The 57,671-nt window shown below is 41.8% G+C and carries 46 protein-coding genes and 1 pseudogene (1 of these 47 only partly in view); 16 read left to right on the top strand and 31 right to left on the bottom strand.

Going from position 1 to position 57,671, the window contains the following annotated elements; genetic code table 11:
• Positions 1-820, bottom strand: partial view of an efflux RND transporter periplasmic adaptor subunit gene (locus ACQ96U_RS00550; protein WP_431719276.1) — the 5' portion only. It extends 446 nt beyond the left edge of the window; 820 of the gene's 1,266 nt are visible here — the first part of the coding sequence; it begins with the start codon at positions 818-820; its stop codon lies off the left edge, out of view.
• A gap of 238 nt (positions 821-1,058) precedes the next feature.
• Here ACQ96U_RS00550 and ACQ96U_RS00545 point away from each other — a divergent pair, with 238 nt between their 5' ends.
• The 6 genes from ACQ96U_RS00545 (at position 1,059) to ACQ96U_RS00520 (ending at position 8,896) form a co-directional block, all read left to right on the top strand.
• Complete coding sequence (locus ACQ96U_RS00545; RefSeq protein ID WP_431719275.1) at positions 1,059-1,799, top strand: glutathione peroxidase; 741 nt, start codon at positions 1,059-1,061, stop codon at positions 1,797-1,799.
• Between the two features lie 127 nt (positions 1,800-1,926).
• A complete protein-coding gene (locus ACQ96U_RS00540) occupies positions 1,927-3,381 on the top strand; it encodes a dihydrolipoyl dehydrogenase (protein ID WP_431719274.1) in 1,455 nt (484 codons plus the stop codon).
• Between the two features lie 129 nt (positions 3,382-3,510).
• Positions 3,511-3,951 carry a CBS domain-containing protein gene (locus ACQ96U_RS00535; RefSeq protein WP_431719273.1) on the top strand — a complete coding sequence of 147 codons (441 nt, stop codon included), beginning with the start codon at positions 3,511-3,513 and terminating at the stop codon, positions 3,949-3,951.
• 383 nt (positions 3,952-4,334) lie between these two features.
• Positions 4,335-5,210, top strand: a complete 876-nt coding sequence (locus tag ACQ96U_RS00530) for a hypothetical protein (RefSeq protein ID WP_431719272.1) — start codon at positions 4,335-4,337, stop codon at positions 5,208-5,210.
• Positions 5,211-5,286: 76 nt separating this feature from the next.
• Positions 5,287-6,507 (top strand): ABC transporter substrate-binding protein, encoded by a 1,221-nt coding sequence (locus ACQ96U_RS00525; RefSeq protein WP_431719271.1) that lies wholly within the window; start codon positions 5,287-5,289, stop codon positions 6,505-6,507.
• Positions 6,485-8,896 (top strand): ATP-binding protein, encoded by a 2,412-nt coding sequence (locus ACQ96U_RS00520; protein WP_431719270.1) that lies wholly within the window; start codon positions 6,485-6,487, stop codon positions 8,894-8,896. Before ACQ96U_RS00525 ends, ACQ96U_RS00520 begins: the two co-directional genes overlap by 23 nt.
• On the opposite strand, the gene ACQ96U_RS00515 is transcribed toward ACQ96U_RS00520, so the two are convergent.
• Positions 8,889-9,185 (bottom strand): hypothetical protein, encoded by a 297-nt coding sequence (locus tag ACQ96U_RS00515; RefSeq protein ID WP_431719269.1) that lies wholly within the window; start codon positions 9,183-9,185, stop codon positions 8,889-8,891. The two genes, ACQ96U_RS00520 and ACQ96U_RS00515, sit on opposite strands and share 8 nt — an antisense overlap.
• 109 nt (positions 9,186-9,294) lie before the next feature.
• Positions 9,295-11,136, bottom strand: a complete 1,842-nt coding sequence (locus ACQ96U_RS00510; protein WP_431719268.1) for a beta-ketoacyl synthase — start codon at positions 11,134-11,136, stop codon at positions 9,295-9,297.
• A gap of 194 nt (positions 11,137-11,330) precedes the next feature.
• Here ACQ96U_RS00510 and ACQ96U_RS00505 point away from each other — a divergent pair, with 194 nt between their 5' ends.
• A complete protein-coding gene (locus tag ACQ96U_RS00505) occupies positions 11,331-12,359 on the top strand; it encodes a GlxA family transcriptional regulator (protein WP_431719267.1) in 1,029 nt (342 codons plus the stop codon).
• A gap of 47 nt (positions 12,360-12,406) precedes the next feature.
• On the opposite strand, the pseudogene yidD reads toward ACQ96U_RS00505, so the two are convergent.
• From yidD to ACQ96U_RS00385, 24 genes and pseudogenes are all read right to left on the bottom strand, one after another.
• A pseudogene (yidD, locus tag ACQ96U_RS00500) lies at positions 12,407-12,550 on the bottom strand (membrane protein insertion efficiency factor YidD); the annotation flags it as partial.
• A 94-nt stretch (positions 12,551-12,644) separates the two neighbouring features.
• Positions 12,645-13,472, bottom strand: coding sequence for a hypothetical protein (locus ACQ96U_RS00495; RefSeq protein ID WP_431719266.1), 828 nt, complete (start codon positions 13,470-13,472; stop codon positions 12,645-12,647).
• Positions 13,466-13,912 (bottom strand): acyl-CoA thioesterase, encoded by a 447-nt coding sequence (locus ACQ96U_RS00490; RefSeq protein ID WP_431719265.1) that lies wholly within the window; start codon positions 13,910-13,912, stop codon positions 13,466-13,468. Before ACQ96U_RS00490 ends, ACQ96U_RS00495 begins: the two co-directional genes overlap by 7 nt.
• Complete coding sequence (locus ACQ96U_RS00485) at positions 13,905-15,188, bottom strand: alanine racemase (RefSeq protein WP_431719264.1); 1,284 nt, start codon at positions 15,186-15,188, stop codon at positions 13,905-13,907. The genes ACQ96U_RS00490 and ACQ96U_RS00485 overlap by 8 nt, the downstream gene beginning before the upstream one ends.
• Before the next feature lie 506 nt (positions 15,189-15,694).
• Positions 15,695-16,801 (bottom strand): 6-phosphofructokinase, encoded by a 1,107-nt coding sequence (locus ACQ96U_RS00480; RefSeq protein WP_431719263.1) that lies wholly within the window; start codon positions 16,799-16,801, stop codon positions 15,695-15,697.
• A 381-nt stretch (positions 16,802-17,182) separates the two neighbouring features.
• On the bottom strand, positions 17,183-18,304 hold the full coding sequence (locus ACQ96U_RS00475; RefSeq protein WP_431719262.1) for a 6-phosphofructokinase: 1,122 nt from the start codon (positions 18,302-18,304) through the stop codon (positions 17,183-17,185).
• 389 nt (positions 18,305-18,693) lie between these two features.
• Entirely contained in the window at positions 18,694-20,034 is a 1,341-nt protein-coding gene (locus ACQ96U_RS00470; RefSeq protein WP_431719261.1) for a flagellar hook-length control protein FliK, read from the bottom strand.
• 79 nt (positions 20,035-20,113) lie between these two features.
• Positions 20,114-20,452 carry an Hpt domain-containing protein gene (locus tag ACQ96U_RS00465; RefSeq protein ID WP_431719260.1) on the bottom strand — a complete coding sequence of 113 codons (339 nt, stop codon included), beginning with the start codon at positions 20,450-20,452 and terminating at the stop codon, positions 20,114-20,116.
• 23 nt (positions 20,453-20,475) lie between these two features.
• Positions 20,476-22,206, bottom strand: coding sequence for a SpoIIE family protein phosphatase (locus ACQ96U_RS00460; RefSeq protein ID WP_431719259.1), 1,731 nt, complete (start codon positions 22,204-22,206; stop codon positions 20,476-20,478).
• An 18-nt stretch (positions 22,207-22,224) separates the two neighbouring features.
• Complete coding sequence (locus ACQ96U_RS00455; protein ID WP_431719258.1) at positions 22,225-22,530, bottom strand: STAS domain-containing protein; 306 nt, start codon at positions 22,528-22,530, stop codon at positions 22,225-22,227.
• Between the two features lie 89 nt (positions 22,531-22,619).
• Positions 22,620-23,075 carry a flagellar export protein FliJ gene (gene fliJ / locus ACQ96U_RS00450; RefSeq protein WP_431719257.1) on the bottom strand — a complete coding sequence of 152 codons (456 nt, stop codon included), beginning with the start codon at positions 23,073-23,075 and terminating at the stop codon, positions 22,620-22,622.
• A 95-nt stretch (positions 23,076-23,170) separates the two neighbouring features.
• A complete protein-coding gene (fliI, locus tag ACQ96U_RS00445) occupies positions 23,171-24,517 on the bottom strand; it encodes a flagellar protein export ATPase FliI (RefSeq protein WP_431719256.1) in 1,347 nt (448 codons plus the stop codon).
• Positions 24,489-25,679: a FliH/SctL family protein gene (locus ACQ96U_RS00440; RefSeq protein ID WP_431719255.1), complete on the bottom strand. Its 1,191-nt coding sequence runs from the start codon at positions 25,677-25,679 to the stop codon at positions 24,489-24,491. The genes fliI and ACQ96U_RS00440 overlap by 29 nt, the downstream gene beginning before the upstream one ends.
• 17 nt (positions 25,680-25,696) lie before the next feature.
• On the bottom strand, positions 25,697-26,683 hold the full coding sequence (gene fliG, locus ACQ96U_RS00435) for a flagellar motor switch protein FliG (protein ID WP_431720118.1): 987 nt from the start codon (positions 26,681-26,683) through the stop codon (positions 25,697-25,699).
• Positions 26,684-26,750: 67 nt separating this feature from the next.
• Positions 26,751-28,502, bottom strand: a complete 1,752-nt coding sequence (fliF, locus tag ACQ96U_RS00430) for a flagellar basal-body MS-ring/collar protein FliF (protein WP_431719254.1) — start codon at positions 28,500-28,502, stop codon at positions 26,751-26,753.
• 38 nt (positions 28,503-28,540) lie between these two features.
• On the bottom strand, positions 28,541-28,894 hold the full coding sequence (gene fliE / locus ACQ96U_RS00425; protein WP_431719253.1) for a flagellar hook-basal body complex protein FliE: 354 nt from the start codon (positions 28,892-28,894) through the stop codon (positions 28,541-28,543).
• A 20-nt stretch (positions 28,895-28,914) separates the two neighbouring features.
• Positions 28,915-30,423: a sigma-54-dependent transcriptional regulator gene (locus ACQ96U_RS00420; RefSeq protein ID WP_431719252.1), complete on the bottom strand. Its 1,509-nt coding sequence runs from the start codon at positions 30,421-30,423 to the stop codon at positions 28,915-28,917.
• Positions 30,411-31,748, bottom strand: a complete 1,338-nt coding sequence (locus ACQ96U_RS00415) for a sensor histidine kinase (protein WP_431719251.1) — start codon at positions 31,746-31,748, stop codon at positions 30,411-30,413. The genes ACQ96U_RS00420 and ACQ96U_RS00415 overlap by 13 nt, the downstream gene beginning before the upstream one ends.
• 211 nt (positions 31,749-31,959) lie before the next feature.
• The gene (locus tag ACQ96U_RS00410) at positions 31,960-33,426 is read right to left on the bottom strand and encodes a sigma-54 dependent transcriptional regulator (protein WP_431719250.1); all 1,467 of its coding nucleotides are present in this window, start codon (positions 33,424-33,426) and stop codon (positions 31,960-31,962) included.
• Between the two features lie 376 nt (positions 33,427-33,802).
• A complete protein-coding gene (locus ACQ96U_RS00405) occupies positions 33,803-34,111 on the bottom strand; it encodes a hypothetical protein (protein ID WP_431719249.1) in 309 nt (102 codons plus the stop codon).
• An 89-nt stretch (positions 34,112-34,200) separates the two neighbouring features.
• A complete protein-coding gene (gene fliS / locus ACQ96U_RS00400) occupies positions 34,201-34,596 on the bottom strand; it encodes a flagellar export chaperone FliS (protein ID WP_431719248.1) in 396 nt (131 codons plus the stop codon).
• A gap of 85 nt (positions 34,597-34,681) precedes the next feature.
• Positions 34,682-36,682 carry a flagellar filament capping protein FliD gene (gene fliD / locus ACQ96U_RS00395; RefSeq protein ID WP_431719247.1) on the bottom strand — a complete coding sequence of 667 codons (2,001 nt, stop codon included), beginning with the start codon at positions 36,680-36,682 and terminating at the stop codon, positions 34,682-34,684.
• A gap of 192 nt (positions 36,683-36,874) precedes the next feature.
• Complete coding sequence (locus tag ACQ96U_RS00390; RefSeq protein WP_431719246.1) at positions 36,875-37,309, bottom strand: flagellar protein FlaG; 435 nt, start codon at positions 37,307-37,309, stop codon at positions 36,875-36,877.
• Positions 37,310-37,398: 89 nt separating this feature from the next.
• Positions 37,399-39,426, bottom strand: a complete 2,028-nt coding sequence (locus tag ACQ96U_RS00385; RefSeq protein ID WP_431719245.1) for a flagellin — start codon at positions 39,424-39,426, stop codon at positions 37,399-37,401.
• Between the two features lie 599 nt (positions 39,427-40,025).
• Between ACQ96U_RS00385 and ACQ96U_RS00380 the strand changes: the two genes are divergently transcribed.
• Positions 40,026-40,802 (top strand): hypothetical protein, encoded by a 777-nt coding sequence (locus ACQ96U_RS00380; protein ID WP_431719244.1) that lies wholly within the window; start codon positions 40,026-40,028, stop codon positions 40,800-40,802.
• A gap of 164 nt (positions 40,803-40,966) precedes the next feature.
• Here the strand turns inward: ACQ96U_RS00380 and ACQ96U_RS00375 are convergent, their stop codons facing one another.
• The gene (locus ACQ96U_RS00375; protein WP_431719243.1) at positions 40,967-41,374 is read right to left on the bottom strand and encodes a flagellar protein FlaG; all 408 of its coding nucleotides are present in this window, start codon (positions 41,372-41,374) and stop codon (positions 40,967-40,969) included.
• 89 nt (positions 41,375-41,463) lie between these two features.
• Positions 41,464-43,491 carry a flagellin gene (locus tag ACQ96U_RS00370; RefSeq protein ID WP_431719242.1) on the bottom strand — a complete coding sequence of 676 codons (2,028 nt, stop codon included), beginning with the start codon at positions 43,489-43,491 and terminating at the stop codon, positions 41,464-41,466.
• Between the two features lie 435 nt (positions 43,492-43,926).
• Between ACQ96U_RS00370 and ACQ96U_RS00365 the strand changes: the two genes are divergently transcribed.
• From ACQ96U_RS00365 to ACQ96U_RS00350, 4 genes are all read left to right on the top strand, one after another.
• The gene (locus ACQ96U_RS00365) at positions 43,927-46,023 is read left to right on the top strand and encodes a flagellin (RefSeq protein ID WP_431719241.1); all 2,097 of its coding nucleotides are present in this window, start codon (positions 43,927-43,929) and stop codon (positions 46,021-46,023) included.
• Positions 46,024-46,475: 452 nt separating this feature from the next.
• Positions 46,476-48,560: a flagellin gene (locus tag ACQ96U_RS00360; RefSeq protein ID WP_431719240.1), complete on the top strand. Its 2,085-nt coding sequence runs from the start codon at positions 46,476-46,478 to the stop codon at positions 48,558-48,560.
• 131 nt (positions 48,561-48,691) lie between these two features.
• Positions 48,692-50,635 (top strand): hypothetical protein, encoded by a 1,944-nt coding sequence (locus tag ACQ96U_RS00355; protein WP_431719239.1) that lies wholly within the window; start codon positions 48,692-48,694, stop codon positions 50,633-50,635.
• Positions 50,636-50,788: 153 nt separating this feature from the next.
• Positions 50,789-51,610 carry a substrate-binding periplasmic protein gene (locus ACQ96U_RS00350; protein WP_431719238.1) on the top strand — a complete coding sequence of 274 codons (822 nt, stop codon included), beginning with the start codon at positions 50,789-50,791 and terminating at the stop codon, positions 51,608-51,610.
• Between the two features lie 199 nt (positions 51,611-51,809).
• On the opposite strand, the gene ACQ96U_RS00345 is transcribed toward ACQ96U_RS00350, so the two are convergent.
• Complete coding sequence (locus ACQ96U_RS00345) at positions 51,810-52,475, bottom strand: substrate-binding periplasmic protein (protein WP_431719237.1); 666 nt, start codon at positions 52,473-52,475, stop codon at positions 51,810-51,812.
• Positions 52,476-52,644: 169 nt separating this feature from the next.
• Between ACQ96U_RS00345 and ACQ96U_RS00340 the strand changes: the two genes are divergently transcribed.
• The 4 genes from ACQ96U_RS00340 to ACQ96U_RS00325 all read left to right on the top strand — a co-directional run bounded on the left by ACQ96U_RS00340 (position 52,645) and on the right by ACQ96U_RS00325 (position 56,376).
• Positions 52,645-53,400, top strand: coding sequence for a TIGR01458 family HAD-type hydrolase (locus ACQ96U_RS00340; RefSeq protein WP_431719236.1), 756 nt, complete (start codon positions 52,645-52,647; stop codon positions 53,398-53,400).
• A 224-nt stretch (positions 53,401-53,624) separates the two neighbouring features.
• Positions 53,625-54,173: a hypothetical protein gene (locus ACQ96U_RS00335; RefSeq protein ID WP_431719235.1), complete on the top strand. Its 549-nt coding sequence runs from the start codon at positions 53,625-53,627 to the stop codon at positions 54,171-54,173.
• A gap of 203 nt (positions 54,174-54,376) precedes the next feature.
• Positions 54,377-54,730 (top strand): hypothetical protein, encoded by a 354-nt coding sequence (locus tag ACQ96U_RS00330; protein ID WP_431719234.1) that lies wholly within the window; start codon positions 54,377-54,379, stop codon positions 54,728-54,730.
• 239 nt (positions 54,731-54,969) lie between these two features.
• Positions 54,970-56,376 (top strand): FAD-binding protein, encoded by a 1,407-nt coding sequence (locus ACQ96U_RS00325; protein WP_431719233.1) that lies wholly within the window; start codon positions 54,970-54,972, stop codon positions 56,374-56,376.
• A 71-nt stretch (positions 56,377-56,447) separates the two neighbouring features.
• Here ACQ96U_RS00325 and ACQ96U_RS00320 read toward each other — a convergent pair whose 3' ends face one another.
• On the bottom strand, positions 56,448-57,251 hold the full coding sequence (locus ACQ96U_RS00320; protein WP_431719232.1) for a PEP-CTERM sorting domain-containing protein: 804 nt from the start codon (positions 57,249-57,251) through the stop codon (positions 56,448-56,450).
• Between the last annotated feature and the right edge of the window lie 420 nt (positions 57,252-57,671).

Raw genomic sequence — 57,671 nt, 5'->3', positions numbered from 1 at the left:
GAAGGTAACGAGAAGGTATTTGTGCACGCACCTCTATAGTTTCTGCATCGTAAAGCGTTATCAGCGGCTCACCCGTTAATACTCTGGCTCCAGGGGCCGTATGCAAAGAGACAATCTTAGCGGGGTAAGGTGAGCGTATAATTGACCGTTCAATATCCAGTTCCACTTGCATGTGTAACGCCTTAGCACGCTGCAGTTGTGCGTTTAACTGTGATAAACGATGGGGATGATCTTCAATCTGATACTGTATGTTCGTGACATTTAAAGCCTGCTGTGAAAACTGCCGACGCGCTTCATCTAACTGTGTTTCTGAAGCCGCATTTCTACCCCGCAATGATTGTTGTCGGGTAACTCCTCGTTCAGCAATGGCTAACAACACTTGCTCATCTTTTAATCGCTGTTGATCCGCTTGGTAGCGCTGCTTTTCTGCTTCAATACGTGCTTCTATGTCAGCAATCTCTGCTAGTCGTTGCTTTAAAAGCAGCTGTAGATCGCGATCATCTAACTGCACCAATATATCACCCTGATTAACACTATCACCTTCACGCACCTGTGTCGTTTTCACAAATGCAGTCACAGGTGCAGTCAGTTCTACTTCATAAGGAGACTCCAGCACCCCATAAAGCTCAATCACGGGAGACAAAGCTTGTTTTTGTACCTGCTGTACCTCAACTTGCGTGATAACAGCTAGCTGCTCTCGACGCTCAGGTGTTTTAGCCGTCCACTTTAAAACAGCAATGACCCCTACGGTTAGCCCCACAAGCAAACTAAAAACGACAAATCGTTTCATCATGTTGTCGTACGTTTTGTTTTCATCCATACCGCAGGCATCATGCTTTAATTCTTATTGGTCACCTTTACAAGCATAGCTGAATGCCTCTCTCACACGGCAACCAAGCTTTGAGTCTATCGGATCACTCAACATTATAGCTTTACGCTATAGCTTCGTTTAAATAAATTAATTTAATTTATTTAAACGATCCCCTCATACTACAACCAACAAATAAACGACAGGCAACGACCTTTTTATTACCCCGTTTTGAAACAAAGGAAAAGCAATGCTGAAAAATCAAGAAGGCTTAACAATCCCTAATATTAGCATTCAAACCAGAGTCAATAATGATTGGCAAACACAGACCACAAATGACTTATTTCGAAATAAACGCGTTATCGTATTTGGTTTACCAGGTGCCTTCACGCCAACCTGCTCATCCAGCCATTTACCGCGTTATGACGAACTTGCCCCCGTATTTTTTGCTAATGGTATTGACGACATTTTGTGTGTATCTGTAAATGATACGTTTGTCATGAACGCCTGGCAGCAGGATCAAAAATTACAGCATGTCAAAATGCTACCAGATGGCAATGGGGCATTAACCGAAGCCGTTGGCATGTTAGTGGATAAAAGCGACCTAGGGTTTGGTCAGCGTAGCTGGCGTTATGCCATGGTGGTTAATGATGGCGTAATTGAAAAAATGTTTATTGAGCCAGAAAAACCAGGCGACCCTTTTGAAGTATCAGACGCCGATACCATGCTGAGTTATGTTTGTCCACAAGCTCAAGAGCCTGCGTATTATACCCTTTTCACTAAGGCAGGCTGTCCACACTGTGCACGTGCCAAAGCCATGCTTAACGAACTTGATTTAGCCTATGAAGAAATTATTGTCCAGCAAGAGGTAAGTCAACGAGGTCTCAGCGCAGTGACAGGAAAAAATACCGTTCCTCAAGTCTTTGTTAAAGGCCAACATATTGGTGGGGCAGATCAGTTAGCTGAGTTCTTGGCTGAAGCTACTCACTAATTACTTTCAACTTTTCAATTAGCCATGTCACTTTGCAACGCTGTCTTTAATTTAAAGACAGCGTGCTGCGGACACGCAAAAAATACCCATAACGAAGGGTATACATCACATCAAGAGTAAAACCACCATGAGTAATGAATTATCAGTAGATGTTGCCATTATCGGATCAGGAACAGCAGGCCTGGGCGCATATCGTGCCGCAAAAGCGCACACTGACAGTGTTGTCCTCATTGAGTCTGGTGCTTATGGAACAACCTGTGCTCGTGTGGGATGTATGCCAAGCAAATTATTGATTGCTGCTGCTGAGGCCGTTCACCATGCAAAACATACCGATCAGTTTGGTGTTTACACGCAAGGTCCTGTAGAAATAAATGGCCATGAAGTAATGGCAAGGGTTAAACGCGAGAGAGATCGTTTTGTTGGCTTTGTTCTGGAGTCTGTAGAAGCTATTCCAGCTGAGGATAAACTAAAAGGCCATGCTCAATTTATCGACAAACAAACATTACAGCTTGATGATCATACAAAAATTTTGGCCAAACGTATTGTTATCGCAACAGGCTCTCGCCCAGCCTACCCAGCCAGTTTTGCCGAATTAGGTGATCGCTTAATTATTAATGACGATGTATTTGCTTGGGATGATTTACCCTCTTCCGTCGCCGTATTTGGTACTGGTGTTATTGGTTTGGAACTTGGTCAGGCATTACACCGCTTGGGTGTTACTGTTCGAGTATTTGGTTTAGGTGGCGCAATTGGCCCACTGACTGATCCAGAGCTGCTTATACAAGCCAATCAATTAATGGCCGAAGAGCTGGCTATTGATGCCGATGCGAAAGTAACAAAAATGGAGCTTAGTAATAACCAGGTAGCCATCACTTTCAAAGGTGCACAAGGTCAAGAGCAAACTGAACATTTTGACTATGTCCTTGCTGCGACAGGTCGTCGCCCCAATATAGATAATATCGGGCTTGAAAATACAGATGTGACGTTGAACGAACAGGGGATCCCCGTCTTTGACCGATTCACCTTGCAGTGTGGTGACCAACCCATTTTTATTGCAGGTGATGCAAACAATGATATCCCACTGCTACATGAAGCAGCTGATGAAGGGCGGATCGCTGGCGATAATGCCGGTCGTTACCCGGATATCCGAGCAGGTCAACGTCGAGCAAGCATTGGCGTAGTATTTTCAGACCCACAAATTGCTGTAGTGGGCCAGTCTTATCAGCAATTACAACAATCTCATGGCCAATGTGGATGCTTTGCGACAGGTAAAGTTTCTTTTGCCGATCAAGGTCGTAGTCGCGTTATGGGAATTAACAAAGGCAGCCTGCATGTCTATGGCGAAAATGGTACGGGAATCTTATTGGGAGCAGAAATGATTGGCCCTCGTGCTGAACACCTTGCCCACTTACTCGCTTGGACCATCCAACAGCGCTTAACCGTAGCACAAATACTTGAAATGCCTTTTTATCACCCTGTTATAGAAGAAGGTGTTCGAACCGCATTACGTGACCTGAATAGTAAGCTGCACCTGGGGCCGGCAATGATTGAACATTGCCTGGATTGTGGGCCAGGAGCATAAACTGGTAACAAACTGTTTGATATAACAACCTTTAAAATGGATCTGTAGCGTTATGCAGATCCTAACTCCCAAATGATCTACACTGAAATTATGAACTGACGTTTAAACGTATTCTTTAGGTAATAAATCATGGCTAAAACTGCACAGAGTACCGCAACAAAGCAACTACCTATTTTAGTCAAAGATTATATGACGCAACACCACTTACCCTTCACTTGTGGCACACCTCTAAAAGTCGTACTTGACCGTTTAATGCGAGATCATTTGAGCGGTCTACCCGTTATTAATGAAAACAAAGAAGTGATTGGATTTGTCTCAGAACAAGACTGCATCAAACAGGTACTACAATCTTCTTACTTCTGCGACCAAAGTGCGATTGTTAATGACGTCATGCGTACAGATGTACTTACCGTTTCACCCAATCAAGATATTATTAATCTAGCCCAGCAAATGATAGACCATAAACCCAAGGTCTACCCTGTGGTTGAAAATAATCGGTTAGTAGGATTAATCACTCGTACTGATATTCTAAGAGCACTCGCCGAAAACATGACTAACTGTGCCTTTTAAAACCATATTCAGGGCATCCACACCAAGGATTGCCCTCTCTCCTCTTTACTTGTGTTTTACATCCATTCGTTTTATCACCTTCTTTACATAGTAGCCTTAATAAAGCAACCTTTACCGCAAAGAAGTTATACGACAAGTTCATTGTGTTTAGTTGATGTTTAATAGGGTTACAGTTACAATTTGGTCAATCCTATGTATACCACTTCGAAATGGGTATATAAACCCTATCTTTGAGTTTTTGCCTTCATTCAGCACGCATTCTCATAAGGAGGGGTTAAACAATGAGTATGATTCATCAAGCAATGGATAGCATTTTTTTCCTTAATTGTTTATTCACTTAAAGGAGTATAAGCGTTACCGTTGCTTAAACGGAAGAGAAAAAAATGGTTTTGTTTAGAATTAGCCGACTAGTGCTTGCACAACATGTTTCTCTTATAGTATGTAGCCTAACAATTATCCTGTTATTCATCCAAACATCATCACCTGAAATACTAATAACCTTACCTATCATTATTATCGCACAACTACTGGGTATATTAGATCAGGCGCGTTCTCATCATTATCAACGCATACCATTTCAAAATACGACAAGCGTTCCACGAACTGGATTAAAATTGTTTTCATTAAACAGACTATGCCTGTTTTTTTCAAAAAAAATTACTGACCAGCCAACACTTGATAATTTAACAACGGCTATTTTTACTTTAAGTGAAAATAATACGTTAACACCACTAAATAGGTATGCCAATTTTCTGTTTAAACATTTAAACCTCGTAGATCAACAGGACTCCATTGCCCAAGCGGTAACATCAGTAACACCTGGTGAGAACACTTTATTATCGCTATCTACTGGTCAAACCACACTACCCATTCTTGCCACGATAATGCCATCACATACTGACAAAGATTCTTCTCCCTTAACTAAGCATAATGTCATATCAATTGTTCCTATTCCAGCTCAGCTAAAAAAAGTACAGCAAGATACATCGTTACAACTACTTCGTTTTATTAAACATGAAATTATTAACATCACAACCCCCATAAGTTCGTTGAGCGAGGTTCTCGTGATACTCATTCATAAACTGCCTACAACACCAAATACAAGCACGAATAACGTTACATTACAGAATACCTCTACTATACAGGACATACTTCTGGCCGCAGATACGATTCAAAAAAGTGCAACTCAACTAAAAACGTTTACCAAAGACCTTAACAGTCAGGAATTTTTAGAAAAATTTATGGGTACAACAAAATAAATTTAATACTTACCAAACAACGTAATGATCCTTTTTAAAGGAAGCTGCTAGCAACACAGTGATAAGGATAAAAATAATGACCACATTAGCGTCCCTGACTAGCCTGTTCAACAAAAGATATAAGCCAACATTACAGTTTCATTTATACACTGGTTTTACCAGAATACTTAGACGATTTGCTTTACCAGCATTCGTCATTTTACTTGCCAATATCATTATCATTCAAAAATCAATTGCGATTACCGATCCCGCATCAACAACTGAAACATTACGCTTATCCTCCAAAAAACTATGTTTAACGGGTACTTCAGTAAAAACCAGTCCAGCATATGGTGAAGCATTTATAAATGGCATCAAACTAGGGCTTGCAACAGAAGAAGATAACCATACAACGACTGAAGTTCACTTTTTCTCACCCTCTCCACTAGGCAGTATCAAAGCTGTAGAAAAAATGATAACGGCTGGCTGTGATGGAGTTATTGGTTTTGACAGTGCAAATGATATCATCCCAGTTAGAGATTTATTCAACAAGCATAAAATTCCACTTATTTCACTTTATACTCCCATTACACCAGAAATAAACAGGCCCTATATTTATTCAATGCAACGGCCAATTGAGGACAACGTTCAACACATTCTTAGCAATGTCTTTACTAAACAAAAATTTAAAAATATATTACTTATCACGTCAATTGATAAGTCCAGAATGAGAGATTACCAAAAAGCGTTTACTCAAGCGCTAAAGGCCAAAAATCAACCATTTACTGATATTAACATTACAGAAATTAACCCAACGATTGAACACATCACCCCATTTTTTGAAAAAGACAATAAACCCGATTTAGTTATTTTACTTACCAGATCCAGCTTATCGGCTAAAATTGTTAACTATATTCAACAAAATACTCAAAAGCACAACACCACTTTTATTGGTACAGTCAGTTGGGGATCAAGTAAATTTCAACCTTTCTTTGACCGTCTTAAAGAGAAAGAGATCACCGCGTATTTCACCCGTCAAAATACGTTCTTCGACCCAGATCCAATTTTTCAAGCCGTCATAGAACGGTATCGTTCAATGTATCATAAAGACCCTATGGTCATTTCTCTTTTAGCCTACGATGCCGCTCGTATTTTTAATCGTTATTTTGCACAAGCCAGTCATCCTCAACAAAATCCCTTTGCTGGGCTTAACTATCAAGGGATAACAGGTGTTGAGTTCAACGCTAATGGCAACATAGCTTATCACAAGTTATTTACAATGAAAGTGACACCAGATGGGTACAGACTTAGTGAGTAGTTCACCTCAAAAAAAATCTATCGTCTGGATCAGTGTTGTTTTCTTTCTGTCATTAATCATTATCCAAACAACACTGATTACCTTTGCTATCATCATTGGACTGAAGCTGCAAAAGCAGGAAGTGATTAACCGTGCAGCCAGTTTTGTCAACTTTATTGACAATAACACCAAAGAAGAAATTATTCTTCAAGTTATCTCTAATAATTATCAAGCACTTGAATTTATCAAGTTTAATATTCTTGCTCACTCTAACTTGACGGGTTTAGCAATCGGTAATAAAAAAGTGATTGCCAATTGGTTAGCTGACAGAGCCCAATGCCAAATAATCAACCATCAATCAACCACTTGTCATAATGAAAAAACAAACACCTTTATCGGTATTAATCCCATCATATATAACAATAAAACAGTCGCTTATGTCGCAAAAGAAATCGCTTTACCTTTAGAAATAGGCTCAAATAGCGTTTTTTGGCTCTGCATTACAATAATTATTACTTTTTTAGTTAATATTAATGGTATTCTGTTTTTTTATAAAAAATATGTTATCCATGACATCAATAAGCTAGTCAATACCTTTGATGGTTTACATATCAAAAAAACAACCACATTTAATGTACTTGAATATAATATTGTTTACGACAAACTCCTTGAGTTTCAAGCTAACTTAAACAAAGCCAATAGAAAAATAGCCAAAGCAAGAAGTTATCACACCATGGTACAAACTACTCAGATGTTAGCCCATGATGTCCGTAAACCTTTTACTTTACTCAATACCGTTATAGAACTCATTTCCAGCATTGATAATATTTATGAAATTAAATCTATTTTAAAAAAGAGTATTACGCCTATACATGCCGCGCTTGACAACGTTAATAGCATGATTCAGGACATTATGGAAATTGGTAACCCTCAACCACCCCTTGCGCAGAAAAAAACAGACTTAAAGAAAATATTACATCAAGCACTCATAGAGCAATTTCGATATAATGATAATCTAACAGTCGATCTTACCTATAACTTACAACACTCCCACAAGCTGAATATAGATCCAAACCGTATTATTCGAGTCCTCAGCAATATTATTTCCAACGCTATTGAACATATGGGAGGGACCGGTAATATATGGTTTTTATCTAAAGAAATCGATAATAGCTGGATGGAAATTACCATTGGCAACAGTAATAGTTATGTGCCTAGAGAATTTTTTTCAAAGATATTTGACCCATTTTTCTCACTCAATAAAAATAATGGTACTGGCTTAGGACTCGCCATTACCAGAAAAATTATAGAGGCCCATGGTGGTCAAATAAGTGTTACGTCGACTAAAGAAAGCGGTACTGAGTTTATCTTTACCCTACCAATAACGGATGAGCTTTCTGTGCAAACAATGGAAAACCTTCTTTGCTCTAGCCAGGATTATTATACCCATTATGCAATCAAAGCCTCAGAAAATAGCTCAAATCCACCCCTTACCCAACACAATGACCAAAAAATTGAAACAGAATTATGTAAAAAGTTAAATCAACGCCAATTACAAATCGTTATTATTGATGATGAACCTGTCTACCGAGATTACATTAGAGAGTATATCAGTACGTCAAGCTATCTTAGCCAACATATTGTGATTGATGTATTTGATACCACAGAACAAGCCCTTCGCCATGAAGCAGTGCTTCGTCAAAGCAACATTATTATTCTGGATATCGATTTTGGCAATAATTACATGAGTGGCTTAACAGCCGCTCCCATCATCAAAGCCCATTATCCATCGACTATACTGTGTATTCATTCAAATCGCTATGCACTTGAGTTACAAAGGAAGATTTCTGAAACAGGGGCCGACTTATCCATTCCCAAACCCATGACACGCACCCATCTACTCAAACTTCTTGATAGCATTTGTCAGGCGACATCCGCAAACACAACAGCAAGTCTCCTGCAACCACTGACGACTTACCCAAAATCGACGACTCCAAACCTCAAAGCACAACTCACCAATCCTTTGTCACAAACCATACCATTCTATTTTCAACCCGATTTTGTACAAGTTGAGGATGACTCATTAATTCGAACCTGTTGGGAAATCAATGCCAGTCAATATAACCTTAAAGGTGTGGCCTATGCCTCCTACCAACAACTACAAACCACATTACCCAACATTCCAACAGATACACCTGTTTTTATCGATGTACATTTATTGAATAGCGAAAAAGATGGCTTGCAAATTGCCGAAGAGCTTCATGAGCGAGGATTTACTGATTTATATTTATCGACAGGCAACAGTGAACACGAGTTATCCCCGCCTTCTTGGATAAAACGTGTTATTGGCAAAGACTTTCCCATTGCGTATCTACGCTATGGACAAAAAAATACAGCACAAACTAACTAATCAATAAATAAATCGACAGTGCGGAACAGCCACTAATAATAACGCCCCATACAGCAAGTGACTTCTTGTGTTGATGCTTTGTTAAGCCAATGACACCTAAAACCAGCGCGACTAAATTAAGCAATATACAAGCAAGCACAACCATACCCAGATAGTTTGCCTCTCGTAAATCAGACCCCAGATCTGTACTTGATGCCCCCATCCAACCCAGAAAAAACACACCACTGGCAATCACTAAAATTGCCAGCGAAAAAGATAACACCCCATATAAAGATTGTTTAGTGGCCATTACCATTAATGCCTTAGATTAAATTTCGATTTCCATGCACTCTAAAAATATAATCTCATCCTCAAGAGGATGTCGCAAATAGTTGCAACCCCCTCTTTATACCGTGATTTTAAACCATATCAGGATAAGGATTTGCTAAGTTTAAGTTTACTGCTTTTTCATAACCAGGCACATTGACCGCAGAAGACGTATAACCTAACGCATTGCTATCAATCACACCTTCACCAAAGCGATAAATAGGTGATCGCTGACCCGCAATACACTCTTCATCATAGTCCGAAACTGCTGCTTGAATTTTCTCATTACGCTGCCAGTACGCGGTCATTGCCGCCTGACCATGTTTCTTTTGTAGCATGTCAGTTGCCACATGAGGTGCTAAAACAGCTGCTGACGCATTATTACCACCAAAGCCCTTGGCATTGATAAAGGCAACATCCAGTTCGCTCGCAGGTACTTGTAAATGATCTAGTAAAATGTGCAGATTATCCTGATATACATCATCTGCCACTTCATTAATCGTGGTAATACCAGGAATAATACCTTCGGCCCAAACACCCAATGCCACCGCCAATTGATCACCCGCAGCCACACCCAGAGAATGCCCGACATACGACTTAATGGCAGTAACAGGCCAATGCGAAATACCAAATGTTTTCGCTGTTTCACTCAGAATATGAGATTCAGTGATACGGTTTTGTGGTGTGCCTGTACCATGCGCTAACACATAACTCTTAGGTAGTGCAGACTCTCCCAAAATTGCTCGCGCACAGGCAACCGCTTTTGCCATGGTTAAATAATTACCAGCACCAGGGCCAGAAATTGACTTTTTATAGCCATCCGCATTCACAAAAATATCACCGATAGCACCGTAAATAGTAGCCCCTAATGTGAGTGCCAGCTCATCATCACATAACACGAAAAACTGAGCCGACTCAGCCAAAGTAAAACCACAGTTATTACCAAAAGGACGACAAGCACGGCGATGGTTCACAGCAGTACCAGGTGCCAGCCCATCCAACTGCGTTAAACCTTGATCCGTTGCCAAAGCCCCCATAGTAGAATAACCATCAAAGACTTCTGGCAGTAATGGTGCTTCACTGTTACCTACAATGACTAACCGATGCTTACCACTACGAATCGCATCAATCCCTTGGCTCAGGTTATACAATAACGTGGCACAAGCCCCCATATTCGTGCCCGTTCCTCCCAAGCTGCCCACCACATAGGCATTAATAAAGTCGGCAGGCATTTCCGCAAACCCAAGTGGACATTGCTTTGAGGTCACTCGTTTACCCAGTAACCGTGCCTGCATCATCCCGCCATTGCCATTGTAATCCAATTGGCTCATGCTACTGCCTGCAAACACACCGAGTTCATCGGGCGCCAAAAAATGACCGATATCTGCCCAGTCAAATCCTAAAGACTGAATAGCATCAGAAGCACCATAAATAGAAAGCTGCAAACCACGAGGATGGTTACGGGATGGGTATAATTCCGCTGGACTAAATCCCATAGGCAACTGCCCAGCACTATTGACGATAGCCTGACGAAAAGCTGGTTGCAGTAGAGTTTCAGCCGACATTAGTTGCACATGGCTAATGCCATCTTCTTCTTTAAGCAGTTGCCAGTGTGCAGGTAATGGGCTTGGTAACTGCCGTGTTTTAACCTGTATTACACTACCAGCCGCCAAGCCCAGTTTTTGATGGTGTAATAACGCACTCGGATCAAATAAGTTTGATTCCAGCTGACGTATTAAAGTATGAGATTCTATAAACTGCCGATCTATCATTTCAGCAGGTAAATTCATTAGCTGTGCAAGACTTGATAACGTCTTTCGTTGTGCATCAGCAGGCAGAGCATCCAGAACCAAACGACGATAACCATGATGCATGGATGTACGGCCAGCAGGATTTATCCCTCCCATGCCAATAATCACTGGAAGTCTGGACAAAACACTCTCCTTAAATCAACAACTCATCACTAAATACAAACTCAATGTAAAACTTAATCTAAGTGTAAAAGCAGTTACTTAAAGCGATCTGGATTTTTTAGCCAAATTATCGGATTATATCGCCAACCACCGCGTGTTTTTCATAATGCTTAGCACCTTATAGCCATAGCAAGACTCAACATCATGGTTAACCAATGCCAACCCATATTACAGTATTAGCACTCCCTCATATGCTGGGTACGAGTATTACGCTACCGATGGAAATTCTCCATGCCGCCAATGCCAACCTGATTGCCAGCCATAAGCGACAGAATCTATTCGAAGTCACCTTGGCTGGCCAGACAATGACACCTGTGACCATTACTGGTGGCTTAACGATTACACCTCAAGCCAGTATTGAGCATATCGAGCAAACCGATTGCATCGTTATTCCTGGTCTTTGGCGAAATCCCGAACGCAGTCTACGCCAACTGCAACCATTTATTCAGTGGCTGAAAAAACAGTACCAACAAGGCGCTACGCTCTGTGCTGCAGGTACTGGAGTCACGCTAATTGCTGAAGCGGGATTACTTGATCACAAACCAGCCACAACTCACTGGTTCTACTTTGACAACTTTCAAAAACACTACCCTAAAGTCCAATTACAACAACATCACCTCATCACCCAGGCGGGCCGAATATATTGTGCGGGTAGTGTTAACTCTATGGCTGATCTGATGATTCATTTTGTCGGTGTGATATGTGGACAATCTATTGCGACTCGGGTTGAGCAGCAGTTTTCACAGGAAATTCGCCGGTCTTTTGAGTCTGTTCATTACTCATTTACTGATAATCGAAACTATTCAGATGAAACAGTGCTCCAGGCACAATTATGGTTACAGCAAAATTATCAGCTTGAAGTGGAATGGCCAGTGCTAGCCAGCCAGCTGCAAGTCAGTCTGCGCACTTTCAACCGGCGCTTTCGACAGGCAACCAATCAAACACCCACTGCCTATCTACGAAAACTCCGCTTATCTGCGGCAAAAGAATTACTTCAGCAATCTAACGTATCCATTGCTGAAATTAGTGATTTGGTAGGATTTAAAGATGAAAGCTATTTTGCACGATGCTTTAAACAACAATATTTATTAAGTCCATCGGACTTTAGACGATCAGTACGGGGTAAACTTTTTTCACTGTCAACCATTACCGGTACTGTGTCACCGCCAGGCACGGGATCATAACCACCAGGATGCCATGGATGACAGCGGAGTAAGCGACGCACAGTCAACCAAAGACCATAGCCAACACCATGTTGTTGGAGTGCTTGTTCAGCATAGTGCGAACAACTTGGGTAAAACCGACAGTTATTACCCAACAGTGGGCTGATTAGCCAACGATAGATTTTTAGCAAACCAAGTAAAAGACGCTTCATCAATCCTGGCCTTGTCCTTGTGTTACATAGCAATATGCCGCCAGTATAACGCAAACCTGTAAGTGAACCCAGCACATGGCTTTATAAGGTATTACTAACGCTGATGGAGGGGCTGAAGATATTGCCAAAGCTTTTCCTTAGATGAAGCACGAAATGTATGGAGATATAACTCTCTACCAGGCCCACTCGCCACAATCTGTTGTGCTTCTTTTAAGTCAAACGCGCCCTGTAACTTGGCTTTCAAAACCATACCTCTGTTTTTAGTGGATAGCCAATAAGGTAACGTATGCTTTGGTGAGTCCGAAGCAATTTTCATTGCCTCACTATGTGCTTTAGTGGGTGCCTCATCCTGGGTATACCCAATTATTTTCTCATTACCCTCAATAGCCGTTTTCAAGGTAAGCGCAATCACATCGGCACTCTCAAACTTCAAGTTCAAATCAACTTGCTGCTGATTAATCGCTCGAAAAACCAAACTATAATCGTAATACTGACCATTAGGACAAAACACCTTACCCATCACCTGCAGTTTTTTTTGCCTGCGAGCAAAACCATAAATGAGTTGCTGTTGGCATGCTTGTGCAGTAACAGGCAGCTGATTTTCCTGAAGCATGTCAGGTATCGCTTTAAGCGTCACAAAGCCTAATCCTGGCTGATGCTGCCATAATACTCTGTTATGTTTAGGGTCAATAACAGATAATCCTCCGCCTTGTGTTGTATTCCAGTCCACCACAAAATCACCTAACGGAAACTGCTGTGCCGCAAACAACACAGGAGAATAGTGCAGCTGTCGTTGTTTAAATAACTGTTCTGCTGTCTTTGCTTGATACCAAAGACCACCTGCTGCCAACATACCCAATACGCTAATGAGTAAAATAGCGCCACATACAATAGGTTGGTTATACCAAAATCGACTCAACATGTATCACCTGTAAGCCGCTGGTAAGTCGCGAGTAAACCTGCAGGAAAGCGACGAGGTTTACCATGTGGGGTAACACAGTTATAAGTACTCACCGCTCGGAGTAATGTTTGCTTATCCTTGGTTCTTACCAATTGAAATGTACGTTGCAATGCCCAACGCTCATCACACCGGGTAATCCAGGTGGCTAACTGCAAATGATCCCCAAGGAAAGCAGGTAGTAAATAGTCCAGGCAGTGTTGCCTAACGACTAATGCACATTGCCACTGCTGATAATCATGAAGGCTAATCCCTTCTGCAGCAATTTGACGCCATGCGACTTCCTGTAACCAGTTTACATATACTGCATTATTGACATGTCCATAGTGATCAATGGCATCCGCCTGAACTAAAATTGACATGACAAAAGGTTTGGGAAAATCCCAAATTTCAGTCTCACCCATGGCTCACTTCGCTAATACTTCGTGATAATACAGGCCATTTTTCTACAATTTGTCCCCGCCTGACAATCAGCAAGTCCTCAAATTCCAACATTACTGCTTCACTTTGTTGTGGCCGAAAAAAAACAAAGTCATCCATCGTCAATGCTGTACGAGTCGAGCTGGTCAGAATTTCCTGATTTGAGCTTCGTCCATAGAGACGGTTAAGACTCAAACCTCCGGGCGCTTCAGGGATAGCTTTCCAATACCCTCCATAGATAAACAGCGCTTGTCGCCAGTTAGGGTTCCACCAACCTATGGCCTTAGAAATCATCTCTAAAAAGGGTAGCTCAAACCGATTCAGTTTTTTTAATATAGGTGTTGCTATGAAGTAGGCTGCATGGTGGCCCCTCAGCCAGGGATGTTCAAAACCCTTAGGCATAAGTAATGCGGAGCCTACACTGATGTCATTAAATAACGACATATGTTGGTAAAACATATAGGTTTGACTGCCTGCACCATTTAACGTTAACTGGTCATGCCATAAGTCTGGAAACTGTTGTTGTATAAAGCTCACTAATTGAGTGAATCGCCTGGCGACTTCATCTCTAGCTCGAAATAACTGTTGTTGTTTACGCCAAGGCAATGTAGGTAGTTTGGCAATATGGGCTTCGTACCCCATTAAACCACTAAATTGAAGATAACGAGGATGATCCGCAATTAGCCCCAATAATACCGAAAGTTCATCAGCCGAACTTACTCCACCCCGGTGCAAACCGATATCCACTTCCACATTAATGCTGAGCTTGATTTGATGCTGTCGTGCAAAACGAAGATACTGTCGTAGCCGCTCTGGACTGTCGATTAACCATTGAATTTGGTTCAGTCGCTGTTTTTGCTCATCATCGCATGTGTTCCAAAATCGGGTGACCGCAGCAATCGGTAATGGTTTACCTAATAAAAAATCAACATCATGGTAATAGCGATGCAAAAAGGACAAAAAGGGTCGATGAAAAACCATCAGCCGCCGGCTCCCTGTACGATCCATCAAATAATTAATGAGTGGTAAACAAGGAATAGACTTCACTACTAAACGCAATTTAGTTTCACCATGAAGCCGTTGTTGGACAGCTTCAAGATTATTATCGACGGTATCCAAGTCAACCAACTGAGAGGGTTGTCCTCCGGCTTTTTTCTGAAGCTGCTGGTTTAGTAAAGAAAAATAATGATTATAGGGTTTGCCCCTGTCTTTAGGACGAAGCAAAAATGACAGAATAATTAACAATAGAATCCATTCCATGGTCTGCTCCTCGGACTAAAAAAACGCAAACTAAATGAGGGTATACATAATAATTAACGCATAACTGCACCCACTTTAGTGGGCAAATGATGTGTTGAGTATTATCCATAATATATTCAACTAAAAATTTGGCTTCAGAATACGCGAGTTCTCGCTTAATTCAACTCATAAAATTACCTCCTAAAGTACACACAAGCTAAAGCCAAACAGCTTGTTATAAGTCACTCCTGTATTCGCATCATGATCCTGCAAATAATTCGGTCATTTTTCGTTTTACCAATAACAGTCTTCCTCCCCATAAACTCGTTCTGTTGTATTTTTAAAATCAACAAGTAATAGATAAAGAAAAGAAAGTGTCAAAAGTGCTTCAGAAAATGGCTGGTTTAATACACAAAAAGCGCTGGCAAAATGCGCAGCGCTTTTTGTTTCATTCCCGAACTACTGTTAAAGTAGCCAGCAGTTCTGTCCAAACAATCCCATAAAAGGGACTCGCCTAAAATAAGTTTTTATTGATCACCAAAACTTGTTCCGACCAAGCGAGCTGTTTCTACCCAAGCATGATCAACTGGGACACGGTTTGTGGTATTTGCAACCTCTTCAATAGCCACAGGGACAATTTCTTGGCCTTTAACGGCAACCATATTGCCAAACTTTTCTTCGTGAATCATTCTTGCACACGCAGTACCTAAACGGGTTGCGAGTAAACGGTCAAAAGATGAAGGCGTACCGCCACGCTGCAAGTGACCTAAAATCGTTAAACGAGATTCTTGGCCTGTCACTTCTTCAATTTCTTGAGTCAGTTTAACACTATGTCCAACACGTGCACCTTCTAAGCGACGAATTTTTTCTTCAAGCTGATCTCGCTCTGCCTCATCTTCTGTTGCAGCCAGTTGTTTTTTGAGTTCTGCTACCACTTTAGCATCTTCTTTAGTAATCGCACCTTCAGCAACCGCTACGATACTAAAACGCTTACCTGCACGCGCACGACGCTTAATAGCTGCAGAAATCATATCTACATCGTAAGGAATTTCTGGCAGTAGAATAACATCAGCACCACCTGCAATACCGGCTCCCAGTGTTAACCAGCCAGCTGAGTTACCCATAATTTCCACAACCATAACGCGGTGGTGACTGGTTGCTGTGGAGTGCAGACGGTCAATCGCTTCGGTTGCAATACCCAAGGCGGTATTAAAACCAAATGTTACATCAGTACACGCAATGTCATTGTCAATCGTTTTAGGCATGGTGACCACATTCAACCCAGCCTCTTTTAAACGCATTGCATTTTTATGGGTACCATCACCACCCAAGCATACTAATGCATCAAGGTGATGGCGATTATAGGTAGCAACAATTTCATCGGTCATTTCTCTGGTACGAGCAGGCGTATCACGACTTGTACCCAAGATCGTTCCACCATCAACCAAAATGCCTGAAAGTGTTTTTCTGTTTAACTCTAAAGTCCGGTCTTGTGCCATACCACGAAAACCGTCCAGGAAACCGACAAATTGCATGTCATATTGATTTTGGCCCGCCCGAACCAAACCACGAATAGCCGCATTTAATCCAGGACAGTCACCGCCACTGGTGAGAACGCCAATAAATTTAGACATACGTAAAGGACCTCCAAACACTTATATAACTAGTACTTATGAAACGGTAGTCTGATTGACATGAAAGAACTTGGTAGTTGTTTTAATGATAATTGTCTTTTCTGCATCAGACGAAAAAACTTCTAACGGACTCTAAGGAACAATGGTTCAAGTTTTCGATACGTATGTGGCTGATTTCTGTCGATAGCTGCAATTATATCTATCGCATCGAGAGCGACAACTTTAAAACCCATTAATACTGAGCTAAAGCAACATATTGCACGTCAGAAAAATATTTTTATCCATTGTTAACACTCAAAATAAAGGAAAATACAACAGTTGGAAAACATTAAATAGATAATATTACATAGTGTATTTTTCATTAACAAAACGTATCAATCATTAAATCCCCAAGCAGATTCCTATCTCTTTTGCCGTTTGTACCCAAGGATGATTTTCTGGCACTCGTTTCTTGTCCAAAACCACTTCCTCAAGAGGAACTGGAATTAATGACTGCCCATTAACAGCAACCATCACCCCGAATTGGTTTTGGTGAATTAGCTGAGCAGCCGTTGCCCCCAAGTGTGTTGCCAATAAACGATCACCTGCTGAAGGCGTTCCTCCCCGTTGTAAATGGCCTAAGATTGTTAATCTCGACTCTTGTCCGGTGAGCTTTTCAACTTGTTCAGTTAACCACACACTATGATCTGCATGTTGGTTAGCTATCGCTTTTATTTGCAGTTTTAACGCTTTTCTTTCGGCTTTATCTTTTACAGTACTTCGTTGCTGTTCCAGCGCGGTTAAACGCTGAGCTTCTTCAACGGTTAAAGCGCCTTCTGCATAAGCAATGATACTAAACCGCTTGTTAGAACGAACACGATGCTTAATAGCTTCAGCTACGGTTTCCAGTCGATAAGGTAACTCCGGCAATAAGATAACATCAGCCCCTCCTGCAATACCGGCACCTAATGCCAACCACCCAGCATTATGTCCCATGATTTCTACCACAATAACGCGGTGATGACTCGTAGCGGTGGTGTGTAAACGATCAATAGCTTGGGTAGCAATGCCTAATGCGGTATCAAAACCAAAGGTTACATCGGTAATAGCAACATCATTATCAATGGTTTTCGGTAGCGTAATGACATTAAGCCCTGCCTCTTTTAAACGCAGCGCATTTTTTTGAGTTCCCCCTCCACCAATACACACCAGTCCATCTAAATGATTGCGATGATAGTTTTCAACGATGGTCTCCGTCATATCAATCACTTTGTTACCAATAGGCATCTTGTGTGGTTTATCCCGACTGGTACCTAAAATCGTGCCTCCGTCTGTCAAAATCCCAGAAAGGACTTGATCATTAAGCTCCATCGATCGATCAAGGGCAATGCCACGAAAACCATCTTTAAACCCAATAAACTCCATGCCATAGCCATACTGGCCAGCCTTTACCACTCCACGAATTGCAGCATTCAGACCAGGACAATCTCCACCACTCGTTAAAATGCCAATATGTTTGGTCATTTACAGCCCCTGCGTTTGCGTGTTGTCTATACCCTTTGTTATGGATATACCTGAAAGTAAGAAAACAATTACTGATAATTAAAGTACAAAGTTAAGCTTTTGCTGGTGAAAAAAACAAAAAACCATGCTCAACACGTGCTGAACATGGTTTGACGTTACCTATCGTATAAAAAGCGCTAAGGTGATGACAAGGCGGTCATGCACTAAGTAGCTGAATTATTACTCATTCTTTTACAAATAGTCGATACTGAAAACAACATTTTCAGTTACCACTCAATTATTGCTGAGTACTATTAATTTAGAAAAACATGTAATGTTGTATTTAAGATAACAAAAGACAAATATACTTAGTATGCACTTATCTTCTGCAATTTCTTTAGGCATGATTGTTAAGCATAAAAATCCACCCCCCCCACTCTGCCACCGATAATAGGCTGGACAACCGCTTGCACTTCCACGCCTTCTTCTGCTGCCGACACATTAGTCCAATCACTCTCTACATCACGACCATTATGGTCCATTGCACCTTGATGCTCCTGTCGATCATGTCCAGACACATCGACATTAACATCCGTAAACCCTTGTTGCATCAGTTGCTCACGAAGGCGCGCAATTTGTTGTTCAATGGCATCTCTGACAGGAGCATGGTGGCTGGTAAAACTAATATTGGCCTGGTCATGATGAATATTCACTTTGACTTCAACAGGGCCAAGGTCTGGAGGGTCTAATTGTAAATGAGCAAGTTGCACACCTTGCCCTGTCAGCCAACTCACTTGTTCACGAAACGCCTGCCCCCACTCAGGTGCTCTTAAGGTTGGTGCTACCAGCGTACTAAGTAGCATATCTTGGTTAGCCGCATTTGCATGGGGTGTTGCTGTCATCAAGCTGCCAGCTCTATCGACTAAAGACGATACTGTATTTTGTTGATTCACTGCTTGCAGATTTGTATCTACATTCGTCGCACCAAGGCCACTTATATCAACATCTTTAGGCATTACTCCAGCCGATAACCCTTGAAGTAGCTGAGAAAAGTCAGTGGATGTGCTATTGCTCCCCCGATTTAACATTGCCTGCTGTAATGGGGATAGTGAATGCTTTGCTAAGCTATCATTGTTATTGTGTTGACCCTGATTATCTAATAACTGCTTTAAACTGATCGCATCACTATTACCTTGCCCAGAAGCCAGAGAAAAACTGCCACTATTCATATTTTCTCTTAGTTGCATAAGTAGCTGCTTATCCTCAGACATCAACGATGTCAGCTGAACAGCTTGAGGTATAACCTGAGCATTTTGTGGCAGTAGTGAGTCAAGACCAGTCGTTACCTGGCCTGACGATGACAAACGTAGGTAGTTTGTTTGAGCAGAGGGTAATGTCGTTGTGTTTGGGTTACTACTGGCAACCGGTTGCCGGCCGGCAGTCCATTGCATAGCCATAGGCATAAACAGCAAGAAGGAATCCGCACCGTCATTGATAGCATCACTTTCTAATCCCTGAGGCGTTTGTGCAGTTAAACTCGCCTCTTTTTCCTGATGCTCAAGTGATTTATGTAATGTCTTTTCCTCAGAACGGCTTTGTGTCGTTTCGCTTTTATCATGCAGAATCTGTTTAAACTCACTCTGGTCTGACTCTACAGAACTGGAACTTTCTTGAACATTCTGATGCTCTCGCGAAGCTTTATCCTTAGATTTAGAATGCCCCAGCTCAAAAATACCCATTTGCTCACTCATAGCCATTTCTCAACCCAAATTAATGTAGGGATCCTGACTGCATTCACTAAAAAGTGAGCAAACTTTATGCCCAACCAAGTTAATCGGTGAGGGTCTCTTTTAACAACCTTGATACGGTTTTAAACTCTTGCTGTAACCCTGCAATTAAAGACGAAACAGGTTCAAGTTGCTGTTCTCTCGCTAGGTTTTCAATTTCCCTTGCTTGTTGGGCGAGAGGCGTAATAAACATATTTAAACAACTTCCTTTGAGACTGTGGGCCAGCTCCCTCATTTGTTCAGCATCCTGATCTAAGAGCGCCTTATCCATTGCCGCAATCCGCTGTTCACTATCACGAATAAAGGTTTCTACCAGCTGGTTATATTCATCCTCCATCACTTCTTGTAGTTCCTGCAACGCTGCTAAATCAATATGTTCCATAGTGTTTCCTTACATCATATGCATCAGTGATGTTCCTTACGAGCACTATCCAGCTCATTATTCCAAGCATATTCAATAGTGACTTGATTACCCACATCGGAATAATCTATCCGCCGACAAAAAGAACGCAGTAAATTGACACCTCGACCATGGTAGTTGGTATCTTGAGTGATACGGTTCATCATCTTCTGGTAGTCAAATCCTGGTCCACTATCAGCGACAGTAATAATCAACACCCCACCCTGCTGTTCAATCTTATGCTCCAGCCAAAAGCGAATAAAACCATCGCCTAATTGCTGAAGTCGACGTTCACGCTCAGCATAATATTGGGTAAAACCATGGAGTGAAGCTTTTAACGAAGAGTCCATCCCTAACACACCATGCTCTAATGCATTGGAATACAGCTCAGCCAAAATGGTATACAACCGACCGCTGTGTAAATTCACCCCAGGAACTTGCATTAAACAGTGCAGAATTAATGGTATGGGGTTATAGCTTTGCAGCGTCTCAGAGCGAAACTCAAAAGAAGCCGACCAGTTTCGTGCACCACGAATAGTACTAGGCTCCACAGGAACCGGCTTATCACTAAAGCTCTCCCGAGAAACCATACTGATCTCGATCATGGATAGATCATCTGTCGGCTCACCAATAAAACTAAAAACAGACTCTTTGATTTCATTAAAAAGCTGATCAGGGTCTTCGTTATTGGCAAATACCGCTTTTAAACGCGCCTCACCAAAAAAATGTTTCTGGTCATCTTGTGCTTCAATAACACCATCTGACCAAAGATAAAGCCGATCACCATACTCAACCTCAATAATTTCGTAGCCGGTATCAAACTTATCGGGAGGTAAAATACCTAACGGTAACCATTTTGAAGAAAGGACATCGAGTGTTTTGGATTGGGAACGGTATAGATAACAATCAGGGAGTCCGCCAATCCATACTTTCATGACTTTGCTGTCAAAGTCCACATCCACCATGCCACCACAGCAAAAACCACTGACCGGCAACACCTGTTTCATTTTGCTGTTCACTTCGCTCAATATTTCAGGCATGGAAAAGCCTTTAGCCACCATGTGGTAAAAAATTTCAGCAAGTGGCATAGCCCCAATTGCGGCTGGTAAACCATGACCAGCAAAGTCCCCAAGAAATACCAACATCCCACCTGAAGGCTTACGTGCAGCAATTAATACATCACCATTAAACATGGCATAAGGCGACTGTAAATGCTGTAAGTTATGCGCATTCAAGCAACCAGAGTGAGCGACTTTGTCAAAAATTTCCTTAGCAAAAGCCTGCTCTTGAAGTAGCCGCTTATTGTGACCCGCAATCTTATCCCGCTGAACCTGCAACGTATGATGCATCATCCGCATTCGGTTAAATGCATTTATTTTTGCCTGCAAAATCAGTGGACTGTAGGGCTTTGATAAAAAATCATCTCCCCCTGCATCTAAACATTCCGCAAGAGACTGAGCATCTTTTAACGAAGTAAGAAAAATGACTGGAACCAACTCTTCACCCGCCAACTGCTTAATTTGCCGAGCCGCCTCATAGCCACTCATGACGGGCATTAAGACATCAAGTAACACCAGCTGGGGACGCTCAAGAAGAAATAATTCAACAGCCTGTTGACCATCTTCTGCCGTCACGACGCGATGACCTTGCTTTTGAACCAATGACCGCAAGATCATCCGATCTGTTTCAGAATCATCCGCTACTAGGATTTTGAGAGAACGCTCATCCAGCTCCATGATGTATCACATTATTTGTTACTGAATGGAGAAAAGCTGTTCAAAGTTCGAAATGAGCAAGATTTTTTTTACGTCCGGTTTACAGTTAACAATACGAATATTGGCTGTATCACCTCCTGCATGATCGCGTAACAAGAGCAGCATGCCTAAGGCAGAACTATCAAGGTAAGTTGTTTCATTAAGATCAATAGTGTACTGATTGGGCAACTTATCCGTGCGTTCGTATGCATCTCGAAAAGATTGATGTTCACTAAAGTCAAACCGTCCCTGAATGCGAATGGTGAGCTCAGATCCATCCTCGGATTGTATGGCAGTTACGGCCATGAATTTCCCCCTTGCTCCTTTCCCAAACGATGGCTAATAAAATGCTTTCAATAAAGCATAGCCTTTAATTATTAAAAACACAGGTGCAGCTACGGTCCTTGCTTGCCACGAATAAACTGCTGAGTATTTACTTCATCTGCGTCCAACTGCTCTTGCTTTTCTTCTTGCCGTTGCTCTTCTTGACGATAACGACCCAGCAACTGTTGCATTGTTTGTGTATGCTGATGAGCTTCAACCCAAACATCCCGCAACGTTTCACAGTGTTTATTAATATTATCCACCTGCTCTTGCTGCTGGTGTACAGCCTGCGTTAGCTGAGCAAGAAACTGACTCATCTGCTGCAAACGACGGACAGTCACTGGACGACCAGCCGCTGGCTTTGCATTTTCCTGATACTCAGTCTCATAGTTCAACAGCTGCTCAAGCTTTTTTTGCTCATATAGCAGTTGTTCTTGCAAACGGCCAAACTGTTTAGCGGCTTGAGCCTCTTTGACCTCTGCGACACGAAGTACCGTCGAGAGACGGTCCGAGCGTTTCGTTTCCATGACATAACCCTTAAAGCAAATGATTTACTTCGGGGTGAGCCGCGAGACAACCGACTATAGCAACCGACCATTACAATCAGATCATCATCTATAGACTAAGGTTGACGCTCTGCCATTAAGGCTTGTAAACGTTCAACACTTTTGGCCAGAGACTCACTTTCACGCAACCCTTGCTGTAAAAACTGCATCATTGCTGGGTTCAATCGAATAGCCTCATCCGTGGCCGGATCACTACCTTGTTGATATGCACCAATTGAAATTAAATCACGATTTTTTTGATAAACCGAATAGATTTTTTTAAACTGCTGGGCCATTTCAATGTGATTTTCATCAACAATTTGTGGCATTGCCCGACTGATTGAGGCTTCAATATCAATCGCCGGATAATGACCTGACTCAGCCAGTTTACGGGATAACACCACATGCCCATCTAAAATGGCCCGAGAGGCATCCGCGATAGGATCTTGTTGATCATCCCCTTCCGTTAATACGGTATAAAAAGCAGTAATTGAGCCTTGTCCCGTTTCATCCGTACCCGCACGCTCTACAAGTTGAGGAATTTTGGCAAATACTGAAGGTGGATACCCTTTAGTGGCTGGCGGTTCGCCAATGGCTAATGCGATCTCACGCTGAGCCTGGGCATAACGGGTTAAAGAATCCATTAATAACAATACGCGCTTACCTTGGTCGCGAAAATACTCTGCAATACGCGTACAGACTATGGCTGCCCGCAGCCGAAGCACAGGAGAATCATCAGCAGGTGCGGCAACGACAACGGAACGCTTTAAACCTTCTTCTCCCAAAGTGTGCTCAATAAACTCTTTGACCTCACGCCCCCGCTCTCCCACTAACCCAACAACGGTAATATCAGCACTGGTAAAGCGAGTCATCATACCCAACAGGACACTTTTACCCACACCACTCCCTGCAAATAGTCCCAACCGCTGACCATTACCCACAGATAGCAGTGCATTTATTGCTCTTATGCCCACATCCAGTGGCTCTTTTATAGGAAAACGCTGCAGCGGATTAATCGGATGTCCTGTTAATCCCACATAATCATCAGGTTTTAATGGACCTTTTCCATCAAGTGGTTTACCCAATCCATTTAGCACCCGACCCAGTAAATTAAATCCTACCGGGATGAGACTTTCTCCTTCCAAAGGCAGAACACGTGCGCCAGGATGAATACTTTGTGTAGCCATCAATGGCATCAGGTAAATTTTATCCTCATCAAACCCCATGACTTCAGCTTCTATCTTTTGCTGACTATCAGTAATAAGCTGACAACGCTGCCCAAGCGCCATTCGACAACCCACTGCCTCCAGAGTTAAACCAACTACCCGTGTCAATCGCCCCTCCACTTGCATGGCAGGGCAACTGTTTAACGCCGCTTGATAAGGCATTAATCGCTCAGTCAGTGCCAGGCGCTTGAGTCTCATTTGGCTTGCCTGTGTTGTTATCTGAAGATGTTGAACTCAGCGTCTCTGCTTGTGCCTGATCAGCACTTGGTACTGAGGGTTTGGTATTCGCTATAGCGTTAGCTGCTTTTGCTGAAGATGAGTCTGGAGGTACTTGATGTTGCATCTGCTCAAGACTGACGGCATGCACATGCAGATGCTGCTCAGCTATGGCATCCACATAATGCGCCAATCGTGAAGCAACGCTTGCATCAACCATGCTGTGATTGGTCTCAACACGACAACCACCAGGCAACAATTGCTCATCAGGAAATAACTGCCATGTCGCTTGAAGTTGCTGCTGAAGATCACGGATATATCCCAAATCTTGGGGATGTAAATACACGTGAATCGCTTGCCCGCCTGCGGGTAGCATGCGCATCGCTTCTTTTACCAAAGTAGTAATTTGGCTTGAGTCCGCATGAAGCTCTCGATGAATGACATTGCGCGCAATCTGAGTAACCATATCCACCAATACCTTGGTTAATTGCTCATCCTGCTCAGACAAGGGTTGGAATAATCCATCTAATACTGAAGCCAACTGTTGCTGAATCTGTTGCAATTCACCTTGAATGGCTTGCCGTCCCGCTTGCTGACCTTCTTGAACACCTTTTTGATAACCTTCTTCATAACCTTGTTTTTGCCCCTCAACCAAGCCACTGCTTTTACCTTCCTGCTGACCTAAAGCCAAACCATCCTGATAGCCTTTATCACGTGCTTTATCCAAGGCATCCAGCAATGCTTCGACGGTCAACGCCGGCTGTTCGCTGCCTGTCGTTGTCGGTGGGTAATGCGTCACCGCTGGAGGTATCGCTTCACTCGCATCCTTGACTTCATTCTCCAACCTATTTTTAGGCGCTGTTTTTTGCTCATGACCAGGAGACATCTTTGGCTTGATGGCTTGAGAATCTGGTTTAGGTGGTGGGCTATGAGCTGTAGCTGAATGTGCATTTTTTTCTGACTTAACGGTTGAGCGAGGAACATAATGCACCGACTCTTTAGGGATGTAATGCGGCCCTTTTGGGTCATTTTTAGCTTGGCTACGAACAAGATGTTTGGCACCTGTAAAATTAGGTAGTCCTAGTTTTTGAAAGGCTTTTGCTGCTTCGCCTCGAATAATGGTGCTTTCTTGCGATTTTGGCATATGTCAAAACCTATCCCCTAAACCATTTCCTCGCCACCTTTACCCAAAGCTATTTCACCTGCTTCGGCCATCCGTCGAGCAATCGTCAGAATTTCTTTTTGAGATGTTTCAACTTCACTGATCCGGACAGGTCCTTTCGCTTCTAAATCATCCCTGAGCAACTCAGCAGCACGTTTTGACATATTTTTAAAGATTTTCTCTTTAACGGTTTCGTCAGCCCCTTTGAGAGCAATAATCAAAACATCTGAAGAGACCTCTCTAAGTAATGCCTGGATACCACGATCATCTACATCAGCCAAATTATCAAAGACAAACATCAAATCTTCGATTTGAGTCCCCAAGTCCTCATCAACCTGTTTGATTGACTCCATCAGTGGCGCTTCAATAGAACCTTCTACATAGTTCATAATATCTGCAACGCGCTTCACCCCTCCCATAGAGGTCGTTTTGGTCGTACCACTACCCGAAAACTGGCGTTCTAAAATATCATTCAATTCCTGTAATGCTGCAGGCTGAACAGTGGTTAATCCTGCAACCCGTAACATAATGTCTAACCGTACTTTTGGGTCAAAATAGCTGAGAATTTCCGCCGATTGGTCCGGGTCCAAATAGGCAACAACAATCGCCTGTATTTGTGGGTGTTCATAACGAATTACATCAGCCACAGCTCTTGGTTCCATCCATTTCAATGTATCCAATCCTGTCGTATTTCCCCCCAGTAAAATACGATCAATTAAGCCACTGGCTTTGTCTTCACCTAACGCTTGAGTTAACATTTTGCGGATATAACCGTCAGCACCCACACCTAAGCCCGTTTCATTACGCACAATCTCAATAAAGAACTTCAGCACTGATGTCACTTGGCTGCGATTAACATTATCCATTGCCGCCATGGCCGCACCTACACGCTGAACTTCTTTTGGTCCCATATGACGCAAGACTTCTGCTGCTTCAGACTCACCAAGACTCAACAAAAAAATAGCCGCACGCTGTACGCCAGACATTCTGGAGGCCAGAGCCGTTTCTTCAGTAGCACCCGCACTTTGAGTGGGTGCTGGACTTGCTTGTGCCTCAGCCATCTTCGGTTACCCATTGTTTAATGACTTGCGCGACCCGACCAGGGTCCTCAGCTACTAAGCCTTTGACTGCATTAAGCTGCTGCTCATAACCTTCATGGGGACCTGGCAGTAACATACTTCCTCCCCCAGATAAACTCACTTGATCCTGTGCCATTTCGGTGTCAGAAAACTCACCAAAAGCATCCCCTTCAGGTCCACCCAGTACGGCTAATTCATCCTCTTTTTCTTTTTTCTTACCAAACAAACTCAGTACCATAGGTCTGACGACTCCAAACAGCAGCACGATTATAAATATGCCAGCCAGTACCTGTTTGACCACCTCCCAAAACCAGGGTTCTGTCCAAAAACTAACCGGGGGAATTACCTCTTCAGGAGAAGGCACAAAAGAAGCATTAACCACATTAACACTGTCACCCCGAGTCACATCAAACCCTACAGCATCTTTTACCAGCTGGGAAAAACGATCAAGATCCGCCTGACTCCAGGGAGAGTATGTCACTTCGCCAGAGTCAGGATTCACCGCCGCTCGATCATTAACGACAACTGCAACCGTTAATCGCCTGATCTGCCCTTGCTGAAACCGGGTATAACTAACTGTTTTATCCAGTTCATAATTTCGGGTCTTTTTCGAGCGAGAATTAACGGCTTTCGAAGCAGAGGTATTTTCTGTAGCCGTAACCGTCGCAGCCTGATTTTCTGTATCAACTTGTTCAGGAACAGTGACTTCACCAGGTGGTTGATTTGATAATGCCCCAGGTACACCACTCGCCGTACTTTTTGCACCTTGCGTCTCATCTAACAACTGTTCACTGCGAATGGCTGGCGCATCTGGATTAAATTGCTCTACAGCTTGCTCAATATTATTAAAATCTATATCGGTTGATACTTCTGCTTGATAATTATTTTTACCTAAGATGGGTTCTAAAATATTGTGCACACGTTGTGTTAGCTTTTCTTCAACACGAACGGTATAAGCCAGTTGTTGATTGGCAATTTTTAACTCTGTATCTTCCTTGCGTTCCTCAACTGATAATAATGTGCCATGCTGATCAACCACTGTAACGTCAATTGCAGCCATATCAGGCACACTGGATGCCACCAAGTTACGAATAGCACTCACTTGGTCGGGCTTTAATCCTCGCATTGGCTGCAAATCAATAAATACCGAAGCACTGGGCTTACGGCGGTCGCGAACAAATACTGTGCGTCGAGGTATAGCCAAATGCACACGTGCCGATTTTACCGCGCGCATACTGGCAATCGTACGAGCAAGTTCACCTTCCAATCCCCGGCGGTACCGTGCATTTTCCAGAAACTGACTGGTACCCAGCTCCTGTTCTTTATCCAATACTTCCAAACCGACCGTGCTGTCACTTTTAATACCCGCCGCTGCCAGCTTGAGTCGTGCTTCAGCAACATGTTCTGCGGGTACTAAAATAGCGCCACTTTTCGGTTCAACCTTATAGCGGATATCACTGGTTTCCAGCACATTCAGCACTTGAGCTGCATCATAGCCTTCCAAAGAGCCATAAATGGGTTGAAAGTCCGGCTCCTGAGACCATAAAACAATGCCAAAACCAATGGCTACACTGGCTGCCAGTCCTACTAAAAAGAGCACTTGCCGAGAAATTGACAAATCATTGAGTACATCAAAGAATGGATTGCCACTTCGAGCCATGGGTACAGCCGCTGTACCTTCAGCTTTTGCGCCTGGGCTACCAGGTTCAGTTATCGGGTCAGCCATTGCACGACTACTCCTGTCTTCCTAAACTCATGCATAACCTAAACTGGCATTTTCATAATTTCTTCATAGGCCTGTACTAACTTATTACGCACTTCAACCATAGCGTCAAAAGCCACACTGGCTTTTTGGCCTGCCACCATGACATCCGATAAGCTCACTTCTGGATCACTAAACTGGTAGCGCGTTTTTAAATCACTTGATTCTTGTTGTAACTCATTCACAGAATCAATGGCTTGCTTAAATAATGTAGCAAAATGAGGTGTTTCCTTTTGCTCAACGCTTAACCCTTTTTCAGCTGGAAGCACTTGGTCTACCGCAGGCTTGATTTGGCTCTCCAGTTGCATTGCTCGCAAATCAAGCATCATCCGATTGAGTGTGACATTATTGTTCATCAGTCCCGCCTCATAGTCTGCTAGGCAATCATCGTTTCAATATCAATACCTTGCTCTCGCATTTTGGCGAGCTTATAACGCAATGTTCTTGGGCTGATACCCAGCTTTAGCGCTGTCTCTCTACGCCGTCCCCCTTCAGCACGGAGTGCATCAATAATTAACTCATATTCACGCTGTTTAAGATCCACACCTAATGGGCCTGACTCTATTGCACGCTCAAAACTACTCTCCATAATGGTACCTGTACTGTTAGCAATCTCATCCACCCCCTCTATTTCACTTGCGGCCAATTCTTTAGCCATCATAGTCTGTGCATTATTATCAATGGCTGCCGATGTATTGATTACGCCTTCTTTTAGTGTAGGTACCATGCTCGGTAACACGGGTTGGCCAGTTGTACTGGCCGTTGCTAAACATAAGTCAGCTGGGCGGATAATATTGCCTTGCTGTAAGATCAGCGCACGCTGAATGGCATTATCAAGCTCTCGGACATTACCCGGCCATGTGTATTGCAGGAGTGTTTTTTTAGCTTCATTACTAAGCTTAACAATGGGATGTTTTAACTTACGGCAGTGGACCGCTAAAAGACGTTCTGCGAGGGGAACAATGTCTTTCTGACGAGTCCGCAACGGCTGCCACATCAGCGGAAAGACACAAAGTCGGTAATATAAATCTTCCCTAAACTCACCACGTTGTACATAACTCAGCATTTCCCGGTTCGTTGTTGCAATGATCCGCACATCTAAACGAATGGTCTTACGCCCCCCCACCCGCTCAACCTCTCGCTCCTGAAGTACACGCAGTAACTTAGCCTGTAACCCTAATGGCATCTCGGTAATTTCATCGAGTAACAACGTTCCGTTATTTGCCAGCTCAAACTTTCCAGGTGAACTACTGTAAGCCCCAGTAAAAGCACCTTTTTCATGACCAAATAAAGTAGCCTCCAACATGTTTTCTGGAATGGCGGCACAGTTGATGGCCACAAAGGGCTGCTCACTTCTTGGTGAGTGTTGATGGATGTACTGCGCTAGCACCTCCTTCCCTGTACCACTCTCACCCGTAATTAAAACCGTAGAATCCGTAGCGGCTACTTTTCTGGCTAACAATAGCAGTTGACGACTACTTTCTTCTTCAGCAACAGGCTCATCACAACTTTTTTTCGGGGTGCCCTGTAATACCCGCCGAATTTCAGCCAATAACGCATCAGGCTCAAACGGCTTAACCAGATAATCGACGGCACCTTGCTTCATCGCTTCGACTGCTTGGCTTACTGAGCCATAAGCGGTCATTAGCAGCACTGGAAGCTGAGGTAAATGTTGGCGAACCCACTGCAATAACTGATAGCCATCCACCTCCGGCATATTGACATCAGATACCACCATATCGATGGATTTACTTTGCAGTAACTGGATGGCTTGTTGCCCGTCCTCTGCCAGCAAGTAATTAAAATCTGTCAGCGCCAAGGTATCCGCTAACGCTTCGCGTAAATCAGGATCATCTTCTACGATCAATATGGTTATCTTGGCCATGATGTATCCTCTTCAGGTTTACCTGCAGAAACGGCAGATGTATTTAAGGGCAGGAGGATTTGGCAGACAGTGCCTTGCCCCTCTCGGCTATGAATCGCAAACTCACCTTGATGCGCTTTCGTCACTGCTTGTACAACAGCAATACCTAGCCCTGTACCATGGGGTTTAGTGGTAAAAAACGGTTCCTGCGTTTGTGCCAAGGTTTTGGCACTCATACCAGGCCCGTTATCTACCACTGATAACCGCAAGTATTGTTGGTAGAGGCTACAAGAGATCACCAAGGTAAGGTCTGTTTTCCCCGCCTCGAGTGCATTGTTAACCAGGTTCATCAGCGCCCCGATTAACGCATCCTTGTTACAACGAATAACGTAAGGTTGCTCTAACTGATAACGCCAACGCAGGTTGACCCGATTAGCCTTAACCTGGCCAATACCCATCGCGCTGCCTACGGCTTGCTGAAGCTCCTGCCACAACGCCTTAACCATTATCTTATCTGCTAATACCAGTTCCCCTTTGGCAAAGACCAACATGTCACTCACTTGCCGTTCCAAGTGCGTTAGTCTAGACATCAGCTTGTTTGCAAAAGCACTACACTTTTCTCTAGGAAGTGACGGATTTTGTAAATGACCAGCATAAAGCATGGCTGTTGAGAGTGGTGTGCGAATCTGATGGGCAAGTGATGCCACCATTTTACCTAAGGCGGACAGCCGCTCATGGTGACTTAACTGTTGCTGTAAGCGGCGAGTTTCCGTCAAGTCAGTGAGCAGAATGAGCTGCCCAGGTTCTAATTCCAGTGATCGGGTAGCAATACTGACCCGCTTACCATTTTTCAACGAAATTTCATGCCCATCATCTTCTCTTGGCGCAAAACAACGATTAATCACTGATAGCCAGCGCTCACCTAAAAGCGGCTCGTCTAAAAGCTCAATGGCCGCAGGATTACACTGTTGAATGACCCCATGACCATCCAGCACAACGACGCCACCAGGTAACAGGTTTAATAAATGCTCAAGCCGGTTTGCTAGCCGCTCTTTCTCAGCCAGCTCTTGCAGCCGCTGTTCGCCCACATCGGCCAGCTCACTTTTCAATGCCTGAACTCTGCCAGCTAATTGACGGTAAGACTCTGAGAGCTGCTCAGACATTTGGTTAAACAGCGAAAATGCTTTCTCCAGCCCAGTTCGATCATCTACAGATGACTGGACATCCTGCAGTGCTGCAGCAAATGCACTGGGTTCTGTTTTGGCAGCCTCTGCCATTGAGATAGCCCCAGTGGACACGGCTTTATAGTTTGAAGTTTGACGTTGCCTTTCGACTCTGCCCGTCATAGGCTCGACTCCTTGCCAGGCACTTAACCCGCGCCTTTATTCACATGTACTCACGAGCTTTCTTACTAAGCCATGACTACAGCAATGTGATATAGTTAAACTTTTTACAGATAAAGCAAGGTCCAGGCCAAGCCTAAATAGTTCGATAATTCAATAGGTTAGAAACTTGATTTCGGAGAGCGTCAATTTACAGACTTTGAGATGTTACTGATTAGCCATTCGCTGAAAATGACTCTTTTCGGTTAAGGCCATATTTACGCATTTTTTCGACCAACGTAGTGCGGCGAATATGCAGTCGCTCTGCAGCTCTGGCGACAACGCCATGACTATCATCTAGCGCCTGCTTAATAAGCGAACATTCCAGGTTACTGAGGTAATCTTTTAAATCCAATCCATTAACAGGTAATAGTGCTGGTGAATCAACGCCAACCAAGCCACCAGACGTAATGTTTGTTTCAGGAAACATAGCAGCAATATCCGCATTGCTTTCATCTTGAGGAGCAAGATGCCGAAATTTTTTCGGTAGTTCTTGCACGCCAATAACACCATAAGGATACATAATGGCTAAACGTTCTACTAAGTTTGCCAACTCCCGAATATTGCCGTGCCAATCATGACGACACAACGACATAATGGCTGCTGAATTAAAACGAATTGACCCTCGTTTTTCATTCTCCATTCGTGAAATTAATTCATTCAGTAATAACGGAATATCTTCCACCCGTTCACGAAGGGGAGGCATTTCAATTGGAAAAACATTAAGCCGGTAGTATAGGTCCTCACGGAATGTTCCCTCTTGAATCATATCTTCCAAATGTTTATGGGTGGCCGCAATTATTCTGACATCGGCTTGTATTGCCTTAGTGCTCCCTACGCGTTCAAACACTTTTTCTTGCAGAACCCGTAATAATTTCACCTGCATTTGTAAAGGCATATCGCCAATTTCATCCAAGAAGAGTGTACCGCCCTGGGCTAACTCAAATCGACCAATACGTGTTGAAATGGCCCCCGTGAATGCGCCTTTTTCATGACCAAATAATTCACTCTCCAGCAGTTCACTGGGAATCGCCCCACAGTTCACAGGTACAAATGGTCCGGAACGACGATGAGAATTATAATGCAGGTTTCGTGCAACCACTTCCTTACCCGTGCCCGACTCTCCCGTAATCAGTACACTGACATCCTTATCCGCCACCTGAGCCATCATTTCCCGCACTTTCTGCACCTGGCGACTGGTACCGACCAAGCTCCGAAATAACTGAAGTTCTCGCTGCTGTCCACGACCTCGGCTCTTATTGAAATGCTCTCGAAAAACCTGTGCTCGATGTAAAGAATCAAGCAGCTTGTTATAGGTGGGAGGAAAGTCAACATTAGCAATCACTTGTTGGCGATGATCCATATTCATATCCTCAGGCAGAGCCTGATCACCAATCAGTAATACAGGTACAGAAGGCTCCCAATCATGGATATGTTGGATAATCGTTATAAGTGGCTGGGAAATCTGCCCCAAAAAAATAGCGGCCACATCCTTTATCGCATCAACATCAACAGTAGCTTGTTGCCACTGACTATCTTCAAGTAGCAGGACTTCCTCTCCCAAAAACTCGAGAATAATCTTCAGGTCATCACGACGATGCGGCTCACTATCAACGAGTAGTATCTTTGCTTCTTGCCACATGAGCGTTGCTCTCTGCACACACGCTAAAAAATGAGTATTTAATACGGATACCTACGGGACATATTGCGACAACGACTCAATGACCCAAATAAGCAACAAGACAGTTTTTGGACAGGTTACTGACAAAACCGTTGTTGTCTTGAAAAAACGCTGGTTTTTTGACTCAGTATGTGTGAGTAAAGACAATAAAAAAGCGTCGGTCAAATGACTCGGAGAGTTAAAGGCAGGGTAATTATCTCGGCCTAAGACAGTAAGCAGGTATTCAAAAACCTATGAATACTTTCTCTCTAACGGCTAATGAGAGATATTAAAGAAGTACAACAATAGAACGGTTATAACAATACATTCATACAAACTAATATATTATTATGGAAAGTTATTGCATTTGCTGGTAAACAGCAACGCCTTGTTTGTGTCGCTGTAGACGATGAAGCTCAGCACTTAATGATTGTTTATGTGCAGCACACGCATCAATGACGTGCTGGTAAGTGCTTAATAATTTTCCCATAGCCACTAATAAATCAGCGGGAGCACCCTGCTGCATTGCAGCACCAACGATATGGCGACAACGTCCATCTAAGTCAGTTACACTTGACCAGTCTTGGTTTAGTAAAGCATGTTGCAGATCGCTTTGTAGCTGCTCTAATTGCGCAACTGTCATGCTACCTCGATCAGAGCCTGTCATAACCATCCACCTTAACCACGTGCATTATTCAATATCAGACTTTTTAGTTAATCAGCTAAACAACGGTATCAAAACGAAACGCTATGAGGTTAAGACTTAACCACTTCAGCGCGAATCTCATCCCAACCATCCTTGACTGTTTTAACAAGCTTGATGACCTCATCGACTTTGTCTGCATCGTTATCTGCATTGGCATTAAATAACTGCAATTCCATATATTGATATAAATTGTCCAAATTAACCGCCAACTCTCCACCCTGGTCATGGTTTAAAAATGAACGTAAACCTTCCAGAATTTCAATCGACTTGTTAATAAAAACATTTTTAGCTTCAAAATCTTGACGCAATATAAAACCACGGGCAGTGGCCAGCCGCTCAATTAATCCGTCATATAACATCTGAATTAGCTTATGAGGGTCGGCATCAATAACCCCTGTCTCTCGATTTACTGACTGATATTGCTGAAGTTGATTCATTGCATTCATCGCTACATCCTATGCCTGTTGCTTAACTAGTCGTTTTTTGGAACAGCCACGTGTTAGAAACGCAGCACTTTTATTATTTTCTATTTTAATTTTTTTGGTTAACGCCATTCAGCGCATCCAACTGCTGCTTAATGTAATCCTGAGTGGACTGCAATTTAGTCACTAAAATATCCGCAGCGATAAACTGCTTGGTTATTCGATCACGAAAACTTTCCAGACGTTCATCAAGTTTTACTCGCTCATCGCTTATTTGCTGCAGTGTTGTATTGAGGCCATCCGTTTTAGTCGTTAATACACCATCAACTGAAACGAAGTTTGTAACCAGTCCAACTAACTGCTCTGCAACGCCTTCAATAAATGTCACCGTTCCTCGATCACCCGTACTCCCCCCCGTGATCTGCACTTGAATACCCGTACTGTCATCACCCGTGGCAGCTTTTAGTGTTTGACCAATCCCTGTTGCCGTTTGGCCATTGATGGTTCCAGCCACATCAACGCCATCCGTCCCTGAAGCAACAGAAAGTCCCAGGGTCGCGGTTGAATTAGTATCAACTTGAGTAACCTCAACAGTTGAGCTACTTCCATATTTTGTCGATGTGATTTGCAACTGATTACTGCCATCAACACTGACATTGACGGTAGCATTAGCACCTTTTAAGTTACTATCCGCATTAATTTGGCTAGCAATTTCTGTCGTCAATTCATCCAGTGTGTAGCTGCCATTAGTGAGGGTTATGTCAGCAGACTCAACTCCATTAACCTTAATTTTAAAGGTATTATTATCATCATCAATGGTCACAGGTGCTACCAGCCCAAGGCTTCCTGTCAGTGCTCCCCGGGTGGCAAGTTGCGTCACATTAATGCTATAGCTACCGGCTTTTGTTAAGTCTGTTGAAGAAAGAAACTTAACCTGACTGTCGGTTGTACGTCCCTGTTCAGCAAAAATCGCCATAATATCATCGCGGGACGAGGCTAATTTCTGCTTAAAGACTGTGGCATCAAAAATCAGGGTGCCACTATCAGAGGATGCCTCTCCAATACTGGCTTTAGTGGTAATACCAATCTCAGAGAGAGTTCTCACCCCCGCATTTTCTAACCCGCTGACCACATTACCCAGCAAGTTACGTGTTTGTGACATGATATTACGAAGCGAAGCATCCCCTAACAAACTTCCAGATTGATTGGTGGATGTGTCAAAGGCTGTGACTTCATTAACCAGGGTTTGCAGCTCATTGTATTTATCAACAAAATCCTGAACACGATCAGTAATACCACTACTATCAAGCTCGAGCTTTAATGTCGCCGGTGCACCCGCATTTTTACCCGTTAGGTTTAATGTCACTCCCTCAATTGCATCATCAATGACATTGCTGCTACGTGTGAGGGTAATACCGTTAATTTTGACAGTGCTATCCAGTGCTGCGACGGTTTCAGTTAGATTTTGTGCACTACCGTTGTATGCCAGCTGAGATAAACCTGAAGTATCAGTGTTATTACCATCATCATCGGTAACTGTTACTTCAATAGCGTTATCAAGCCCCGTTTCTGTCGCGGCCAATACCAGTTGATAACCACTCCCCGTATCAATCACACTGGCTGTCACACCAAGGTCTGACTCAGCATTAATCGCATCACGCACACCTTCAAGTGTGTTATTACCGTTATCGATAGTAATGGCTGCGGAAGTGCCTCCAGCGGTAATATTCAGTGTACCGGTGCCTAATGTTGTTTCTTTATCAACAAAAACACCTGTAGCAATGGAGTGTGCTTGTGCCAGCTCTGTCACTTCAACACTGTAAGTTCCTGTTATTGCTGAGGAGTCATCAACCGTTGCTGAAAAGTTACTGGCTGTTGATGTGGCTTTTAAAGCACCTAAAGCATCAGGATTACTTAAAACACGTGCAGAAAGTCGAAAGTTCATCAGTGCACTTTGAATACGGCCAAAGTCAGATAACTGCGTATTGATTGCAGCTTCCTGCTTATCTAAACGCTTTACAGTAGGTTCACGTTCAACCTGCACTAACTGGTCAATCAGCTCTGAGCTAAATACACCTGAACCAAAACCTACTGAACTAATGCTGGCCATAAGATCATTCCTTTCTGGAATTGCTGCATCACGCGGCTAATCAAATTGTCGTTACTGATAAATCTTTTTACTCAACACAAAATTGATTATCCTTTCATCAATTATAGTAACGGCAAGAAGCGGCAAATCTTTACCAGTTTTATCCATTTAACGTTTAACCTTGCAAATATGCCTAACATCAAGACGTTAGCCTCACACCTTCGTGTTAAGTAACTCTAATGATGTTGAATCTTTCAAATCTCGTGCCAAACGTAGTGCAACTTCATCAGGAATCTGCCGAACAACCTCATCAGTGTTCCGGTCAATGACTGAAATAACAGTTTCACCACTATCAGTATCAAGCTTAAACAATAAGTCACGTTGTACCGTCTGCACATAGTCATTGAGCTGAGCTACGGCCTGTTCAACTTGTTCCCGAAGCGTTTCCTGCTTATCCAGCAGTTGATCTTCTGTAGCTGACTGGGCTTCTTGCACAGCTTTTGCTTGTGAGGTTTGACCTGTGGCCGTAAGGGATTGACTAACATTCACCTGTCCTCGCTGATCAGTCTGCTGAGGCAAGGGCTTACCTTTACTTGTATCAAGCTCACGAGCGCTAACAACGGACGCTGACACTTTGAGGTCATTCATAGCGCACCTCATCTATCCTTTTGAACCAACACGTATACCCAGGCCATTGCTGGCCTGGGTGTGGTCCATCCCTCTTCACTGGCGTCCTGTTACTGCAGGAGTGCCAGAACCTGCTGTGGCCTTGCATTGGCTTGTGCCAAGACTGAAATACCTGCCTGTTGGAGCACTTGTGCTCTACTCAATTCAGCCGTCTCTGCCGCAAAGTCCGCATCCTGGATACGAGAGTTGGCAGCGGATAAGTTTTCACTGCTGATTGACAGGTTATTAATGGTTGATAGGAAACGGTTTTGGATCGCACCCAATTCCGCTTGTTGTTTGGATATTTGCTGTAAGGCATTATCAACAGAGACAAGTGCCTCGTTAGCACCCTCAACAGAGGTGATATCAATATCTCTTACCAGTTGACCGACTTCCTGTCCTCCAAAAGTACCAACTTGGAAGCCTGCATTAGCAATATTGCCGGTATCTGTTGATAGCTCAAACTGCCCTCCAGAGAGGAGAGCTACAGAGCTTCGTGTAGTGGCTACAGAGAAGCCTGCATTGGCAACCACATTGATTGCACTAACATCAATGTTACGACCATCTTCAGCTAATAAGCGGAAAGTGCTACCAAATGCTTCTGCTTTAACACCTGTTTGACCTGACTTGGTATTAACAGCGGAGATAATAGTGTTTTGAATATCACTCGTAGTATCAGCAGCCCCATAAGATATGGCAATACTTATGCCATTGATGACCACGTTACCGCTTTGTGCTGTACCTGTAGTAATTGTCCCACCAGTAACAACCGTTGTATTAGCAACAGCAGTGACACCAGTTTGATCACTCACTTTATTGATAGCTGCAGCTTTAGATATCGCTGAGCCGTCATTTTGAGTGGTTGATGCCGTATCAAACGATGACTGAGAAGGCCCAACCGCAACCCCATTGATAACAAGGTCACCAGTCACTAATGCGGTAGCAGTAACATTATTGCCGACTGCACCACCATTCACCCCGCTAAAGGCCCCGACTTCAAACCCTGCGTTATCAATATTACCTGTGGTGGTATCAAGGCTAATATCACTGCCATCTTGAGAGATTAAAGTAAAGGTACCTATGTATGTACTATTTCCTGTTGCCAACCCAAAGTCAGCTGAGGCATTACCTGATACCTGGAAGATATCAACATTTCTCCCATCTTCAGCAGTTAGCGTAATACCTGTTGTCGCATTTCCATCATAGGATGCAATGACACCCGTTTGACCTGATTTTTCATTAATTGCTGTAACAACGGCCTGTAAGTTAGCTTCAGTACTAAGAGCACCATCAGTCACTAAGTCAATAGTTACTCCATTAACAGTTATTTGACCCGTCTTATCATCAGTGTTTGAGTAGGTATTACCAGCTACAGCATTAGAGTCAACTCGAGCAATAACACCCGTTTGATCTGATACTTTGTTAACCGCTGCCGCTTTAGCGATTGAACTTCGCTCTTGGAAGGCTGTAGAAGACGTATCATCAACACCTGAGGATGCACCAACAGCAATACCATTAATAACTAAGTCACCAGCGCTTAGCTGAGCATTACCTGTCACATTGGACGAGATACCCGCTTCAAGTGCCGAGCCTAAACCATCTGTTGATACTTTGGCAATACTGACACCAATGGTATCTCCAAGGTTGGCCCCTGTCTGAAAGATAGTATTGTCAAATGAACCATCTAACAGCTTTTTACCGTTGAAATTCGTTTTCTCAGCAACATTTTCAATTTCTGAAATAAGTTGCTGTACCTCGGCATTAAGTGCTTCCCGATCTATTTCAGTGTTACTACCGTTAGAGGACTGCAATGCCAAGTCACGAATACGCTGTAAGTTTGTGGTAACCGATTTTAAGGCACCTTCAGCGGTTTGCGCTAAAGAGATACCATCATTTGAGTTACGAATTGCGACATTGGTACCGCGGATTTGTGATTCAAAACGAGTTGAAATCGCCAGGCCAGCAGCATCATCACGTGCGCTATTAATACGCAAACCAGATGAGAGCCGCTGTAATGCAGTATCCTGCGCAGACTGTGATCTATCTAGATTACGCTGGGCATTCAGCGAGGCGATATTGGTATTAATTATTTGTGGCATGTCTCAAACTCCTGCTCACTACTTCATCCAACAAGCCATCTCATCAGGCCATCCCTTCATCCGAACTTGCGCACCGAATTCATGGCGATAACCTGTCTATTCCTGTTAGCGACATGCCCAAAAAAAACTTTAACTAATTCACAATATTTTTTTCATCAAAGCAATACGTCTCTATAAACAACTGTTAAAACAACGCGAATCCCTAGCCTCCACATATCAAAATACAGACACTGTTAGTTTTTTTTACAGACCAAGATTATCTACCTAATTGGAATAAACATACTTTTTTGAAAAGCAACAAATTATAAGTGAGACATAATTTGAATTTTTTGTTTTTCATTATTCCAACCGTGAACAAAAACATGTTTTTTTCTCATAAAAGCAAACTAAATCACTGTTTTTATGGGAATTAATCACATAAAGGTTTTTTTACAGCAATTATTTAAAATTTTAATAAAAATTCATAATATATTGTTTTTATTGTATTTTTAATTTGTGGCACAACATATGCTTATACCTCTCGCTCGCAAGCATATTGTCTTTTGAAGTAACTCACAGATTTTTTATTACGCGCCATAGGCGTTATAGGGAGATTCTAAATGAATAAATTAGCTGCATTGTTTGCTACAACAGTTGTTGCAGTGTCTTCACAAGTAATGGCTTCACCTTTAGGTGGTGACATCACAATTTATGATGGTAATTCTCAAGCTGGATCATACAATGACTGGTATGGCAGCACACACGAAGATCAAGAAGTTGAAGTTGGCCAGTCAGGTACTCAATTATTCGATACTGAAGCTGTAATTAAAAGCTCTAACTACACTGTTGGTCTTGTAAGTGGATTTGACCTAAAAAATGGTCAAGGTCAATATGCTTCAGGTGATATCTTTATTGATCTTGACGGTGATTTCTCATCAAATACTGGTGCTTACGGTCCAGGCCAGCAAGTAAAAGATACTTTTGGTTATGACTATGTGCTTGATATTGACTGGAATCAATTAACTTACACTGTTTTCAAGTTAGATGCTGACTCAGAAACATTAACAACGACTTTAAACAATCACCAATTCTCTAACCCTTGGGCTTATGCAGGTGGTGGTCAGCAAGTAACAACAGGTTCTTTCACTCTTGACCTATTGACTGATGCTCAAACAGGTTATGAAGGTGATGCAGAAATCGGTCAAGCATCTCACTACTATGCGAATGGTTTTGACTTAAGCTTCTTAGGTGAAGGTACAGACTTCTGGCTGCATTACACTATGGAATGTGGTAATGATTTGCTTCACGCTAAAGGTACAGTACCTACTCCTTCAGCTTTAGCATTGATGGGTCTAGGTCTTTTAGGTTTGACTCGTATCCGTCGCAAAAAAGCATAAATAAAAATAGAGACAAATAAATCTACTTTGTCTTTCATTTTTGTTTTTTAAATAGTCGCCTTTGGGCGGCTATTTTTTTATCCTCTTTCTGCTTATAAAAAATACTAACCATTAACTTAAACGTATAAAAATCTTAATCACAGTAACACACAATTTAACCACTACTAGGCCTGTTGTTTAATTAATATTAAATCGCCATTTTCTTTTAGATTTTTAGCTAAACGCAGTGCAAGCTCCTCAGGAATTTGCCGAATAATTTCTTCAGACTTCCGGTCAACCACAGAAATCACAACTCGCCCGGCATCATCATCTACTTTAAATAAAAGATCTCTTTGCGTAGCAGAAACAAATTCATTTAACTGCTCAACAGCAGCATTAACTTGCTGTTCATTGAATGCTTTGGGTTGATTAACATTAACCTTCGGCTCTGCATTTTCAACTCGCGGCATTTCCCCCTGTTGAACTTTATGTGTCGTATTTAACGACGACTGTTTTTTAGTCTCATCAACAGTAGGTGTGACCACAGGAGAACCTATTGGTGTTATACCTCCCATGATAATGTCCTCTTTCATGACCATGCCCAAACCGCTATAGGATTTGGGCTGGTTATTAATACACTAAGCTAATTTAAACTTCCCTCTCACTAAAGGGATTCATGCTGTTACTGCAGTAAAGACAACACTTGTTGGGGTTGTGCATTGGCTTGAGCCAATACCGAAATACCCGCTTGCTGCAATACAGTAGCACGACTCATTTCAGCAGTTTCAGCGGCAAAGTCTGCATCCAAAATACGAGAGTTTGCAGCGGACAGGTTTTCACTATTAACCGATAAGTTACTAACTGTTGATAAAAAGCGGTTTTGCAAGGCACCAAGCGCTGAAATCTGCTCAGAAACTCGACTAATCGCATTATCAATGGATATTAACGCATCATTTGCGCCACTCAGGGTAGAAATATCTAAATCATCCAATAGCTGCCCTGCTTCTTGCCCACCAAACGTACCTATTTGGAAACCAGCCCGGTTTATCGAACCTGTATTTGAGGTGAGTGTAAACTGCCCTGCTGAAGTCAGTGACACTGAACTATAAGTGGTTGCTACAGAAAAACCCGCATTTGCTACTGTGTTTATCGCACTGACATCTATATTTCTTCCATCATCAGCGATCAACCGGAAAGTACTGCCAAACGCTTCTGCTCTAACCCCATTCTGCCCTGACTTAGAATTAACCGCATTAATAATAGTATTTTGAATATCACTTGCAGAATCATTGGCGCCATAGGAGATTTGGATATCTACCCCATTAATAACCACATTACCACTTTGGGCAGTACCTGTTGTAATGGTTCCACCAGTGACAATCGTGGCATTTGCTTTTGCTGTCACCCCAGACTTTTCACTCACTGCATTTATTGCTGCCGCTTTTGCGATAGCACTTGCTGCGTTACCTGTCGTTGACGATGTATCTAATGATGTTAACGAAGCTCCAACTGCAACACCATTAATGACTAAGTCACCAATAGATAATGCGGTATTCGTAACGTTATCACCCACCGAGCCACCATTTACCCCACTGAAGGTACCTACCTCTAATCCCGCATTATCAATATTACCTGTCGTTGAATCGATAGTAATATCTTCACCGTCTTGTGAAATTAAAGTAAATGTACCAAAGTACGTGGTGTTCCCTGTGGCTAACCCGAAATCTGCAGAAGCATTTCCTGATACATTTTGTATATCGACATTTCTGCCATCGTCAGCAACTAATGTAATCCCTGTGGTTGAATTGCCATCAAAAGATGCGACAACACCTGTTTGGCCAGACTTTTCATTAATTGCAGTAACGACCGCCTCTAAATTTGCCTCGGTGCTTAATGCGCTATCTGTCACTAGATCAATCGTCACACCATTAACGGTAATTTGCCCGGTTTTATCATCGGTATTGGAGTAACTACCTCCTGCAATAGTTGCCGCATTAACTTTAGCAATAACGCCCGTTTGTTCTGAGACTTTATTGATCGCTTCTGCTTTCGCTATTGCTCCCCGCTCTTGATAATTAGTAGAGGATGTATCATCTGCGCCTGAAGATGCACCGACAGCAATACCATTAATGACTAAATCACCTGCATTTAACTGGCTATTACCCGTCAACATTGAAGAAATACCCGCTTCAAGCGAGGTACCTAATGAATCTGTACTGGTTCTTGCAATACTCACTGAAATGGTATCACCTAAATTGGCCCCAGTTTGAAAATAGGCGTTTGAGAAAGATCCATCCAACAGATTTTTACCATTAAAATTGGTTTTTTCAGCCACACTTTTTATTTCTGCAACAAGCTGTTGAACCTCTTGATTTAATGCATCACGATCAATATCGGTATTACTGCCATTAGCCGATTGTAATGCCAGTTCTCTGACACGCTGTAAGTTACTAGAAATTGAATTCAACGCACCTTCTGCCGTTTGTGCCAAAGAAATACCATTATTTGCATTTTGTATGGCAACAGATGTTCCGCGTATTTGTGAAGTAAACCGAGAAGAAATCGCTAAACCGGCTGCATCATCTTTTGCACTGTTAATTCTCAAACCAGACGACAAACGTAGCATTGCTTGCTCTTTATCTGATTGAGAAATACCCAGATAACGCTGTGCACTGATAGAGGCAAGGTTAGTATTAATGACCTGAGGCATGTGATCGCTCCTTACTTAGTCAGTTACTCCCTTTACCAACACACCTCAAATACTGCTTATGGGGGAGATCTAATGTTCCGTAGTATTTTTAATAACGACCACAAAGTGATTTCCTTTAGTTTTTTTCTCACTTTTTTATAAAAATATTTACTGTCGTATAACCGTCATTTTACTGCATATTTAACTTCATTTAGTTTTTTACCCGTCACTATTTTTCGGCATTTTTTTGCCGCCCATCTCTATTAATAAACACATCATTATTCGTATTAAATTGAAAATAATAGTTTTTTTATTCAATGGCATAAGAGTTGCTGTTTTGCTCTTAGTCCAGAAACAGTCTCTATTTTTTATTTAAGGGATGTCTTGAAGGTTAAGGTTGAAGGTTAAGGTTATAGTGCCGACCACTCAGCACCATCCAGGCGGGAGACAAGGAACATGCCACAAGTTATTAATAGCAATATTCCCTCGTTGAATGCTCAACGCAACTTAAATCGTTCTCAAAATCAATACGCCGTTGCACTACAACGCTTGTCGTCTGGTTTGAGAATTAACAGTGCGAAAGATGATGCTGCAGGTTTAGCGATAGCAACTCGTTTTGATGCGCAAATTTCAGGGCTTGGCGTTGCCATTCGCAATGCTGGCGATGGCGTATCTTTAGCCCAAACCGCAGAAGGTGCGCTTGGAGCCATGCAAGACAATTTATTACGTATTCGTGATCTTGCATTACAAGCCGCCAATGCTTCCAACAGTGCATTAGACCGTGAAGCTTTAAATGCTGAAGTACAACAGTTAAAAGCCGAAGTACAACGCTTATCTGAACAAACCAATTTTAATGGCACCAAACTCCTGGATGGCACCTTTAAAAGTGTTTCATTTCAAATTGGCGCCAACGAAGGGGAAACTGTTAGCTTTGGTATTGATGGTGCTCGCGTTGATGAGTTAGGCGCAGCCCAAACCGTAGGTGTAAGTGCCAGAGGAACCACCAATGCCATCACACAAGGTGACTTAATCATCAATGGCGTTACCATTACCAGCTCAAAAGCCAGCGATGACACCGCGTCAATTGCCAATAAAAGTGCGAGTGCCATTGCTAAAGTTTCTGCCATTAATAGCCACTCTGATGAAACCGGTATTACGGCAGAAGTACTGACAAATACCGTTGCAGGTACCAACCAAACAGTGGCAGATCAGTCAGGTAATATTTTCCTTAATGGCGTGAGAATTCCTTTGGCCGTGGGTACAAGCTTAGCGTCTGATGCCAACCGCGATGCGGTAGTTGCAGCAATCAATGCCTATTCAGGGCAAACGGGTGTCACCGCAATTAATACCGGAATTGATGCCTCTGGCATTACATTAGAAGCTGAAGATGGCCGAAATATAACGCTCGTCTTTGGTCGCGGGGGAACTGATGATTTAACCGCTGCGGCAACAGGGTTACCAACAGGTAATGTCGCCGCAGGTGATCCACCTACTGCAGCAGAAGAACTGAATGGAACAACAGCAGGAGGCTTTACCTTAATCAGTCGAGATAACAGTGATATCAAAATAGACCAAGGCCCAGATGGTCAGCTTAATGCGAATGTAGGGTTAGCGGTTGGAACATACAGTGGTAGTCAAGCATTTGTATCATCCCTAGCCGATTCAGGAAACAGTCTAAACACAGGCGATATAGTCATTAACGGTGTACCGATACCTGCAGGTAATGTATTAGACGATACGGCTTCATCAACCAGCAAAACCACCAGTGCGATTACTAAAGCTGCCGCTATCAATAAAGTCAGCGAGCAAACTGGAGTAACCGCCAAGGCCAACCCCAATTTAGTGAATGGGGCTTCGATGACCCCAGCAGCCCTTACGGGTAATATCACCATAAACGGAGTTACAACCGCGACATTTAGTACATCAGCTGATGCCGAAGAAAGTCGCCTAGCAGTTATTGCTGCCATTAATGCCATTTCCGGTCAAACAGGCGTGACGGCAATTGATACTGGTAGTACAACAGGTGGAGTACAACTACTTGCGGAAGATGGCCGTAATATTGACATCAGTTTTTCAACACTCACCAGTGCTGCAACAGGCATAGCCGCTGCTGATACCTATGAGTCTTCAATACAAATATCATCGGCAGGTTCTTTTACCTTAACCTCAAATACAACAAATGGCTTAACTAACCAGGGACTTACTGCAGGTACATTTGGTGGGGCAGAAACTGGACAGTTTATTGAAGATGTTGATATTTCAACAGTAGATGGCGCATTGACAGCTTTAGACGCTATCGATAATGCCCTTCAATCCATTAATTTACAACGTGCAAAATTAGGTGCTATCCAAAACCGCTTTGAGTCAACCATCGCAAATCAGGCAATTGCCCAGGAAAATTTAAGTTCTGCAAATTCAAGAATAAAAGATGCCGACTTTGCTCAAGAGACGGCAGAACTCAGCCGAACCACGGTATTACAGCAGGCAGGAATTTCAGTTTTAGCCCAAGCCAATGCTCAGCCACAACAAGTATTAAGTTTATTACAAAGCTAACACTGTATTTTAATTCGCGCATCATTCATTATATCTACTACGCTTGGTCGTTTAACCATGAATTATTCCAAGCGTTTTTTTCTCCAATAACACTCTATTACTCGGTTTAGAACAGGGTTGATTACTTCAATTTTTAATCATGTTCGCCATTATTCACTCCACATTAATCATCTCCTCCCCTTTTCTTAATTAATCGGCAATTATTATTTATCACTTAACCGGCAATAAATTGCCTTGTCACGTTTTATATTGCCGGTTTCCTGTCGACTAATGGTTAAATGGTATTTTTATTAAATAAATATGTATTTGTTTTTTCAGTTTTTTTTCACTTTGGCATAAGCATTGCCCCAACAAAGGCAACGCAAATTTCAACTTGTTGCCAAGTTGCCGGCGTAACCCGCAAATTTGATACAAGGGAAGCAGACCGGCTGGTATTAAGGTGGAGAAAAGCCATGCCTCAAATAATTAATACCAATATTCCTTCGCTGAATGCTCAGCGAAATCTGAATAGGTCGCAAACTGATAATGCTGTTGCTTTGCAACGTTTATCATCAGGGCTTCGTATCAATAGTGCTAAAGATGATGCTGCCGGTCTTGCTATTTCAACCCGATTTGACGCCCAAGTCCAAGGTTTATCGGTAGCAATCCGTAATGCGGGTGATGGTGTTTCACTCTCGCAGACCGCTGAGGGCGCACTAGGTGCAATGAAAGACAACTTGTTACGTATTCGTGACCTCGCATTGCAATCAGCCAATGCCACCAATAATGCGTTTGACCGAGAAGCATTAAACGCCGAGGTCGAACAGCTTAAAAAAGAAATAGCGCGTATTTCTGAGCAAACCAGTTTTAACGGCACTAAATTACTGGATGGCACATTCACCCAAGTGACGTTTCAAATAGGAGCCAACGAAGGAGAAAGTGTCACCTTTGGCATCGAAGGTGCCCGAGTTGATGAGCTGGGAGCAGCTCAAAATGTTGGAGTAAGTGCTCGAGGGACCGCCAATGCGCTGGTACAGGGGGATCTTATTATCAATGGCGTCAGTATCCCAAGCTCTAAAGCCACGGATGATACTGCGTCGCTGACGAATAAGAGTGCCAGCGCCATTTCTAAAGTCAGTGCTATTAATGGTGAGTCTGACGAAACAGGCGTAACTGCCGAGGTACTGACTAATACCGTTGCTGGTACAGCACAAACAGTAGCGGATCAAACAGGAAATATATTTCTCAATGGCGTACGTATCTCACTAGCCGTCAATACCAGTATTTCTTCTGAGGGAAACCGTGATGCTGTTGTCGCAGCTATCAATGCCAACTCAGATCAAACAGGTGTTAATGCTGTTAATACCGGGGATGATCAGTCGGGTATTACCCTGGAAGCTGAAGATGGTCGAAACATCACCCTTGTTTACGCAGCTGGCGGCTTAACAGCCGCAGCCACTGGACTCCCCACGGGTAATGTAGCTGCAGGTGCCGCGCCCACAGCAGCGGAAGAACTAGCGGGTACTGTTGCAGGTGGTTTCACCTTAATCTCTCGTGATGGTACCACCATTAAAATCGATCAAGGCCCCGATGGTCAGCTTAATCAAAATGTTGGGTTAGCGGTTGGTGAATACAGTGGTACCGGCGCATTTCTCTCGTCACTGGCAGATTCAGGTAATGCATTAAGCGATGGCAATATTGTCATCAATGGTGTCCCGGTTCCAGCAGGAAATATTTTGGATGATACGGCTTCTTCCACAAGCAAAGACACCAGCGCAATTACTAAAGCAGCAGCAATTAATAAAGTCAGTGAACAAACAGGGGTAACCGCCATTGCTAACCCTAACTTAGTGAATGGTGCAGCCATGACACCAGCAGCCCTAACTGGCAACATCGTGATCAATGGTGTCGCTACAACTGGTTTCTCCACATCGACAGATGCAGAAGAAAGTCGAATTGCCGTGGTGGATGCTATTAATGCTATTGCAGGTCAAACGGGAGTTACTGCCGTTGATACTGGTAGTAGTACTGCGGGTGTACAACTGTTGGCTGAAGATGGACGCAATGTTGATATCGTGTTCAATACGCTAACCAGTGCTGCAACTGGTATTGCCGCTGCAGCCGTTTATGAGTCATCCATTCGGTTATCATCCGCTAACCCTATCACACTGACATCAAACACTAATAATGGGCTTTCTAACCATGGTTTATCTGCAGGCACTTATGGTGGCGCGGAAACTGGCCAATTTGTTCAGGATATTGATATCTCCACCGTTGAAGGGGCATTACGCGCACTGGATGCGGTAGACAATGCGCTACAGTCAATTAATATTCAGCGCGCTAACTTAGGGGCCATTCAAAACCGCTTTGAATCAACCATTGCTAACCAAGAAATTGCTAGAGAAAACTTGGCTGCAGCCAACTCACGGATCAAAGACGCTGACTTTGCCGCAGAAACAGCAGAATTATCACGAACCCAGGTTCTGCAACAGGCTGGTATTTCTGTACTTGCCCAAGCTAACGCTCAACCCCAACAAGTACTACAGTTATTACAGTAGCTAATAATTACGGGGGTTCCTTACTGCTTACTTATTAATGAGGTGTTTCAACACCTCATTTTTGCGTAAGGAAAAGCCAACATTCTAATGAATACACGGACTCGTTAACGGGTATTAGGGGGGGAATTATCATGGCTGAAAACAACAAACCAACAATTGATTTTGGTCTCGCTGATTTTGAGCTTGCAGTGTATCGGCGTAACCATCAAGTTGCCGAAAAGCTGTTAATACAGCTATTAAGGTTTATGGATAACTCCAATCAATTTGGTACTATTTTTGTTGATCCAAATGATATCACTAACAATAATGCTTATTTTATTGGCTTTATCCCTTTCGATAATCGTAAAACTCTGAGTCAACGTCTCGCACTTTACAATAGACTGGCGGCAGCCATTACTGCATTAGCCAGTGATCCTGCCTATTCAATGGGAAATGATTTACGACTTTCATTTTTATTTTATAAATGTCATGTTGGTAATATTTTTAGTGCCTCTACTTATAGAAATATGGATCATATCCTTATCGCAAGAGGAATCTGTAATAACCAGTATGTACTTAACATTCAAAGTGATGATGACTTTCAACAACTGTTGTTATTTTTTTCCTTAGAAAGCAACATAAAAATCGACCATAACTTACTCTTTGAGTATAACTCTAAAACAGCTGGCTATTTTTTTCTAGGGCTTCTCTATAATCTAAATTGCAGTTTTGGCTCAAGAGCAGAACAAAATCGTGCTGAACTTGTCAGCGCTTATCACTTACTCGATAAAGTTCCTTTGGAACCTGTTGTTTATGGTTTGTTACCGAACCCTTGGATGGGGTGTACTTATTTACAGCACCCAGACAAAAACCTTCTCAAAAAAGGTTTAAATAAACTCTGTGAGCGCTGGGTAACCAACCTAATAAATAAAAAAGTTCGCAAAAAAATTAACCACATACCCTCAACATTAACTCATCCAGTCAAACGCATTATAATGGGCATGGAGACCTACAAATCAAACCATTCCATGTATCGCTGCTACCACTCCATTTTACAAACGCTAAAAAAACACTATGAAGTCATCTTAATCTGCAATAAGACAATGATTGATAAAAAGGCTGAAGAAGATGGCCATCGTGTTGTTTATCTTGATGATGATGTACCTACCATCAACAACGATCTTGAAAAGATTATCGACTTACAGGCTGACATGATTATTTATCCATCTCTCGGTATGAGTCGGTGGGCAGTCTTTTTCGCAAACTTAAGGCTAGCGCCTGTTCAAGTTATGTTTCTAGGGCATCCTCATGCCTCTTTTAGTGACTGCATTGATTACATATTACCCTTAGGTATCGATCAACAAGAAAATGGTTTCACCCCTTACTGCCAGGAAACCGTTATACCCGTTAATTTCCCTCAACAGGGTTTTACACGCCGGCCTGATTTACCTGATAAAATTCCTGAAAAAGAACTGCATGATGGCATTTTTCGTATAGCCATCAACAGTAGTTTACCTAAGCTCTCTCCTTCCTTTTTAGCGGCGTGTCAGTCTGTTAAACAGCGGGCCAATATCGCCGTTGAGTTTCATTTCTTTATATTACAAACACGCTCTGCCTTTGGTGATAATCTTGGCAACTTTTCGCTTGAACACATTGGACCTACGGTAATCCATACCCATAAGCCTTATGCCCAGTATCTGCAAGATTTAGCTAATTGTGACCTGGCCTTGGGTACCTTTCCTTTTGGCGGCGTAAACACCAATATTGACTTATCTATGGTCGGTGTACCTAAACTCATCATGGATTGCCCTACTGGTGACTTTTTTGAAAAAACGGATAGTGATTTTTTTAATCAAGTTGATGCACCTTCTAGCTTAAAAGCCATATCCATTACAGACTATATCAATAAAGCCCTAGCACTCATTCATGATAAAGAATTACATGATCAAGGCGCAAAATTTATGCAATCCATCGATTTATCTTCTTTCTTTCAAGTTAGAGACGAATGTGTACTGTCAGTGATTGAGGCACTTCATACAGTGAGCCAGGCCTCTCAACCTAAAGCACAGCCGCTCAAACAACTTAAAGATGCCTAACTATGTAATGACAAACTTATTTTATTTAAAGCAATACACAATGTTATTAACTAAAATAGCGATAGTCTTTCAGGCAGTAACATTTAGTTATTTTAGTATGAAGTCAAAAAAGTAATTATGATATGTTTTAAAAATATATTTAAGAGAAAGTATATGACATTTCACTCTGGTTTTCAGATAATACTTTATTGCTCTTACTTTCTCTTATTCAATTTTTCCAAAACATTTGCTCAAGACATTAATCTATGTAAAAAAGACGAAATCAGTATCGCGTGGTTACCTTTTGAGCCTTTTATGGAAGGCGATATTAGTGAAGAACCAACAGGATTAGATATCCAACTAATCGATAAAGTTTTTGCTGAAGCACGTTGTCATTATAAGTTTATTTATTTGCCATGGAAGCGTTCTATTCATGAGATTCGCTATGGTAGACTCGATATGATTTCATTAGCCTCTATTACAGAAGAAAGAAGAGCGTTTGCCAATTTCTCAGTACCATACCGATTTGAACAAATGCGTTTAATGATTCGAATAGAGGATAAAAACAAATGGCACATTACTACTCTTAAAGACATCGCAAGACAGCAAATGCGAGTAGCTGTTCATTTGGGGGCTTTTTATGGAAAAGAGTTTGAACACCTAAAAAAAAGTGATGCCACATTTGCAGACACGATTTTTACAACAACGGATGATTCCACTCGATTAAGAATGCTCCAGTATGGTAGAGTTGATGCTGTATTACATGATAAAACATTTCTGGAATCTCGAGTAAAAAAAATGGGGCTTGATGGTAAATTTATATTTTTAGACTACCCAGTAAATGATGACTCAATTCACTTTATGTTTAGCAAAGTAAGCGTCCCTATTGAAGATATTGAACGAATCAATAAAGCTATTTTTAAAGTAGGAAAAACCAAATTTTACCATGACTTATATCATTACTCTTTAAACAGAATTTTAGAAAAACGACCTTAGTTTACAATCTACAGTTTAGTATCGAGTTATCATTAAAATAACTTCACCTAATCACTCCCCTCTTTCACTTTATTACTTACTTTTTCCTTTATTTGATATTCGCCCATACGAGAGCTGCGTAAATATCGATCATAGCGGCCATCTGCTTTAAGGTTATCAAGGCCTTTATTGAACTGATCAATTAATTTTTGAGCATTTTTTACTTTTTTACTTTTTTACTAATCATCAAGTGATAAGATGTGAGATTATAAGGCTTTGGATGATAGTCAATCACATTGACAACGCTTTCTGGTAGACTACCATGAAGTGTTGCATAGCCTACATCTAAATCTGAAGGAAAAAGATCAATATGTTGCCTGGCTATCATTTTAAATGCTTCAATTTCACTCGGAATACGAATAATCTGAATATTTGGATTATCTTCCAATTGGTATGAGTAACCCAATACCCCGCCTATTCTGTAATCAGTTAAATCATCATAAGTCTGCCACTTAAAATGATGGCTTTTCAGTTTAAATAAAACCGATGTACCATAAACAACGGGTTCACTAAATAAGAACAACTGTTTACGTTCATCTGAAGGACTCCAAATTAATGTGCCATGATATTTTCCCTTTTTACTACTCTCATAAGCACGTTTCCAAGGCAAAAAAACATATCTTACCGATATACCAACTTCAGCAAATGATTCAGAGACAATATGGGAACCAACCCCATAATATCTGAGGTTTTTTGACAAATAAGGCAGCCACTCGCCATTTGCTAACACGATCTGTTCTTGATCACTTGCTTGAAGCGCCGATAGATAAAACAACATGAAAAAGAAAACGTATTTTGGCATAACTATAAGCGCATCAACAACCACATACTTACCCTACAATGAATACTTGTAGTATAGATGGCTAAGCTCAATTGCTCTGTACCAGTATATGTCACAAGTTACATACTCTATTTTTGCATGTCTCATCAGTAACCACTAGCCTTAAAAGAACAGCTAACTTTATACCATCCTACAGAACCTGTGGTGAAATAACATGAAACTTAACTATAAAGCTTTACTCATCGACTTAAGTGGCGTGTTATATGTAGGTGATGAACCCATTCCAGAAGCAGTAGCAACACTTAAGCAATTACGTGCAACAGGTTTAGTACTGCGTTTTGTGACTAATACTGCTACCCAGAATCACCAGACTATCATTACCAAACTACATAAAATGGGTTATAAGATTAACAGTCAGGAGCTGTTTACTGCTCCTGTGGCTGCAGAACAATACATCAAAGCAAATAACCTTAGGCCTTTTTGTCTTATACACGACGCATTAAAAGAGGATTTCAGTAAACTTGACCAGCATCAGCCAAACTGCGTGCTTTTAGGTGATGCACGTGAACAACTTAACTACAACTCACTCAATAAAGCTTTTCAGCTATGCATGTCGGGCGCTTTATTAATTGGAATCGGTAAAAATAAATACTTTAAAGATAAGCAAGGTTTAATGCTAGATGCCGGTGCCTTTATACATGCTTTAGAATGGGCCGCAAATACTCAGGCGATTATCATGGGAAAGCCCAGTTATACCTTTTTTACTCAAGCTGCTCGTTCGACTCATTACGCTCCCAAAGAGTGTCTTATGATTGGCGATGATGTCGAAAGTGATGTGGTAGGTGCTATTAATGCAGGTTTGGGCGGCTGTTTAGTTCGAACCGGAAAATACCAGGTAGGTGATGATAAAAAACTCCCTGCAACAGCTCATATAATAGACTCATTTAGTCGTTTACTGTCAATAATTTGAACACAAATACTCTATATATTTCCCTCTCTATACTATGTATGTTTACTCAAGTAGAATGATTAGCAACTATGCAAACGCAAACTTTTCTGGTGGTTACTGCTAAAGGACACCTTTAAAGAATTCTACGCATAAGACTAAAGTCCAATTTACTCTTTCTTACCCTATTGCTACCGTCACCTTTTACTCTTCAATATTTAATCACCTGAATTCTAGTGAGGGCTGCAATGAACTGTTTCTATCGAATTGTTATGTTGTATTTCATTTTAGGTTTAACTTCCTCATTGGCTCATGCTGGGGTTATAACCGCAGAGGCTATAACAACAAATGGCATGCATTTTGTTTATGGTTCTGCCTCAAGATTTAGTGATGGCGATACACGGAACCAAGTGTATGTTAACCCTTATACAGATAATGCTTATATCGAGTTTAGTTTTGACGCTTTATACATCAGTGACTTTATCCGCATTTACAATGACTATGCCGTCAATGACGATAGTTTAACAAAATTTAGTCTCGCTTTCTTTAATGCTAAAACACTCGTGACCTTTGAGGAAGCATTAACCTCACCAACATCTGTCTCTACGCATGATATAGCCTATTCAAAACAGGTAGGTCCATTCAATCGTATAAGACTGTATCCAATTGAATCTCAACTGCCACATCGATTTCAAGTACGAGAAATTCAATTTAACACAACAAAAGTTCCTGAACCTTCTTCATTACTACTATTACTTAGCTTCTTACCACTTATATTTCGTCAAAAGCAATCATAGCCAATGATCTGTCACGATTAATTTACAACTTTACCAACGAATCAGGTATTATAGTAAACGTTCTAAAAAAACAAATAATATTATAAATGTTAATGCGAGTAACTTACTACATTGGTAAAATTTATCACAAGCAAAACAGCTGACTGTAACATTACATTTGGTTTAATGATTCACCAAATGTACACATGATCATGGAGGAAAAAATGAAGCTACACAGCATTACAAGTTTACTTGCCACACTAGCAATTTCAACAACAACGCTGGCTGAAGGTGTTAAAGAAGTCTTAATGGGCTTTGACGTACAACCCAATTCACTCGTCTTACATGTCACATCTGGAGGATGTACATCAAAAAGTGATTTTAAAATTGATATCAAAAACAATAAAAATGAACAACCTCCATTACAAGTCACTGTCTTGAGACTAGTGCCTGATTACTGCGAAGCTCATATCCCTAATGGTATTGAACTTCATTATGATCGAGCTTCATTAGGTTTATCTGGGGATATTGAATTTACGCTGACAAATACCATCGGCACAACCTCACCACACTATTAAATATACTCTTTGCAAATCATTGGGTTTGTTGCCAACCACAGCTAAAAATCCATCGCTGTGGATATACAGATGCTGTTTAAGGCCCAGAGTGAGAGAAATCATTAAGCACTCTGGGTAATACTTGAGGTATTACACATGACTACTTAGGTTTATCAGCCACCCTTTGTTTATTATTCAGTTGTGATCGCTGAGCGAAACATTTAGGGTAATGATCACTTACTCCAAACTAAACAGTTTTTATGACTATTACACCCTCCACGCTAATCCTTGCTCTCTTTTTTACACTTTGTAATGTTAGCCATGCAACCACTTGGGATGATATTAGTCATCTAAATCGAACAGCAGTTTCAAAAGTTATCCATGCAAAATCAGAGTACGATGTAGCGCAAGCACTTAAATACGCCAATACTCACAAGTTAAAAGTAGTTATATCTGGAACAAAACATAGCCAAGGTGGACATATTACTTACCCAAATGCTTTAGTTCTGGATATGTCGCATTTTAATCAAATCACTGATCTATCACTTAAAGAGCATACTATAACAGTGCAAAGTGGAGTAACCTGGGATGAAATACAGCAAAAAATAAACCCTTATGGTCTATCAATAAAGGTAATGCAGTCATCAAATATTTTCTCTATTGGCGGTTCTATTAGTGCAAATATTCATGGCCGAGATCCAAACTACGGTCCATTGATTGAAACAATCAATAAGCTACGTATCATGCTTGCTAATGGCGAAACCAAAATGATTAGCCGACAGTCATCACCTCAGTTATTTAGTGCAATTATAGGAGGTTATGGAACACTTGCTGTCATTTTGGAAGTAGAGCTATCACTTACAACTAACATCCTCCTCGAAAAAACGGTAACGGCTGTTGATTACTCAGCCTACTGGCCACATTTGGAACAACTATTACAGCATAATAATATCGCTCTTCATTATGGTCGATGCTCTTTTGTAAAAGGAAAAAATTTTCTCAAAGAATGCTATTCAATCAATTACATCCTTAAAAATAATTTTCCCCTATCAGAAAAACTTAATAATGAAAAACATATAATACGAAACAAATATTTATTTGATTTATCCAGACATAGTCCTACAGGAAAAAAGCTACGCTGGCATTTACAAAAAAGCTTAATCGATATTCCTGGCCAGATACAACATCTTTCAAGAAATAATGCTATGCGTCCTCCTATAAAGTTTTTAACATATTATTCACCAGACGACACCGATATTTTACAAGAATACTTTATACCTACTATCTTTTTTAAAGCATTCATGGATGATCTACGAAAGGAATTCACGACCAAAAATGTAAACTTACTGAGTATAACACTACGCTATTTGAAGAAAAACCAAGAAAGTACACTCAACTATGCTAATGATAATATGATTGCCGTAGTACTGTTTATCAATATTGAAACCGATAAAAAAGGATTAGTAAAAGCGAAGACTTGGACACAGCATTTAGTTGATTTATCCAAAAAATATAATGGCACCTACTACTTAACTTACCAACGATTCCCCTCCAAAGAACAATTCAATTCCTTATATCCTGACTGGAAGTACTTCAAAATATTAAAAGAAAAGTACGACCCTGACAAATTATTTTATAGCCAATTTTATAAGTACTATATCGAGTAACGAGTCACAGCCAGTTAAATGTACAAAACACCCAACTGGCTACTGAGAAGCAACTACTTTACTAAAAAAATTTATTTACTTCTACGAGCTAAACCAGCCCCAAATAACCCAAGAAGAAAAATTGCTAACGTTGAAGGAACAGGAACAGGTGTTGGATCTGGGTCAGGATCAGGAACTACGTCTTCAGTAATACCCGCATAGCGCACATTCCCTTGAGAGTAGTTGTAAAACCCAAATGATCCATTATCAAACTCCGTCAAACCAGCATCTCCAGGAGTAATAGAAAACTCTAGTACATCATCCACCAAAACTTCTATTAACGAAGAGGTAAAGATAATATCAAATGTATAAGTCTGGTTATCCGCCCAACCTGTTGATCCTAAATTTGTAGCACGAGCAATTTCTGAGACACCAGAAGGTACCGTATCATGTCCCCAAAATGGACCTACTCCAGGCATGGTGACATGTGAAATAGCCAACCCTTCAAAAGCTGTACCACCAAATGAACCTTGGTTTCCCTGTTTCCAATCCACAAGGATAAAGTCACTTACTGCACTGTTAATTTCATCAGGATCATAACCTAATACAAAACCAATAAAATCATCATCACCTGTCGTTTCAACAGTAATTTGCCCACTTAACGAAGTACCTTGAGCATTTCCTGTCGGATCAAAAAAAACGGTAGGATTACCATTTGTTGTCTGCAATACAGTATCATTATCTGCTCCAGAAACAACCCAGTTAGAACCTCCTGGACCAGGATGATTGTTTACTACCCAACTAGACAAATCCACTGCTCCAGCCATTACATTAGTTGTCAACAGTGTTACAAGCCCTGCAAAACAAAACTTTCGGCCTTTTTTTAAAGAAATCATATTGACTGTCCACCTCAATATTATTTTACATTTACTTTAGATATCAAAACACACAAGCCAAACACTTCAAAAAATGGACCAATTTTTTCTTTCAATAAATATCAACAAGTTATTCTTTTTATAACACTAATTCAATTTTAATTTATAAAATTTATGAACAATATTTAAACTTTTATCTCCACATTAAACTCTTAGAACTTAACTTCAAATCTCATTAAATTTTGAAGAAAATTTTAGGCAATACATACTGGAGCAACTATTAAAAATTTCATCCTATACTAACATCGTACAAAAATGCTCACGCAATTCAACTATTCAATCATATCCAGTGAACATGGCGGGGATAAATCAATTGATATAGCAAAGTTAACTCACTAGAATAAGTTGACCAGCAAACTGTTTAGACGTCATCGAGTTTAT

Origin of the sequence: Zooshikella sp. RANM57 (assembly GCF_050749885.1) — a bacterium.
Taxonomy (GTDB): domain Bacteria; phylum Pseudomonadota; class Gammaproteobacteria; order Pseudomonadales; family Zooshikellaceae; genus Zooshikella.
The sequence above is the reverse complement of the archived record's forward strand: the minus strand, read 5'-3'. Positions and strand labels throughout refer to the sequence as shown.

Coding starts and splice junctions, on each gene's coding strand:
- ACQ96U_RS00545 (WP_431719275.1), top strand. CDS start 1,059: ATGCTGAAAAATCAAGAAGGCTTAACAATCCCTAATATTAGCATTCAA.
- ACQ96U_RS00540 (WP_431719274.1), top strand. CDS start 1,927: ATGAGTAATGAATTATCAGTAGATGTTGCCATTATCGGATCAGGAACA.
- ACQ96U_RS00535 (WP_431719273.1), top strand. CDS start 3,511: ATGGCTAAAACTGCACAGAGTACCGCAACAAAGCAACTACCTATTTTA.
- ACQ96U_RS00530 (WP_431719272.1), top strand. CDS start 4,335: ATGGTTTTGTTTAGAATTAGCCGACTAGTGCTTGCACAACATGTTTCT.
- ACQ96U_RS00525 (WP_431719271.1), top strand. CDS start 5,287: ATGACCACATTAGCGTCCCTGACTAGCCTGTTCAACAAAAGATATAAG.
- ACQ96U_RS00520 (WP_431719270.1), top strand. CDS start 6,485: ATGGGTACAGACTTAGTGAGTAGTTCACCTCAAAAAAAATCTATCGTC.
- ACQ96U_RS00515 (WP_431719269.1), bottom strand. CDS start 9,185: ATGGCCACTAAACAATCTTTATATGGGGTGTTATCTTTTTCGCTGGCA.
- ACQ96U_RS00505 (WP_431719267.1), top strand. CDS start 11,331: ATGCCAACCCATATTACAGTATTAGCACTCCCTCATATGCTGGGTACG.
- ACQ96U_RS00495 (WP_431719266.1), bottom strand. CDS start 13,472: ATGTTGAGTCGATTTTGGTATAACCAACCTATTGTATGTGGCGCTATT.
- ACQ96U_RS00490 (WP_431719265.1), bottom strand. CDS start 13,912: ATGGGTGAGACTGAAATTTGGGATTTTCCCAAACCTTTTGTCATGTCA.
- ACQ96U_RS00485 (WP_431719264.1), bottom strand. CDS start 15,188: ATGGAATGGATTCTATTGTTAATTATTCTGTCATTTTTGCTTCGTCCT.
- ACQ96U_RS00480 (WP_431719263.1), bottom strand. CDS start 16,801: ATGTCTAAATTTATTGGCGTTCTCACCAGTGGCGGTGACTGTCCTGGA.
- ACQ96U_RS00475 (WP_431719262.1), bottom strand. CDS start 18,304: ATGACCAAACATATTGGCATTTTAACGAGTGGTGGAGATTGTCCTGGT.
- ACQ96U_RS00470 (WP_431719261.1), bottom strand. CDS start 20,034: ATGAGTGAGCAAATGGGTATTTTTGAGCTGGGGCATTCTAAATCTAAG.
- ACQ96U_RS00465 (WP_431719260.1), bottom strand. CDS start 20,452: ATGGAACATATTGATTTAGCAGCGTTGCAGGAACTACAAGAAGTGATG.
- ACQ96U_RS00460 (WP_431719259.1), bottom strand. CDS start 22,206: ATGGAGCTGGATGAGCGTTCTCTCAAAATCCTAGTAGCGGATGATTCT.
- ACQ96U_RS00455 (WP_431719258.1), bottom strand. CDS start 22,530: ATGGCCGTAACTGCCATACAATCCGAGGATGGATCTGAGCTCACCATT.
- fliJ (WP_431719257.1), bottom strand. CDS start 23,075: ATGGAAACGAAACGCTCGGACCGTCTCTCGACGGTACTTCGTGTCGCA.
- fliI (WP_431719256.1), bottom strand. CDS start 24,517: ATGAGACTCAAGCGCCTGGCACTGACTGAGCGATTAATGCCTTATCAA.
- ACQ96U_RS00440 (WP_431719255.1), bottom strand. CDS start 25,679: ATGCCAAAATCGCAAGAAAGCACCATTATTCGAGGCGAAGCAGCAAAA.
- fliG (WP_431720118.1), bottom strand. CDS start 26,683: ATGTCTGGCGTACAGCGTGCGGCTATTTTTTTGTTGAGTCTTGGTGAG.
- fliF (WP_431719254.1), bottom strand. CDS start 28,502: ATGGCTGACCCGATAACTGAACCTGGTAGCCCAGGCGCAAAAGCTGAA.
- fliE (WP_431719253.1), bottom strand. CDS start 28,894: ATGAACAATAATGTCACACTCAATCGGATGATGCTTGATTTGCGAGCA.
- ACQ96U_RS00420 (WP_431719252.1), bottom strand. CDS start 30,423: ATGGCCAAGATAACCATATTGATCGTAGAAGATGATCCTGATTTACGC.
- ACQ96U_RS00415 (WP_431719251.1), bottom strand. CDS start 31,748: ATGACGGGCAGAGTCGAAAGGCAACGTCAAACTTCAAACTATAAAGCC.
- ACQ96U_RS00410 (WP_431719250.1), bottom strand. CDS start 33,426: ATGTGGCAAGAAGCAAAGATACTACTCGTTGATAGTGAGCCGCATCGT.
- ACQ96U_RS00405 (WP_431719249.1), bottom strand. CDS start 34,111: ATGACAGGCTCTGATCGAGGTAGCATGACAGTTGCGCAATTAGAGCAG.
- fliS (WP_431719248.1), bottom strand. CDS start 34,596: ATGAATGCAATGAATCAACTTCAGCAATATCAGTCAGTAAATCGAGAG.
- fliD (WP_431719247.1), bottom strand. CDS start 36,682: ATGGCCAGCATTAGTTCAGTAGGTTTTGGTTCAGGTGTATTTAGCTCA.
- ACQ96U_RS00390 (WP_431719246.1), bottom strand. CDS start 37,309: ATGAATGACCTCAAAGTGTCAGCGTCCGTTGTTAGCGCTCGTGAGCTT.
- ACQ96U_RS00385 (WP_431719245.1), bottom strand. CDS start 39,426: ATGCCACAAATAATTAATACCAATATCGCCTCGCTGAATGCCCAGCGT.
- ACQ96U_RS00380 (WP_431719244.1), top strand. CDS start 40,026: ATGAATAAATTAGCTGCATTGTTTGCTACAACAGTTGTTGCAGTGTCT.
- ACQ96U_RS00375 (WP_431719243.1), bottom strand. CDS start 41,374: ATGAAAGAGGACATTATCATGGGAGGTATAACACCAATAGGTTCTCCT.
- ACQ96U_RS00370 (WP_431719242.1), bottom strand. CDS start 43,491: ATGCCTCAGGTCATTAATACTAACCTTGCCTCTATCAGTGCACAGCGT.
- ACQ96U_RS00365 (WP_431719241.1), top strand. CDS start 43,927: ATGCCACAAGTTATTAATAGCAATATTCCCTCGTTGAATGCTCAACGC.
- ACQ96U_RS00360 (WP_431719240.1), top strand. CDS start 46,476: ATGCCTCAAATAATTAATACCAATATTCCTTCGCTGAATGCTCAGCGA.
- ACQ96U_RS00355 (WP_431719239.1), top strand. CDS start 48,692: ATGGCTGAAAACAACAAACCAACAATTGATTTTGGTCTCGCTGATTTT.
- ACQ96U_RS00350 (WP_431719238.1), top strand. CDS start 50,789: ATGACATTTCACTCTGGTTTTCAGATAATACTTTATTGCTCTTACTTT.
- ACQ96U_RS00340 (WP_431719236.1), top strand. CDS start 52,645: ATGAAACTTAACTATAAAGCTTTACTCATCGACTTAAGTGGCGTGTTA.
- ACQ96U_RS00335 (WP_431719235.1), top strand. CDS start 53,625: ATGAACTGTTTCTATCGAATTGTTATGTTGTATTTCATTTTAGGTTTA.
- ACQ96U_RS00330 (WP_431719234.1), top strand. CDS start 54,377: ATGAAGCTACACAGCATTACAAGTTTACTTGCCACACTAGCAATTTCA.
- ACQ96U_RS00325 (WP_431719233.1), top strand. CDS start 54,970: ATGACTATTACACCCTCCACGCTAATCCTTGCTCTCTTTTTTACACTT.
- ACQ96U_RS00320 (WP_431719232.1), bottom strand. CDS start 57,251: ATGATTTCTTTAAAAAAAGGCCGAAAGTTTTGTTTTGCAGGGCTTGTA.